Source organism: Nocardia sp. NPDC005978 (genome assembly GCF_040614455.1).
In the GTDB taxonomy this organism is placed as follows: domain Bacteria; phylum Actinomycetota; class Actinomycetes; order Mycobacteriales; family Mycobacteriaceae; genus Nocardia.
On sequence record NZ_JBEXUS010000023.1, the window covers coordinates 1 to 57671 of the forward strand.

The following is a 57671-nucleotide window of genomic DNA, read 5'->3' on the forward strand; positions in this document are numbered from 1 at the left end:
GTGGACCGATAGGGCGCGGCGGCTCGGACGGCATCGGCGGGGCCACCGGACGCGGCGGCTCTGACGGGCGCGGCGGGTGCGCGGGCCTCGGAGGCTCCACCGGCATCGGCGGATGATTCGGCATGGGTGGACCGATAGGGCGCGGCGGCTCGGACGGCATCGGCGGGGCCACCGGACGCGGGGGGTGTGACGGCGGCGGCGGGGTTGCCGGGGGCTCGGCGGCAGGGTGGACAGACGGGTCTGGGGACTGGCCGGAGGTGAGCGGGACCGGGCGGGTTGGGGGTTCAGGTGTGGGCAGGGTCGCGGACGACGCGGGGGTCGTTGGCGGGTGGGCGGGGCCGTCAGGTTTGGCGGGGGTTGGGCCGGAGTCACCGGGGTCCGGGTCATCGCCGGGGTCCGGTAAATGTGGGGAGTCCGGATTTTCCGGCGGAGTAATGCCTCGGGTGGGGTCCTCCGTCGTCGCGGCCTTGACCGGATCTGAAGTCGTCACGGCCGCAGGCTGATCCGGCGTCGTCACGGCCGCAGGCTGATCCGGGATCGTCACGGCCGCAGGCTGATCCGGCGTCGTGGCGGCTTCGGCCGGATCCGGGGTCGTGGCGGCTTCGGCCGGGGGTGGGTTGGAGGCGGGGTCGGGGAGGTTCGATGCCAGCCAGTCGGCGAAGGCGGCGGCTCGGTGGTGAGCTTCGGCGGCATCGCGGAGGGTGGTGAACGCGTCGAAGGAGTGGGGGGTGACGCCGCGGATCGTTTGGGAGGCCAGATCATCGAGGGTGGGGATCAGTCGCGTGGGGGTCAGGTCGGCGGGCGCCACGTTGAGGCCGGTGTGGCGGCGGAAGTCGGAGATCGCCTGGTGCAGATCCGCTTCGGCGGCATCGCGGGCGCGGGCCGCGGCGGTGTGGGGGCCGAGGTCGGCGGCTGCCGCCTGGGAGGCCAGGCGGGACTGTTCGGCTTCCCAGCGGGCTACGCGATCCTCGGCATCGTGGTGGCGGGCTGCGGCTTCGGCCAGATCCAGGCGGGCGCGATCGGCGGGGGGCAGGGTGCGGGGATCGTTGCCGGACAGCGCCTCTCGGGTGTCGGCCACCCAGTCGCGGGTGAGGTCGGCGGCGGACTCGGGGTGGCCGATGAGGGCGGCGTCGCGCTGGGCCTCGGCCGACAGCAGGTCCAGGCGGGCGGTGGTGAGTTCGCGGCGGGCCGTGTCGGCCGGGGACTCGGCCGCGTGCACGGCGTCGAGTTGGTCCGCTTCGGCGCGGGAGAGGAAATCCTGGGCCTGGGTGTAGCGGTCGGCGGCGTCGCGGACCGCGAGCAGTTCGTCGGTCCAGACGTCGGTCTGGTCCAGCGGGATTCGGTTCAGGCGCTCGATCATCTCGGCCGCGCGCTCCGGGTCCACCGGTCTGTTGCCCGGCAGATCGTCCAGGGCCGCCTCGAGTTCGGTCCTGGCGCTGTCCACTTCACGCCGCCAGGCGTCGACCGGCGACTCATCCGGGCCCGACTCGCGCAGCAGGGCGTCGCGCATGGCGTCTTCGAGCCGGGCGACGCCGTCCTCGGCCCGGTGAAACTGCTGCGCGGCATCGTGCAGATCCGCGATCCGCCGGTCGGAGACCGCGGGCGCGCCGATCTCCTGCTCGCTCCGGGTATTCAGGTAGTCGATCGTGCCCGGCAGGCGTTCCGGGGACAGATCGGCGTCGGCGAGCGGGCGGTCCTGCCGCAGCGGCAGGCGATCGCGGGCGTAGTCCAGGTCGGCGCGCGCCTGCTCCAGATCGCGCCGGGCCCGGGCGAGGTCGGCAGCCACGTCACGCGAATCACGCGGTGGTGCTGCCGGTTCCGGAGTTCCCGTCAGCGCTCCGTGTTCGGCCGCGAGCCGCTCCAGCAGGTCGATGTCGGCCTCGCGCTCGCGGATTTCGCGCCGGAGGCTCTCGATCTGCTCGGCGAACTTCGCCGGTTCCAGCCGCTCGTGCTTGTCGATCTTGCCGTCGCGGTACAGGTCGTACACGTCGGAGTAGCGCGCGTCCTGCAGTCGCTGCACCACTTCGGCCAGCTGATCGGGCGTGAGTAGTCGCTGACCTTCGGTCGCGCTGTCGGTGTAGGCGTCGTACGCCGCGTCCATATCCCGTGCGCGAAGGGTATCGAGCACATCGGCGAACTGCCGCGGGGACAGCCGATCGTGCAGATCGACCATGCGCTTCTCGTAGATCTTCGCGATCGCCGCGTTATCGCTCAGATCGACGCCGAGCAGTCGCGACCAGACGCTGGCCGCGCCGGACGGGTTGTCGGAAACCGGTGGCTCACCGATGAGTTCGTTCATCAGCGCCCGGAGCAGCGCGGGCGCCTTCGGATCGTGGATCGGGAGTTCGCCGTCCGCTGCGCGCGGATCGGTGGACGGGTCGTACCGCATGTTCTCGCGGTACGGATCGAGCTTGCCGAGCGTGTCGATGTAATCGGTCAGGGCCGCAAGCAATTCCGGCCGTTCACCGGAGCGGTACAGCAGGTCGTTGATGGCCTCGAGCAGCGAACCCGGCTTGACGCTCTTGGGATCGGGCCGGTACGCGACGACTTCGCCGTTGACCTCGTCCTTGACGTGCTTGGACGCGTACAGATCCTCCGGCTCGACCCCGAGCCTGCGCGCGAGCTCGTCGCGCGCGGCGAGCACGGCGGCCGAATCCGCGCCGTCGCGAAGCACTTTCGCGTAGTTCAGCAGATCCTCGACGGCCTGCAACCGCCGTACGGCGCGCACGCTCGGATCCGCCATGGCCTCGGCCAGACCCTGTGCGGTGAGCTGGGTCGGATCCAGGTTCAACCGGTTGGCCAGATTGGCCAGGTGGCGATCGAGATCGTGGAAGTTGTCGATGGCATCGCTGGTGCGAATGAAATCGACCATGCCCTCGATCTGCGCGGCCCGCAAAGCGTTGTCGTGCCGGAGGTTATCGATGGTGTCCCGCAGGAACTCCGGGCCCAGATCCATCTGATAGACCGACAGGCGGGCGGCCACCTCGTTGCGTTCCTCGCGCACCACGTCCGGGTCGCGCGGGGGCGCGGGAGCGGTATCCGGATCGGAGTGCACGGGGGCGTCCGGCTCCGGGACCGCGCCCTGCACGATCCGCCATGGCTCTGCACCGTCGCGCAGCAGCGTCAGCGGCAGTCTGTCCCCAGCGGACTCGACGTCGTGGAACCGCACCTGCGGCGGGGCCATGTCGATGACTCGGAGCCGGCCGTCCTCGTCGAATCCGACCCTGCGGTAATCGAGTTGCAGCTCAACGCGATTCAGCATGTCGCCCAGGTGCGGATGCACGGCGAGCGCGTCGGCCAGGCGGGCGTCGTGATCGATGTCGCCGCGAATGACGACCAGGCGTTGCGGACCGCCCGGCTCCCCCGGCAGCAACCCGACGCCCCGGTCGATCATCACGCCGCCGTTCGCGTGCACCCAATCGCGAGACGTGCCCTCACCCAGGAGAATCGCCTGGTCGCGGGCGTCCTGGTCGAGGCGCAGGAAATTGTCGACGGCATCGGCGAAATCGGCGAGCCGGTCAGCGCCGTCGCGAACCTCCATCCGCATGTCGCCGATGGTGTGTGCGAGGCGATCTGCGGTCAGCTCGTCTAGCGAAACAGCCAGTAGCTGAGCCCAGTTCGAGCGTTCGTCGCGGATCTGATCGCGCATCAGCGCGGTCTCGAACAGGCCGCCCGAGCGTTCGCTGCTGAGCTCCTCCTCGGCATTGTCGAAATCGCGGGCGGGCTCGCCGCCGTTGTTGACCCCGACCGCGTCCAGGAAGGTCGGGCGCGGGCGGCGGGCCTTGTACTCGAGGTAGTCCGCCTCCAGCGGCGTGCGGGCTCGTGCCCGGGCCGCTTCGGCGCGCTCGTCGGCCAGGATCGCTTCGTTGGCCGCGCGAACCTCGCGCAGGTAGCGGCCGAGCGGGTCGTTGTCGGAGAAGTTGATCTCGCGGGTGTACGGGACCTCGCCGTCCTGGGTGTTGTAGCGCGTCGCGGCGTCGCGCAGGCCCTCGATGGCGCCCGCGCGGCGCATGAGTTCGTAGGTCGCGGCGTCGACCGCGCGGTGCAGGGTCGCCGGATCGATCGCGGACAGATCGATGCCCTGGTCCCGCGCCATGCGGAGCAGGTCTGTGAGGGCGGCGTCGCGCGCGTCCACCGCATCGGTGACCGGCTGCGGCAGCTCCGGGCTCCAGTGATGCGGCGGCGGCTCGGGGATTTCGGGGCGCTCGGCCGGACTTTGCTGGTACGGAACGTTTTCCAGCTGCTCCTCGCCGACGGGCAGGCCCGCCATGCGCAGGCTCTCCTCGACCTCGGCGCGCAGCACCGGGTCGGCTTCGGTGAACCACGGCTCGTAGAGATCGCCCTGGCGCGTGTGCATGGGCAGCGCGTCCGGGGAGATGGCGGCGGTACGGGCGGTGAGTTGGTTCAGCAGTGGGAGGCGCTCGCGGACCTGCCACTGGGTGGCTAGTTCCTTCCACAGGCGGATCGGGTTGAAGCCGCTCTCGATGCCCATCAGCAGCGTGCTGTCCACCAGGTGGCCCAGCTCCACCGCGAGCTGAACCTGCACCTGGCCGTCCTGACCCGAGCCCGACGGGTATTTCGGTGTGAAGACCGGGAATCCGGCTTTGAGACGCTCCCACTGTCTGCGGAAGAAGCCGGGCCGCTGCCGGCGTTCGACCGCGTTCGAGGTCGTGGGTTCGGGCGGGAGGCCTGGGCGCGGGACCTGCTCCACCACACGGCCGTCGGGACCGTCGGTGATGCGCACGTGAATTCGCTCGCCGTCGGCCTCGAGCACGATGCGGGTGCCGTCGGCCGGATCGGGGGTGTGGTGGGTGATCGCTAGCAGGTCGGCGACATCGGCCGCGCGGCGGTAGGTTTCGGCGCGCAGCTCGTCAAGGACGCGGGCGCTGTCCGTGGCGAGCGCATCCGGGTCCACGTTGAGACGCCGCGCCCAGTCGTCTCGGGTGCGGGCGTGATCCGCTCGGTCGGCGGGATCGGTGGCCGCGTCGTGCCGTTGGACGGCGTCGGCGAGCGCTTCGATCGCACCGGCGCGCAACACGTTCTGGAACTGCAGGTCGCCGGCGAGCTCGGACATGCGGGCGGGGGTGAGATCGGCTTCGGAGAGGTTGAGGCGGGCTGCGATCTCGGCGCGCAGTTCGGGGAGGGTGACGACGCGCGGTTCGGACTGGGGCTCGGTGGGGCGATTGGTGGGGGCATCGGGGCGGGTCAGGGCGGATTGGGGGTCGGGATGTGGTGTGGACGAGAGGTTTTCGGGGCGGGTGACGGCGGAGTTGTCCGGGCGGGTCGTCGACGGGTCGTCCGGGCGGGCCGGGGAGAGGGCCGGGCGGGATTCGCCGGTGGCCGGCGGGAGGACGGCGGCGTCTTCCTCGGCGGCGGCACGGGCCAGGCGGTCTTCCAGGCCCGCGGCGCGGATCTCCGCCTCGATGGCGGCCCGCTGCTCGGGGTCGGCTTCGGTGCGCCAGTACTGCTCGCCCGCGTAGCGCTCGTCGGGGGTCAGGGGGCGGAAATCGTCCGGGCCCATGGGAGTGGGCGGGACGCCGTTCTCCGGGTCGCCGAAAAGTCCCCGTGCGCGGGCCATTTCGGCGATGTCGCGGAAGGCCGCGAGGGAGTCGGGGTGGCCGGCCAGGGCCTGGCGCAGGCCGAGGGTGTGCGCGAGGCGGTCGGCGTAGGCCTGCTGCTCGGGGGTGCGGGTCGATGCCGGGCCGCGCACGCCCGGCTGGAGCAGGTGCTCGGCGAGTGCCCTTAGAGCCGGGGAGGCGAGCATGGGGTTCACCGGGGCCGGGGCGGGCGTGTCCCCGGTTGGCTGCTCCCCCACAGGAATCGGCTGCGTTTCGGCCTCGTGGATACCCGGAGGTATCGGGATATCCGGGAGAGTCGGGGTGTAGCCCGAGCCGGGGTCATGGCCGGTCGTGGCGGGATCGCCCGATGTCGGTGCCGCGGGGAGATCGGGCACGGTCGGGGTGTATCCGTCCGGGATCGTGGCCGGACCAGAGGTGGTCGCAGGATCCGGGGTTGTCGCCGGACCGGGGCTCGGTGCCAGGTCCGGACTCGTTGCCGCAGGGGCACTCTCGGGAGGTGGGATCGCGCCGGGCGCCGGGAGATCGGGGCGGCCGCCCGCCATGTCCCAGAGCCAGTCGGCACGGTCGGCGGAGATCTGGGCGTCCCAGGTCGCGGCGTCGGCGCGGAAGCGGGCGGCCCATTCCTCGGGGCTGCCGGGGGTGTATTCGTCCGCTATGCGGTGCAGCCATTCCGCGCGCTGGGCGTCCATGCGGGCGAGCCAGTCGGCCTGGTCCGCGCGCATGCGGTCGAACCAGGCGTCCGGATCGTTGGGATCGGACGCCGGGCGCAGGGGCGGGCCCGCGTCCGGGGGTTCTCCGGGACCCGCCGGAGCGGTTTCCGGGGTGATGGGCGGCGTATCCGGGGTGGTCGCGGACGACTCCGGGAGATCGAAGCCGGCGAGCCATTCGGCGCGCTCGGCGTCCATGCGCGCCAGCCAGGCATCGTGCTCGCGCTGCATTCGATCGAACCAGGCGTCGGGGTCATCGTCGTCGGCTGCCCGGCGGGTGGGCGGGCCGTCGTTCGGAGGTTGACCGTCACCGGCGGCTGAAGTCTCGGGAGGCGCTGTTTCCGAGTCGGTTTCGGGATGATCGAAGCCGGCCAGCCAGGCTTCGCGCTCGGCCTCCATCCGCGCGAGCCAATCGGCCTGATCCTGCTGCATGCGCTCGAACCAGCCGTCCGAGCCCGGCGCGGCAGCGGCCTCGTCGGCCGATTCGGGCCGCGGGGAGCCGGCTTCGGGTTCGCCACGGCCGGGGTCCGTGCCGTCGGAACGGCCGGGGTCGGTCGGTGCGCCGTCATCGCCGAACGCCCGGCGGGGTGCGGTCGAGTTGCCGTCCGGGTCGTAGCCCGGGCGCACGACGGGGTCCGCCGCATCGGGCGGCCGAAGGGTGCCGTCCGGATTGAAACCGTGGGGGGTAACCGGCTCCGGGGGCAGCAAGGTGCCATCGGCGTTGAAGCCCTGCTTGGGACCGGATTCGCCTTTGTCACCGGGAATTTCGACGGGCTCGGCCGAATCTGCCAGGTCACGCTGTGCGATGTAGTCCGCGGCGGCGTCGACGAGCACCCGGTGCAGGACGTGGGCGGCAGGGCCGGCCGCCGGACCGTTCAATACGACGTCGGTGAGGGCCTCGGCCATGGCCTCCGCGCGATCGAAGGTGCCGTCCTCGGCGAAGCTGTAGCCACTGAGCTGGGCTTTGAGCCAGTCGACGAAGCCGTCCAGATCGCCCCGGGTCTCTAAATAGTGCTCCATCAGCGCGTTGAACGCCTCTGTGCGGCCGTGCATTTGACCGGAGAAGTCGATGGCGTGGGCGAACTCGTGGACCACCGTGGAGTAGATAGGACGATCTGCCGAGCCCGCGACCAGGTGGCCGGCTTCTTCGCTCTCCCGCACGCGGCGGGCGAAATCCTGAGGGTTGCCGGCGTATTGCTCGTTCAGCACCAGCCGATCCGTGTAGTGCTCGCCGTCCTCGATCTTCGGCCATGCCTCGCCCAACGTCCCTTCCTCGAGCGGCATGATGGCAATGGCGTTCAGATCTGTGTCCGGGTAGCGGGTGAACATTTCGTCCACGGCCCGCGCGAACTCGCGCAGCACTTCCGGGTCGATATTCGGATTGTCGAAACCGAATACGTCGACGTCCCAGCGCTCGGCCAACTCGTCCGCGATCTGATCGCGATCCAGGGGGGACCACTCGTCGTCGGGGCGCGGTGACCAATCCGGGGCCTCGCGCGCGGGGACGCTGCTATCCGGATCCGCCCGGGTTGTTTCGCCGTCGTCGCCGGTATCGCGCTGTGCGGGCGCGGATTCCACGCGAGGCTCCCGATTCTCCGAAGCAGGAGCGGACGACCGGTGCTGCCCAGGTTCGTCGGGCAGGGGGCTCCTGCTCGGAGAATCCGGGGTTTGCGGCGGCTGATCGTCCGGTCGGCGCGCGGACTCGGGACGGACGTCCGCGCTGCGCTCGGGACGGTTGCTCGGATCGGCATCCGGATCGAGGCGGGTTGCCGACTCCGAACCCGGCGCGGGGCGTACAGCCGCATCGGGGTCCGGGTCGGCCGTGTCATGGCGGGGCGGGGCGTCGGAATCGTCGTCCGCGCGCAGGCGCGGGTTCGGCGCGGACTCGGCGGCGGCGTCCAGCATGGCCTGATAGAGGGCCCTGGCGGGTTCGGATGCTCGGTCTCCGTTGGATTCCACGTCCGTGAAGGCTTCGGCCAGAGCCTCGGTGGGATTGAAGACACCATCGCGGAAGCTGTAGCCGCTGAGCCCTTCCGACAGCCAGGGACCGAAGCCGGTGAGGTCCGACCTGCCGGTGAGGCGGTCGTACGCGTCAGACAGTGCGCCGAAAGCCAATTCGCGGGCGCGCATTTGGCCTTCGAAGTCCAGGGCGTGACCGAACTCGTGCAGGATCGTCGAGTAGACGGGGCGGTCGCCGGAGCCGGGGGCCATGAAACGAGTCGCCTCGTCCGCGGCCAGACTGGTCTGGAACTCCTCCGGGAAGATGGCGTAGCGCAGGCCCAGCGCCAGGCGTTCGGTGTACACACGGCCCGACTCGTCCACCACCGGGAAAGCCTGTGCGTAGGTATCGATGTCGGACAGCGGCTCGATCGAAATACCGCGCAGATCCACCGACGGATGGCGCGCGAGCATGTCGGCGATCGCGCGCGCGTACTCGCGCAGCACCTCGGTGGGGACGTGCTCGTTGTCGAAGCCGAGCACCTGGATCGGGACGCCGTCGGTGCGGCGGTCGGAGAGAATCTCGGTCAGGCGGTCGGCGATTTCCCAGCGGTCGCGGGTGGACCAGTCGTCGTCCGGACGGGGCGACCAATCGGGCTCGGGCGTCGCGGAACCCGGTGAGTTCGCCGCGTCGTCCGCGTCCGAGGTGTGTGTGGTCGCGTCGGTGTGGACCGGGCCTGCTTCGGGTTGAGCGTGCTGGGGGGCGGGTGAATCGCCGCCGGGTCCGGGGTCCGAACCCCAGTCGCTGCCGTCGAAGAACTCCGGGCCGTCGGGATCGTCATCGGGCGACTGGCGTCGGGCGGGGGGTTCGAGGCCGTCGGGGCGGGTCGTATTGGGGTCGAGGCCGTCCGGACGGGTTGCGGTGGGATCGAGACCGTCGGGGCGGGTCGCGTTCGGATCCAAGCCATCCGGACGAGTCACGTTCGGATCCAAACCATCCGGACGAGTCGCGTTCGGATCCAGACCATCCGGACGAGTCGCGTTCAGGTCCAAGCCATCCGGACGAGTCGCGTTCGGATCCAAGCCATCCGGACGAGTCGCGTTCGGATCCAAGCCATCCGGACGAGTCGCGTTCGGATCCAAGCCGTCAGGGCGCGTCAGGTCGGCATCGACGGCGTCGGGGCGAGTCGGGGCCGGATCGAAGCCGTCCGGGCGCGTTGTGTCGGTGCGGGTTTCGGGAGACGACGGCGGCGGGCCGGGGGGTGGGAGAGGCGTGCCGAAGGGCGGGGTCGCATCGGGGAGGGTGGGTTGGGGGGCGAAGAGGCGTTCCGCGCGGAGTTGTTCCAGGAGGGCTTCGGCTCGGAGGCGGGTGATCGTGCCCTCGAGGTCGTTGGTCAGGTCGGCGAAGGTCAGGTCGAAATAGTCGGCGAGGATGCCGAGGTCCTCGACCAATTCGGCGCGGCGGCGGCCTGCTTCGCGGAACTGGTCGCCGAGGGGGCCGTCGAGGGGCGCGCCTTCCATGCCGTTGTTGACGCCGGGGTGGTCGAGGATGTTGGCGGCGTCGCCGCGGAGCTCGCGCAGGTAGCGCTGGCCCGGATCCTCGGTGACTCGGCCCTTGCCGTCCAGGGGCAGCTGGTCGCTGAAGGGGACGCGCTCGTTCTCCTCGACGTAGCGGCGGGCGAGATCTTCCAGCTCGTCGACCATGTCCACGCGGCGCTGGGCGCGTTCGCGGGGATCGAGGAGATCCTGCGTGGCATCGGGTGAACTCGGTTCGGGCAGGCGGGAATCCAGGTCGGCCCAGTGCCGGCGCAGGTGTTCGGGAATATCGACCTGATCGGCCAGGCTCGGATCGACCTCGTTCTCCCAGTAGCGATTCGGGGTGCCGTCCTCGTTCACCGGGACGGTGAAATCATCCGCGCGATTCGCCTTGAAGCCCTTGAAGAACTCGGCGATGCGGCCGCGCTTCTTGTAGAGCTCGATGACCTCCTTCAGCACGCGGATGATGCCGTCCGAACCGTCGAGGTTCGGTTTGCCGCCGAAGATCGTGGTCAGGCCCTCCCAGAGGAACGACGCGCCGAAACTGTCGTTTTGGGAGCCGGAGGGGTGGCGCAGGATCTCCGCGTGCTGACGCAGGAGTTCGCGGATCTCGTCGCGGATTTGGCGCAGGCGCTCGATCAGGCGCGGGGCCTCCGGGCGCACCGGCAGCGGGGCGGTCGGGAGGTCGGGGCGCACGTCCAACGGGAGGGTGTTCTGGCGGGTGATGTCGGTGCGCGTCGCGTCGGCGGCCGGGAGGTCGGGGCGCGTGGCATCCGCGCGGGTCGACTGCGTGGGCAGATCCTGGCGGGTCGGGGGCGCGTCCGGGCGGGTGGCGTCGAGCGGGATGTCGGGACGGGTGGCCGGTGCGACCGGGATGTCCGGACGGGTCGTATCCGTGCGGGTCGCCTCGGAGACGGGAATGTCGGGGCGGGTGGCGTCCGAACCCGGTGATTGCCACGAGCCGTCGGGATTGCGGGCATCCGGCCGCCATTTGCCGTCGGTGTCGCGCAACATGCCGGGCGGGTCACCCGGGCGCTGCCAGGAGCCGTCCTGATTGCGTTCTGCCACCGGGGTTTCGGTGTCAGGTCGTTGCCAGGAGCCGTCGGCGTTGCGGCGGTCGCCGGGCGCATCCGCATCCGGACGCTGCCAAGAGCCGTCCTCGGCGCGGCGGTCGCCGGGCGCATCCGGACGCTGCCAGGAACCGTCCTCGGCGCGGCGGTCGGCGGGATGAGCCGATTCATCGTGCCGATCGGGCGCGGTGTCGGCGTCCGGGCGTTGGAAGCTGCCATTCGGATTGCGTTGGTCGCCGGTGGATTCGGGTGTGCGGGCGAAACCCTCGTTGATCGTCCGCTCAAGCTCGGCCAGACCGTCGTCGATGCGGCGTTGCATCTCCGCCAGGCGATTGGCGGACTCGTCCAGGACGTCGCCGGCGCGATCCAGGGCATCGGCGACGTTGGGTTCCTCGCCTCGGGTGGCCGCGTCCATGCCGCGTTCGACGAGGCGGTCCAGGCCGGCGAACCCTTCGTCGATGCGGCGCTGCATCTCCGCAAGGCGCGCTTCGGATTCGGAGATGACGGCGTTCGCGCGTTCGAGGGCTTCGGCCGTGGTCGGGAGCGGGATTTCCTGGGTATCAGCGGAATCCGGTCGGGAGTTCGGATCGTCCGCGGTGGGCTTGTCGGCCGGGGTTTCGGCGTCCGGCTTGTCGGCGGGAGCGTCGGGCTTGTCGGCGGGAGCGTCGGGCTTGTCGGCGGGAGCGTCGGCGTCCGGCTTCGCCGCAGAATCGTCTCCCCCGGGCTTCCCGGGTGAATCGTCGCCGGGTTTCCCCGACTCGTCACCGGAGTCCGGGGTGCGGCCGCGCGGGGGCGACTCGTCGCCGGGTGAAATCACCTCGGGGCGTGCGGCATCGGGATCGCGGCCGCTCGTCGCATCGGCGGCGATGTCGGTGAGCAGGTTGTAGAGAACGCGGGCGGGTTCGCTGGCGTCGTCGCCGTTCAGCTCGACGTCGGTGAACGCCTCGGCCAGGGCCTCGGTGGCGTCGAAGTTGTCGCTGTAGTCGAAGCCGTAGTCGCTGAGCTGGTGCAGCCACTCCTGGAAGCGGGCGTTCTCGGCGTCGGTCCAGTTCTGGACGTTGTAGGTGTCCTCGTAGTGATCGACCAGCGCGTCCAGGGCGCGATCGCGAGCGTCCAGGTTGCCGGCGAAATCGAGGGCGTGGCCGAGTTCGTGCACGACCGTCGAGAACACCGGCCGGGCAGCGGAATTGGGGACGAGATCGCCCGCCGCCTCATCCTCCGACACGGCGTTCGCGAAGCGTTCGGGCGTGGTCATCCAGGTGTCGTTCAGCACCAGCCGCTGGGTGACTATGCTGCCGTCCGACCCCCACGCCGACCACGCCTCGGCGTAGTTGTCCGGGTCGTCCATCGACTGGACGGATACCTCGCGCAGGTCGATCTCGCCGTAGCGGCTGACGACGTCGTCGACCGCACGGGCGAACTCGCACAACACTTCCGGATGCACGTTCGGGTTGTCGAAGCCGAAGGTCTCGATGCCGTGCAAGGTGCGCAGCCGCTCGGAGATCTCGTCCGGGGTCAGGTTCGACCAGTCGTCGACCGGGGGTTCGTCACCGCCGTACAAGGCGGAGGCCACTTCCTCGTCTGTTGGCGGGCGGGCGTCCGCGTCACGCGGCGCTCCCCCGTCGCCCGCGCGGTCCGGTCCGCCGTCGCCGATGGGCTCGCCGCCCGAACGGCGGGCCGCTGCGGGGGCGGGGCGCGAACGCGGCTCGTGCGCGGCGGGAGCCGGGGCGTCCACGGGAAAGGGGATGACGTTGTCGACACGCGGGACCGAGCCGGGGTCATCGCCCAGCGGGGAACCGGCACGATCATCACCGACGGTGCGGGACGCGACGGAATCGGTTGCACCAACAGCATTCTCGACGGCTCGGATCGTCCCAGCCGGGTCCGCATCACGAATCGGAGCCCCATCGCCGGTGGTGCGCGGGGCGTCCGGACGCGCCGCCGAGCTTTCCTCGGCAGATGAACGAGACTCCGGTTCGGAGGTTCGATCCGCGCCCGGGTCGTCCGGCTGCACCGTGTCGTCGGCACGCGGGGGCGACTCCGTGCGCGAGGCGGAGTCGGAATCGGCGCTGGGGTTCGCGTCGGTTCCGGGCGCGGGGTCGGCGCGCAGGCTCGGGTCCGGCCGTGCGGCCGGTTCGGCATCATGGCGACCGACCGCGGCGGGGTCCGCGACCGGGTCGACGGCGGGACGGGACTCCGGACCGTCTACGGGATTCAGGTCCGCGCGCGAAGCGAGGTCGGAGTCGACTCGGGGGGCAGTGCCGGGCTCGGGGGCGAGGTCCGCGCGGGGCGGTGTCGTGTCGGCGGCGGCCCGCGGAGCTTCGCCGGGGCCGGGGGCGGCATGGGCGCGCGGGGCCGTGTCGGCGAGTGGCGTGGTGACGTCGGGGCGAGTGGCGGCGTTCAGATCCGGGCGGGGTGCGACGTCCGGCCGGGCGGGCGGGGCTGGGGCACGGTGATCGCCGGGGGTATTGGGGGACGTAGGCGCGGTCGAGGGGGGAGCGGTGGTGGGCGGGGCGGTCGCCGTCGCGGGGGACGTGGTCGGGACGGGGGACGTTGCGGGGACCTGGTCGCCGGCCGGAGAAACCGGTGCGTCGAGGTGGGAAGTGGGGGCGTCGGGGGTCTCGAAGGGGGTCGAAGTGGGGAAATCGGCCCACTCGGGAGTGCGGGCGCTGTGGTCTGCCGTGTCGGCGGGGTGGGTGGGGGGTGCGTCCGAGGGGGCGGCGGAGACTTCGGCCGTGGGGGACGTGGGGGCGTCGGAGACACTGGCGCGTGGGGTCTCGGCGGACGGGTCCGCGGCGGCCGCGTGTGCATCGGCGGCGTCGGGAGCGCTTGCGCGGGAGGCATCTTGGGTCTCCGGCGGGGAATCTGGGTGGGCGGACGAGCCGTCTATGTCCGCGCGGGAATCGGTGGCGGCACCGGGGTTCGAGGGTGCGTCCGCGCGGGGGGCGCTGGATTGGGGTGCGCTCGAAGGCTGCGAACTCGAACCGGGTGCGCTAGAGCCCGGGGCGCTGGAGCCCGGCGCGGACGTGGTGGGCGCGGCGTGGGGTGCGGAGGTGACGGGGGCGGTGCTGGGGGCCGGGGCTGCCGTGGGGCCCGCGGCCGTGTTGACCGTGGGGGTTGTCGCCGGTGAGTCGGGGGTCGAGGCGCGGGGGGCGTTCGACTCGGAAGTGGCTGGGGCGCCGCGGAGGTCGTCGGTGTTGTGGCCGCCGGGGCGGGTTCGATCCTCGCCCCGGGTGGGCTCGTTGACATCCGGGTTGGCGCGGTTGTCCTGACCGTCTGTCGTGGGACGGGTGCTCGGGTCTTGGCCGTCGGTGGTCGGACGGGTGCTCGGATCCTGACCGGGAGCGGCGGGATCCACACCGGGAGCGGCGGGGTCGACGCCGGGAGCGGCGGGATCCACACCGGGTGCGGGCGGATCGACGTTGGGGGCGGGCGGGGCCGGGGGCGGATCGCTGCTGCCGTCGCCGCCGCGAGAGTTCCAGAAATTGTGTGCGGCATGGTGATTCATGCCCGACATCGCGCCGTTCGTGGCGCCGGCGCTGAGCATGCGCCAGTCGAACTGGGTGTTGGAGAGGTTCTCGACCGCCTGGTCCCAGCCATGCTGTGCCACGTCGAAGCCGAACTGGGCACCGGTCGCGGCCACGAAACCCGCTCCGGCACCGGCTAATCCGGCGCCGATGCTGGCCAGGCCCGCGCCGCCGATGCCGTCCAGGCCGCGCCGGGCCAGGTTGTCGCCGAGCCAGCCGCCGAACGGGCCGGCCGCCGCGCCGCCCGCCGCCGAGCTGATGGCGGTGACGCCGACCTGGGTCCAGTTGATCTCTTTGCGGGAGCCCTTGGACACCTGGTACTGCTGGATGCCGATTTCCTGGACCGTGCCGAGGGTGAAATCGATGGCCACGTGGCGCAGCAGGAATTTCGCGAGCGCGGAGCCCGCCATCTTCGCGGCGAAGCGAGCGATCGCCGCCACCGCGCGGGCGCCGATGATGCGGACCGCGACCCGGGTGAAGGCGATCGCCGCGGCCTCCACCGCCGGTGCGGTGGGCGGAAACACCCATGCGGCAATGAGTTCCGCCGCCAGCAGCCCCAGCGACGAATAGAACATCAGCTTCGTGTACTCGATCTCGGTGCCGGTGTCGTGCGCCGAATCACCGATCGAGTCGAAGTATTTCGCCAGATCCGGGATGGAGGTGCTGTCGTCCGCGTCGGTCTTGCCGCTGAGCAGGTCGAAGACCTTGGCCATCTCCTCCGAACCCTTGCCGTCCGGGTAGGAGGCCAGGGTGGCGTAACGCGCGTCGCTGACCTCGTCGAGCAGGCCGCGCAGACCGTCGGCGGCGGTGTGCCAGTCCTGGGCCAGATTCCACATCTGGTCTTCGTTGCCGTCGGGCCATTCCATGCCCACGATCCAGCCCAGCCATTCGAGTTCCGAGGGCAGGTAGATCATGGCGTGCCGACTGCCCCGGGGCGCGCGCTCACCATCCCGAGTCGGTGGCCCCGCCGGTTCGGCGCGGAGCGTCCGCGTCCAGTTCCGCCTGTGCGGCAAGGCGTTCCGGCGCCTTCGGCGGCGCGGTCGAGACCACCGGCGGTTCCGGGATCGCCAGCTCGCGGCTCAGATCCGGCATGCCGGGCACCAGATCGCTGAACTTGGGCAGGCGGTTGCGGTTCTGCGAGACCGGGGCCATGAGTTCCCGGCCCTTGCGGGCCACCTCGGCGGCGGCCTGCTGCGCGGCCTCGGCGACCGCGGCGGCGATCTCCGGGTAGTCGAGATCGGCTATGTCCGAAGAGAATTTGACCTCGATCACGGTGCCGTCGGCGTTCACGGTCACCGTGACGCGCTTGCGCACGGTCGCGGAGGCGGTGAGCACCGCCCGCTGTCGCTGCAGTCCGGTGATGGTCCGCATCTGGCCCGCGAAATCCTCGAGGATGTCGGACAGATTGGCTTTGGCGAACTCGTTGGCCATCGTCAGTCCCCTACTTGAACTGACTGCCGTTGGTTTCGTCCATTCCGGCCAGCTTCTCCGCGGCCTTGATCTGGCCCGCGGAGAAGTTGCCGAAGGTGCCGGCCATGTTGCCCGCGCCCTTGATGATGTTCTGGCTCGACTTGTCGTAGCCGTTGTCGCCGCCGGAGAAGTTCCTACCCAGGGTGTCGTTGCCCCAGGGCTGACCACGGCCGTTCGAGGTGGAAACCAGTGTGTCGACGACCTTCTCGATGCCGTCGCGCACCTTGCCGGTCTTGCCGGCGGCGGTGTTCAGCAGGTCCGTGTACGTCTTGAGCCGGTCGTTCACACCGGGAACCCTGTCAGGTCAGAGCAACCGAGCAGTGGCTGGAAAATGAACGGAGAGTGCCGATTCGTGCGGAGCGGTGCCCCGTGCTGCGCACGAACTCGAGCTACCGGTGCGCCAATTCCTCGTGCTCGCCGCGAGATTCCATGATCTTCAGGATCCGATCCACGTGATGCTGCAGGCGGGACTCGAAACGCTTGGCGTCGGTGCCCACGGCGGCCATTTCGGGCGTCTCCAGCTCGATCATGTACCGGCCGTCGTCCGGCAGGTCCCGCCACAGCAACAGCTGACCCTCGACACCGCGCGGCCCGTATTTGGAGCGCCCCTGCACGATCCGCATGAAGCCCATGCGATCCGCCTGGGTGTTCCAGAATCGCAGCGCGCGAGCGTCATTCGACTCCTCGAAACTGTCGAAGGCCGAGGGCGGCGGTGCGTCGTAGGGATCGGGCTCGGGAATCGCCGGGCCTTCGGAGATCGCGATGGGCGACTGCCGGCCCGGCTCCACCTCCGGCAGGTGCCGGACCAGGAGTGCGGGCAACTCGTGCGGATCGCACTCGATCACGGTGATATCGCCGCTGTGCGAGGTGGTTTCACCCGGAGCCTGCGAAATCACACACGCGTGATGCCCGCGGCGTGCCCCGTGTACCCGCAATCGCGGCGCACTCGGATCGTTGTCCTGGAATCCATGTACGCCGATGAACACTTCCGGGTCCGCCACGGCCTTGAACAGGCTGACGAAGCCCTGGTCCAGTTCCTGATCGAGACGGGCTCGAATCTCGGAGAGTTCACGCGCGTAGTCGTCGGCCAGCACGGTGCGGCTGAGATAGACCAGGGGCGAGGGCATTCGGCCCTGATACCGATAGCGGTGGCACAGCGATTTGAACTCGACGTCGGTGAACTGCCACCTCATGCCTCGACCACCGGCTTCGCCTCGGTGTTCGGCTGACCGACCGGCGACGCACCGAAATCACCGAGCGCCTGCATGAAATCGACCGACTCGGGCTCATGGTCGGCTCCTGCCCCGGCGGATTCGACCATGACGCCTTCCGCGAAGCCGGCGACCCCGCCACCCTGCGGACCAGCGGCGATCGCTCCTTCCACGCCCCCGGGAATGCCGCCCTGAATACCTGCGGTGAGCCCTTCATGAAGTCCTGCCGCAGCACCGAAGATCGGCGCCATGCCCGTCGTATCGAGGCCCGCGCGCTGGAACAGGTTGGTCAGGCCGGCCGCCGGATCGGCGACCGCGGCACCGACGGCCGGGGTCACCAAGGCCGCACCGGCGGGTGTGGTTTCACACGGCAAGCCCGCGGCGGGCACCGGAACCTCCGCGCCCGTGGTCAAACCCAGCAGCTGGGAGAGTTCCGCCAGCTTGTCCGGCGACTGCTCGATCTGCGCCATAGCCTCGGTGACCTTGGCCTCGGGAACACCGAGGAGTTTGGCGAGCGCGGCGTTGTCACCGGTCTTCAGTGCGGAGTCGAGTTGGGTGAGCAGCGTCGGCAACTGCTGCAGCGCAGTCGATCCGGTGCTCAGCAGACTGCTGAACATGCTCGCCAGCTGGGACAGGTCCTGACCACCGCTCGTGGAGCTGGAACCGGGATTTTGACTGCCGCCCGGGTTCTGGCTGCCCCCGGGGCTCTGACCGCCCGGGTTTTGGCCACCGGGATTCTGACCACCCGGATTCTGACCACCGGGATTCTGGCCACCGGGATTCTGGCCATTCGGGTTTTGACCGCCCGGCTTGTTCTTGTCCTGATCCTTGTTCTTGTCCTGATCTTTGTCTTTGTCTTTGTCCTGATCCTTGTTCCCCGGCGGCTGCTGCTGCCCACCGGGTTTCTGCTGGCCCCCCGGAGTGGTCTGCCCGCCCGGGGTGGTCTGCCCGCCCGGCGTCGTCTGGCCCCCGGGCTTGGCGTTGGGGTCCGTAGTGTCCTTCTTGTCGCCCTTATCGTCTTTATCGTCGGTCGGCGCCGGCTTCGGCTTGTCCTTCGGTACCACCGTCGGCTCCGCGATGAACGGCATGACCGAGGCCGTTTCGACCAGCGGCCCCTTGTAGAACTCCTCCCAGACGTCCTGGTACATCTCGAGGATGCCCTGCTCGTCACTACCCCACGAGTCGCCCTGGTTCTTCTTCTCGATCGGCATGCGCGCCGCGGTCAGGGCCATCCAGTCCGAGGTGAAGTTGAGGCTGTCGCCGATCAGCTTCATGGTCGTGGTGAAAGGCTTGCTGTCGGAGACGATCTGAGTGACGGCCCGCTGGGCGCCGGCGCCGCCCTCGCCCTCCCAGGAATGCTTGAGCTGGGAAATGTTCTGCTTGTACATATTGAACTGGCGGTCCACCTGCGAGGAGATCCACCACCAGCGTTCCGCCGCGGTGGCATACGAATCCGCGTTCATCTGCTGGCCGAGCGTATAGAGCTGGTCGTACTCCATCCACTCCTTGTTCTCCGGGTAGACAGCCACCGCCTCTCTCGGACCTGCGTATTTCGCGAGTTCCTCGGGACGGTCTTCCATATCGGAAAGGTCATCCGGATTCCAGGAGATGTCCTTCTTCATGAGCGCGACTTCGTGCTGCTCGCCCGGCTTCCACGCCTCTTTGGTGGGTGCCTTGAGCCCCAGATCCGCAGCGCTCGACGGCAGCTTGCCCTGCCCCATATCCGCCAGGATGCCACCGAACTTGGCGGCGTTTCCGTCGTCCGTGTCGGCATAGGCCTTGGCGGCCTCGAAAATCGCATCCGCCATGTCCTGCAGGATCTTCAGGTGGATGTCGAACACATCCCGGAGCCGGACCGCCCGCTTGTTGTAGTGGTCCGTGAGCAGCTTGCCGGACTGCAGGTCATCCCCGATCGGCTGTTTTGCGATCGCGGGCAGAGTATCGAGTCCGCAGGAACCGACCTGGCCTTGGAAGTAGCGCAGCGCACCGGCCAATGACGCGGTGGCCTGCAGCGCCGCCTTCGCGGACTCCGGGTGGTACTTGAGGTGTTTACCGCCGGATGTAGCCATGTCCTTCAGCCCCGGCCAGGCAGTACGAGTCTCGTCCTCTGTTGGTGCCATCGGTCCCTCAGTCACTTCCGCCCGTGATCGAAATTCACTCCACAGCACAGCCTACTTTCATGAACTCTCGATGGCGCAGAAGGAAATTCGATCCCGAGGCCCTAGAAATAGGGGCATCACCGAACAGCCCCAACGCCCCTGATCAGCGGCGGTGCACGGGCTGATGCCATGATCTGGACGTGCGAGTACTGGTGCAGCGGGTGAGTTCGGCGCAGGTCAGCGTCGACGGCGAGGTTGTCGGCAGGATCGAGCCGAAGCCGCAGGGGCTGGTGGCGTTGGTCGGCGTTACGCACAGCGACACCGAGGCAACCGCGAAGGCTCTAGCGGACAAGCTCTTCCGGTTGCGGATCCTCGACGGGGAGCGGTCGGCGGCCGACCTGAACGCGCCGATCCTGGTGATCAGCCAGTTCACGCTGTACGCCGACACCGCGAAAGGGCGGCGGCCGTCGTGGAACGCTGCCGCGCCGGGGGCCGTCGCCGAACCGCTGGTCGATTTGTTCGCGGAGACGCTGCGGGCGTTCGGGGCGAGCGTCGCCACGGGGCAGTTCGGGGCGCACATGCAGGTGGAGCTGATCAACGACGGACCGGTCACGCTGATGCTGGAGGGCTGAGCGCGCGAAACCTGTACCTAGAGTGCATTGTTCGCGAATGACGCTTACCGATCGGTATCTCATCGCGCGTCGGCGGATGGCTATACCCTTCTGCCGGGAGGGTAAACCTACGTTTCCGAGTAGGTGACCCGTGATGAATCCGGGGGCACGATGACCGAACCACTCAGCATGGACAAGGCCAGGGAAAGTCTGGGTAAGTCCCTGGACGGGCTCGGGCGGTTCGCGCGAAACAGCTCGACGCATCTGGCAGTGCAGGCCGGTGACTTCAAGGACTCCGCGGTCGGCACCGTGGAGAAGCTGACCGCGAAGAAGCCCGACCCCTATGAAGAGGCCATTGTCGAATACAACGGCGCTTTCACTCTGATGAACGACGCCGGACTATCGCTGCTGCGGCAGCGGGAGCGCGCGGCGGACCTGATCGAACTGGTCGAGTCGCTCGTCAACAGCATCGCGTGTACGCCGAAGTCGTTCGAGCGCGACTTCATCGAAATCAATGCAGATAAAACATCTTTCGTCGATGCCACAGAGTTCGCCCAGCGCGACTTGGCAGCCGCACGTCAGTCCGCGGCGGGTGCGGGCGCTGGGTTCACCGCCGGCGCCGCGGTGGCGAGCATGGCCCCGTCGGCCGCGATATGGGTCGCCACCACGTTCGGCACTGCCTCGACGGGCTCCGCGATCTCGACACTTTCGGGAGCGGCCGCGACCAAGGCGGCTCTGGCCTGGCTCGGCGGTGGTGCACTCGCTGCCGGAGGTAACGGAATCGCAGGGGGCGGCGCACTACTCGCGCTCGCGGGTCCGGTCGGCTGGGGGATCGCGGGCGCGACCCTACTCGCATCGATCGCGCTTCTGGCCCGGAAGAAGTTCGAGAACCGCGAGGCGAAGCAGGAGGCGCTGACCGCGCTCACGCGCAACACCGCCCTGGTGCGGGGTATGGATGCGGAGATCAGCGATCTGCTGGAGCGCACCGCAGCCCTGCGCGGCCTGCTCGTCACGAGCTACGGCGGAGCACTGGGACTGTTCGGCGCCGACTTCCGGACGCTGGAGCCGGCCCGACAGTCACAGCTGGCCGCTCTGGTCAACAACACGAAAGCATGTGCGGCGCTGCTGAGCCGCCGCGTCGAGCAGGACGCGCCCGGTGAGTGAGATCGTCGACGACAGCGCGAGACTCGCGAAGAGCAACCAGGAGCAGGCTGTCGCGGCGTGGGTGGGCTACCTGAACCAGCTCCGGCTCGAGGAGCTGGTGCGTAACTACCGGCAGCGGGACCTGAATCTCGCAGCGGCCCTGGGAAGCATCGAGCGGACGATCCAGGACATCGGCTCCAAAGTAGTCGACACCAATCGCGGTGGCGTGAAAGGCATGCACGGATTCATCGCCGAGATCGCCGAAGTCGGTGTCGGCAACGCGCGGAGCCGGATCCTCGGCGGGGAGGCGGTCTACCGGTGGGTCAATGACAACGGGCCCGTCGACCTGATGCGCGGCGAGGTCGAAATCCAGCAGAAGTTCGTCGCCGCCGGTGGCCGCTTCGGGCTCGGCGCCATCGCGGAGCACCTCGGCAGGTATCCCGACTTCGTGCGGGACGGCGGGAAGTACCAGATCCCCGGCGACCACTTCAGGGTGGTGCGCGAACTACACGCCATGTCGCCCGAGGACGCGGGCAGATTCTTGACGCGCGGCGGCGACGGCCCCTCGTTCGGCGACTGGCAGCGCGTTCGAGCGTTCTTCGCGGAAGGGCAGATCGGCGTCGAATCGATCGAGCCCTCGGCGCTGGACTATCACGACGTGCAGCGGGACAGCTATGAAGCCGCGCTGGGGGCCGAGCAGGACTCCCTGCGCGCCACCGACAAATCGCTGCGGGCCAGCGACTATCAGGCGAGCCGGCCCTCCACGCGAGAAGGCGTGAAAGCCACGCTCGCATCGGCAGCCATCGAAGGCGGAACCGCCATCGTGCTGGCCATCGTCCAGAAGCGCAGGGAGGGCAGGAAGTTCGAGGACTTCACCCGAGAAGACTGGACCGGCATCGGGCTGGGCTTCGTGCAGGGCGGCGTGCGCGGTATGAGCACCTACACGCTGACGAACTTCACCGCGACACCGGCGGCCGTGGCCAGTTCGATCGTCACCGCGTCGTTCGGAATCGCCGCGCAGGCCAACAAGTTCCGCCGCGGCGAGATCGACGAACTGGAGTTCATCGAGAACGCCGAGTTGGTCTCACTGGAGGCGGCGGTGAGCGCGCTGTCGTCCTTCCTGGGACAGGCGGCGATTCCGGTGCCGATCCTCGGCGCCGTCATCGGCAACACCGTCGGCACCGTGATGTACCGGGCTGTCTCGTCCGCCCTTTCGCAGCGGGAGGCGGAGGCGATCGCACGGTATCTCGACCAGCAACGCCTGCTCACTGAACAACTCGCGGCCGAGCATCGGGAGCTCATCGACCGGCTCGAGGCGAGCATGGTCGACTACCTCGGGCTGCTGGACCGGGCCTTCACCCCCGACGTGGAGGCGGCCCTCACCGGTTCGGCCGAGCTCGCGCGACAACTCGGCGTGGCGGCGGACGAGATCCTGGATTCCGACGAGAAGACCCTGGCCTTCTTCCTCGACTAGCTCCCCGTACGGATCGAGATCGCAGTACTCCCCACGATCGAAGAAGGCCTGTCCGGCCCGCACGAGCACGAGATCCGCGCGGATCGACGCTCGACGCCCTGCCATCCGGGGACGGATCCGACACCGCTACCGGCGACCGTGACCGGCGGATTCGGCGGCGCGGGCGGGAGCGCGCCTAGGGTGGCGGGATGCTGATCTGGATCAACGGGCCGTTCGGCGGGGGCAAGACGCAGACCGCGTTCGAGCTGCATCGGCGACTGGCCGGAAGCGTCGTGTGCGACCCCGAGATGGTGGGGTTCGGCTTGCATCGGGCCATGCCCCGGGAGTTGCGGGAGGACTTTCAGCACCTGACCGCCTGGCGGCAGGGGGTGGTGGAGGTGCTCGATCTGGTGTTGCGCAAGCACGACGGGGTGGTGATCGCGCCCATGACCGTGGTCGAGCCCGCGTACTTCGCGGAAACCGTGGGGCGACTGCGGGAAATCGGCCACGACGTACGGCATTTCGCGCTGCTCGCCGAGCGGGAGACGGTATTGCGCCGGCTACGGGAGCGCTCGCTGTGGGGGTTGCGGCACGAGAGTTTCGCGGTCGACCGGGTCGATGATTGCCTGAAAAGTCTGCGCGGCAGCGAGTTCGGGGAACACATCCGGACCGATCACATCGGGATTCCCGAGGTCGCCGAGCGGATCGCCAACTCCGCGGGAGTAAGGCTCACCGCCGATGTCGACGGTCCGCTACGAGGTCGGCTGCGGCGAGCACTGGTGGGCGTCAAACACATTCGCATCGCCTGACAGCAAGCACGACCGTGGCCGAACGGCCGTGCATCCCATGGCGGTTACCGCGGTCGGCACGACATTCCCGGTGCCCGAGCAGGCATGAAAACACCGAACGCCGCGACCCCCGAAGGGATCGCGGCGTTCGGTGAAAGCGTGTACTACTCCGGGCGGAGGGTCAGGATCCGCGGGCCGTCTTCGGTGACCGCGACCGTGTGCTCCCAGTGGGCGGCACGGGTGCCGTCGCTGGTGACCACGGTCCAATCATCCTCGAGGGTCACGGTTTCCGTGGTGCCCAGGGTGAGCATCGGCTCGATCGCCAGCACCGAGCCGACCACGAGTTGCGGGCCCTTGCCGGGCGCGCCCTCGTTGGGCAGGAACGGATCCATGTGCATCTTGCGGCCGATGGCGTGACCGCCGTAGCCGTCGACGATGCCGTAGGACCGGCCGTGCTCCACCTCGGCCGCGCGGGTGCCCAGCTCGATGGCGTGCGAGACGTCGGTCAGGCGGTTACCGGCGATCATCGCAGCGATGCCGGCTTCCATCGACATCCGGGTCGCCTCGCTCAGCAGGCGGTCGGCCTCGATGATGTTGCCGACGCCGAACGTCCACGCCGAATCACCGTGCCAGCCATCGAGAATCGCGCCGCAGTCGATGGACACGAGATCACCCTCGGCCAGGACGTCGTCCTTGGTCGGGATGCCGTGCACGACGCGGTCGTTCACCGACGAGCAGATCGAACCCGGAAAGCCGTTGTAGCCCTTGAAGGACGGGATCGCTCCGGCTTCGCGGATGAGCTGCTCGGCGACCTCGTCCAGCTCCAGGGTCGAGACCCCGGGCTTGGCGGCATTGCGCACCGCCACCAGCGCGCGGCCGACGATTTCGCCGGCCGCCGCCATCGCGTCCAACTCACCGGCGGTGCGGAACGGCACCACCTTCTTGTTCTTGCGGCCGAAGACCATTCAGCGACCCAGCGCCGACAGCGCCCGCGCGTTCACGTCCGCGATCTCGCCGATGCCCTCGACCGACACGACGAGACCGTCGTAGTGGTCGAGCAGCGGCTCGGTCTCCTCGCGGTAGACGCGCATGCGGTTGCGGATGGTCTCCTCGGTGTCGTCACCGCGGCCGCGCGCCAGCATGCGCTCGACCACGATGTCCTCGGCCACCACGAAGCAGAGCACGGCGTCGAGCGCATGGCCCGACTCCTTGAGCATCTTCTCCAGGGCGTCGGCCTGATCCACCGTGCGCGGGTAGCCGTCCAGCACGAAGCCATTGGTGGCGTCCGGCTCGGCGATACGAGCCTCGACCATGCGGTTGGTCACATCGCTGGGAACCAGGTCCCCGGCGTCCATGTACTTCTGCGCCTCGCGGCCCAGCGCGGTCTGCTGGCCGATGTTCGCACGGAACAGATCCCCGGTGGAGATGTGCGGTACACCAAGCTTTTCCGACAGCAGGACGGCCTGCGTGCCTTTGCCGGCACCGGGCGGTCCGAGCAGAACAACTCTCACTTGAGGAACCCTTCGTAATTTCGATTCATCAATTGGCTCTCGATCTGTTTCACGGTATCGAGGCCCACGCTCACAATGATCAGCACAGCGGTACCGCCGAAGGGCAGGTTCTGTACGCCGCTGTCGGCGCCGATGCCGAGCAGCAGGTTCGGGAGCACGGCAACCGCACCGAGGTAGATCGATCCGGGCAGGGTGATCCGGCTCAGCACATAGTTCAGGTAGTCCGCGGTCGGCTTGCCGGGACGGTAGCCCGGAATGAAGCCGCCGAACTTCTTCATCTCGTCCGCGCGCTCCTCCGGGTTGAAGGTGATCGCGACGTAGAAGTAGGTGAAGAACACGATCAACGCGAAGTAGATTCCGACGTAGACCGGGTTGCTCGGGTTGACCAGGTACTTCTGAATCAGTTCCTGCCACTTGGACATATCTCCGCCGGAGGTGTCCTGCGTGAGCTGGGCGAGCAGGTTGGGCAGATACAACAGCGACGAGGCGAAGATGACGGGGATGACGCCCGCCTGATTCACCTTCAGCGGCAGATAGGTCGACGAGCCGCCGTACATCTTGCGACCGACCACGCGCTTGGCGTACTGCACCGGAATTCGGCGCTGACCCTGCTCGACGAAGATGACACCCACGATCACGACCAGTGCGGCGGCGGCGACCATGCCGACCACGCCCCAGCCACGGCTGTCGAGGATCATCTTGCCCTCGGCCGGAATTCGCGCCGCGATACCGGCGAAGATCAACAGCGACATGCCGTTACCGACACCGCGCTCGGTGATCTGCTCGCCGAACCACATGACGAGGGCGGCGCCCGCGGTCATGACCAGCACGATGATGATCATGCCGAAGATAGAGGTGTCGGCCAGGATGTCCTTGGGGCACCCGCGCAGCAGCTGACCGCGCGCAGCGAGCGCCACCAGACCCGTTGCCTGCAGCACCGCCAGGGCGATCGACAGGTATCGGGTGTACTGGGTCATTTTGTTCTGACCCGATTGGCCTTCTTTACGCAGTTCCTCGAACCGCGGAATAACCACCGTCAACAGCTGGATAATGATGCTCGCGGTGATGTACGGCATGATGCCGATCGCGAACACCGACAGCTGCAACAGGGCACCACCGGAGAAGAGATTGATCAGCTGGTAGATGCCGGCGGAATCGCCGCCGTTCACCAGCTCGACGCACTCTTGGATGTTCTTGTAGCTGACGCCCGGGGAGGGCAGCGCGGCGCCGATCCGGTAGAGCGCGATCAGCCCCAGCGTGAAGAGAATCTTCCGCCGTAAGTCCGGGGTCCTGAAAGCCGACACGAAGGCGGAAAGCACAGATCCTCCTGGCGAACGACATGGGTCAGGCCATGGCTACAACGACGGAACGCCGAATCCCCATGACAGTGTTGGCAGACAACACTTGAACTCTAACAGTGACACCGGGTGAGCTCTGCGCTCACCCGGTGTCGCTGAAACTAGATTACCGATCCGTAGCGACTGCTTGCAGGTCGCTCGGCAAGATCAGCCGAGGACGGTGGCGGAGCCACCGGCAGCGGTGATCTTCTCGGTGGCCGAGCCGGAGAACTTGTCGGCGGAGACCTGAACGGCCACACCGATTTCGCCCTCGCCGAGCACCTTCACGAGCTCGTTCTTGCGAACGAGGCCGGAGGCGACCAGCTCTGCCTTGCCGATGGTGCCGCCCTCGGGGAACAGACGGGCGATATCGGACACGTTCACGACCTGGTACTCGGTGCGGAACGGGTTCTTGAAGCCCTTCAGCTTGGGCAGACGCATGTGGATCGGCATCTGCCCGCCCTCGAAGCGGACCGGAACGTTCTTGCGAGCCTTCGTACCCTTGGTACCACGGCCCGCGGTCTTACCCTTGGAACCTTCACCGCGACCCACACGGGTCTTCTCGGTCTTGGAACCGGGGGCAGGACGCAGGTGGTGCAACTTGATGGTCATGCTTAAACCTCCTCAACCTGAACGAGGTGGCGCACGACGTTGATCAGACCGCGGTTCTGCGCGTTGTCCTCGCGGACGACAGTCTGGCGAATGCCACGCAGGCCGAGGGTCCGCAGCGACTCGCGCTGGTTACGCAGGGCGCCAATGGAGCTCTTGGTCTGGGTCACTTTGAGATCTGCCATGTCAGACTCCCTGTCCCGCACGCGCACGCAGCATGCCCGCAGGTGCAACATCCTCGATCGGCAGACCGCGGCGGGCGGCAACCTCTTCGGGGCGCTGCAGCATCTTGAGGGCAGCAACGGTGGCGTGCACGACGTTGATGGCGTTGTCGCTACCGAGCGACTTGGCCAGAATGTCGTGGATACCAGCGCACTCCAGCACGGCGCGAGCCGCGCCACCGGCGATCACACCGGTACCGGGCGAAGCCGGACGCAGCATGACGACACCGGCCGCCGCCTCACCCTGAACCGGGTGAGTGATGGTGGAGCCGATCATCGGGACGCGGAAGAAGCTCTTGCGAGCCTCCTCGACACCCTTCTGGATGGCCGCGGGAACTTCCTTGGCCTTGCCGTAGCCGACGCCGACCAGACCGTTGCCGTCACCGACGATCACGAGGGCGGTGAAGCTGAAGCGACGACCACCCTTCACGACCTTGGAGACGCGGTTGATCGCGACTACGCGCTCGAGCTGGTTGCTCTTCTCGGCCTGCTGCTGATCGCGACGGTCGCCGCGGCCACGGCCACGGTTGTCGCGGTCGTTGCCGCCAGGTCCGTTGTTCTGTCCGGCGGGACCGTTGTTTCCGCCGTCACGCCGCTGACGTCCCGGCATCAGACGTTCCTTCCGTTTGCAGTGTTGATCATCAGAACTTCAGCCCACCTTCACGGGCGGCATCCGCGAGCGCCGCGATACGGCCGTGGTAGTCGTGACCACCACGGTCGAACACGACCGCCTCGATGCCGGCAGCCTTGGCGCGGGCGGCGATGAGCTCGCCGACCTTGGCGCCCTTGGCGGACTTGTCACCCTCGACGGCGCGCACATCGGCCTCGATGGTCGACGCGTACGCGATGGTCTTGCCCACCGAGTCGTCGATCAGCTGAGCGTGGATGTGGCGAGCCGAGCGGTTGACCACCAGGCGCGGGCGCACGGTGGTGCCTTCGATCTTCTTGCGCAGACGGAAGTGCCGGCGCGTCTTGGACAAACGACGACGAGTCGAAGCGTCGGTGCCCTTCGGCTTACGCTTCAGCTTCTGGTTTTCGGTTTGTGCCATGGCTTACTTACCCGTCTTTCCGACCTTGCGGCGAACGACCTCGCCGGCGTAGCGGATGCCCTTGCCCTTGTACGGGTCGGGCTTGCGCAGGCCGTGGATCACCGCGGCAATCTGGCCGACCTTCTGCTTGTCGATACCCGACACCGAGAACTTGGTGGGAGCCTCGACCGCGAAGGTGATGCCCTCGGGAGCCTCGATCGGGACCGGGTGGCTGTAGCCCAGGGCGAACTCGAGGTTCGAGCCCTTGGCCTGCACGCGGTAACCGACGCCGAAGATCTCCATCTTCTTCTCGTAGCCCTTGGTGACGCCCTCGATCATGTTGGAGACCAAGGTGCGGGTCAGGCCGTGAAGGGCGCGATTCTGACGCTCGTCGTTCGGACGAACGACCTCGAGCTCGCCGGACTCTGCGCGGGCGACGGTGATCGGCTCGGCGATAACATGCGACAGGGTGCCCTTGGGACCCTTGACCGCGATGTTCTGGCCGTCGATGGACACCTCGACGCCGGCGGGAACCGGGATCGGCTTCTTACCGATACGCGACATTGTTCCTACCTCCCTTACCAGACGTAGGCGAGGACTTCCCCGCCTACACTCTGCTGCTTGGCCTGACGGTCCGTGAGCAGACCAGCGGACGTGGAGATGATCGCCACGCCGAGGCCGCCGAGCACCTTGGGCAGGTTGGTGGACTTCGCGTACACACGCAGACCGGGCTTGGAGACGCGACGCACGCCCTGCAGGCTGCGCTCACGGCTCGGGCCGTACTTGAGGTCGACGACGATGGCCTTGCCGACCTGAGCGTCTTCGATGCGGTAATCAGAGATGTAGCCCTCACGCTTGAGGATCTCGGCGATGTTCACCTTGATCTTCGAGTGGGGAGCCTTCACCTGATCGTGGTACGCCGAGTTGGCGTTGCGCAGACGGGTCAAGAAGTCTGCGATTGGATCAGTCATGGTCATGGGTTGACCGTTACCTTTCTCGCCGCGGTTCCCATCCAGCACCGTCTGAGATCGGCGGTCGTGGGCCTACGACAATTCGGGGCGGTCCAGCCGGGATTGCCCGACCGGATCAATTCGCTTGTGGCCTGGAGCAACGCCGCGACGACGACGCGTGCGGACATAGATGTGCCCAGGCAACCGGTTCAGTGTAGACAAGCGCTCTGAGCACGCAAAATCGGGGTGGGTGTGAGCTCGCGATCGCGATCGGGCGCCGAGATCGCTAACCCAGTGAGCCGGTCCCGAGTCTGCCGAGCCAGTCGGCGGAGCCCGTTGCCACGTCCTGCTCCACCCGGCCCGGGATGTTCAGGGTCACCGATTCGGTGCGCGTGCCCCGGGTCGCGGAGATGACGTACGTTCCGTTCGCCGCCGGTGACCAGCTCAGCTCGCATTTCAGATAGTCCTTGCCCGCATGCTTGATCGGGCATTCCCCCAGCGCGACGTCGTCGACCTTGACGGTTATCGGGTCGTGTACGTCGTCTCCTTTGACGGTGACGTAGATGCGGCAGTCCCCCACCGCCACCGTGCAGTCGGTGTTGTCCCGCGCGGCGACCTTGATCGAGGAGACGTACGCGGAGGCCGCCGGGGCCAGCACCCCAGGCAGTACGAATGCCGCAAAGCACACCGCGCCAACGGTTTTCACTGCCAGCTTGAACATCACTTCCTCCCTGGGCCGATCACCGCGACCAGCCCCGGGAAACAGTAGTGAAAATCACATGCTCCACATAGCCTCAATTGGTGGGGCTGGCACGGGCGGAAAGAGTGCGCTGAGGCCGGGCGTGTCGTTGGTGGTTCAGGGGAACAGGGTCAGCGTGCGGCGTAGGACTTCGGTGAGGACCTCGTCGTTCTTGCCGGTCACGCTGACCGTCGGCACGCGGGGACCGAAGGTCGGATCCGCGGTCGCCGGGTTGATCTCGGGGCCGATGACGGCCGTATAGAAGTGGAAGTCATCGGGGTCGTCGCCGGAGACATCCCGGTACACGGGGTAGCTGCCGCCCAAATCGAGCGGTGGTCCGTCGTGGCCGGGGATGGTGTCGCGCTCGTCGTATTCGTAGCGCAGGGAGATCTCGTCACCCTTGTAGGTGAAGTCGCAGGTTCGCATGCGACGGTCGGCGGCGTTCACGGTGACGCCCAGCTGCGGCAGCACGTCGCACGGGTCGGCGGTCGCGTCGAGCACCGTGGCGGCGGTGTCGGGTGAGGTGCCGCGGGCCGGTTCCTTCAGAAATTCCGCGATCGCGGTGCCCAGTACTTTCTCGCCCAGGTCACAGGGTTCGGTGCCGAGCGGGGTGGTGACGAAGAGCATCAGCGCGGCGCCGGCCGGGAATTGGGCTGTGGCGGTGCAGTTTCGCTGGACGAGCTTGGCGAACTGGTCCTCGGGGATGTTGTCCTTGTCGCCCGCGAGCAGGACATCCGTACCCGCGATGGTGGTCTTCGCGCTCTTCGCGCCCTCCTGCACGGTTGCGAAGACGACCGCCCAGTCGAGCTCGATTCCCTTGTTCGCCTCCGCCGAACCCAGTTCGGCTTCACAGGAATCCCGATCGTCGTTCTCCACCGAGCGGATCGGGGCGATCTTCTCCAACTCTGCGCGCGGAACCAGCGCGCAGGGGTCGACGGCTCGGGCGCGGTCGAGGGCCTCGAGGCGGATCTCGTCGTTCCGCGGAGCTGTAAACCAGAATCCGGCCGGGCGTGTCGGGGATTGGTCGTCGGCGCAGGCCGCCAGCAGGAATAGCGGCAGGGCGGCTGCGGCCAGGCGTCGGATCATCGGGTCCCCCTCGGACGTCATGGGGCCCATCGATCACCCCCGGCGCGCAACTTACCGGGTGGGTGCGGGGATTCGGGTCTTGGCTCGGGGAGTCGTGTTCGCTCGATCGGTACTTCGGGGTGCGCGAACTCAGGACTCGGCGACGGGTGCGCGGCGGCTCTGGATGATTCGGCGGGCGCCGGCCAAGGTCGCCGCGCCCAGGACGTCTTCGAGTTGCTCCCAGCGGGTGACGAAGTCGGTGAGCATCATCATCATGACGTCGGGGAAGGCGTAGAGGAACGTTTTGTAGCGGTAGTGGTCCAGGTAGTAGAGGCGGACCGGGGTGTGTGCGGTGACGGTGGCCGTTCTGGCGTCGAAGAACAGGTCGTGGCTGCCCAGGACCGCGCCGCGGGACATGATCGCGCGTTCGTAGACGCCGCCGAAATCGATCTCCACCTCACCCTCGGCGATGACGTAGACGCCGTGTGCGGGGTCGTCCTCCTTGCAGATGGAATCGCCCGGTTCGTAGGTGATTTCGTCGAACATCGAGGCGAGGGTTTCCAGATCGGTGTCGACCAGGGGCGCGAAGAGGCGGACGCCGAAGGGGTCGATGCCGTCGGCGAGGCAGGACATGCGCTCGCGGATCTGCGCGTGGCTCAGGTGGCTGATGCGCATGCGGGCGAAGCGTTTCATGCGGTCGATGTCGCGGCGCTGGCGGCGGGCGGTCTCGGTGGCGGGCGGGCTGTAGAGCGAGGAGTCGTTCGCCATGCGAGCGGCCTCGCGCAGGCCGGATTCGTAGGCGCTGTGCACGCAGCCCCAGTGGTAGCTGTTGGTGGCCTCGCCGGCGAAGTAGAGGCGGTCGGCGATGGGCTCGGCGAGGATGTCCAGATCGCGCGGGGAAGCGTCCACGCCGATGCAGGCGTACGCGCCGCGGGCGTAGGGGTCCGAGTTCCAGGCGGTGCGTGAAATGTGTTTCGGTGCTGGGGTATTCGCGCCGAAGATGTCGTTCACAACCGTGGTCGCGTAGTCGTGTACCTGTGCGTCGGGCCAGGATTCCATGTCCCTGCCCAGGGACGCGCCCAGCAGCAGGACCAGGATCGGCCTGCCGTGCGATTTCCACATGCTGATCACGACGGTGGGATAGCTCGCGGTCTCGCGGCAGAGGTAGCCGAAGACGTATTGCTCTGCGGGCCAGAACCTTTCGTCGTAGTGCAGGGCGATTTTGTTCAGGGTGCCGAAGCCGAGGCGGGTCAGGGCCTGTTGTTTGCGGTCGGGCAGGGGCGGGTCGAACAGGACGTCGCCGGATTTCAGGACGCCGAGCGGGACGGTGATCAGGACCTTGTCCGCCTCGTGCACCTTGTCGTCCGTGATCACACGGACGTGGCTGTCGCTCAGCGCTATTCGACGGACCGGGGTGCCGAGTTCCACCGTCGCGCCCTCGGCGAGGGAGGCGATGACCGCGTGGTACCCGCCGTGCAGGATGCTGTCGCCGTAGCCGTAGACGCGGTAGCCGTCCTCCCAGTACTTGAAGGACAGGCGGGCGGGGTCCTCGGCGACGTCCTCGCGCAGGATCACGTTCAGGTGGTATCTGATGGCCTGCTCGTCCTGCGCGGAATGCTCGCCCGCGGCGAGGATCTCGTCCAGGACGCTCGCCAGCGACATGTCCGGATGCCCGCGCCGGCGGGCGATCTCGGCCCGCTGTTCGAGTTCGTGCAACACCTGGTCGGCCAGGGCCAGGGTGCGGGACTTCGCCGTCGGGGTGGTGACGATGCCGTCCGGCCCGAACAGGGTCAGGCTGTCGAATCCGCCGGTGTACGAACTGTCCCCGCCGACGTAGCTGAACGGTATCTCGAGCCGCTCCACCAGCTCGGTGAGCGGGTTGCCCTCGGTGCCGTGGATCCAATGCGCGCCCAGATCCACGCCGTCGGCGTCGGTCCAGATCCGCCCCCCGATCCGGTCCCGCGCTTCGACGATCGTCACCGTGTGGCCGAGTTTCCGAAGCGCCTGCGCCGCAGCGAGTCCCGCGATACCGGCTCCCACCACGACGATTCCCAGCGCCTTCGCTCCCCCACCCGCCCGCTGCCCCGCGCTCGTGGGCTCCGAGTTCCCGTTGAACCGACCATCACCCGGCTGTGCCATCACCCCAGTATCAGGGAGATCCCCTGAGCGAGTGCCCGATTCCGACTGATGGTCAACTGAATAGTTGCTGCACCCGGCGAGTCGTCACGCGCGGCGGTTCATCGGTCGTGTCGCGGCGCACCGCGCCCTTCGCGGAGGGCTCGGGGATCGAGCCGCCGATTGCCGGTGCTCGCACCACGCCGACGGGCTCCGCGAGCACACGAACCAACACCGGGGCCGAGAATGGGCGCGGGCGTTCCCGGAGGCCGGGATTGCGGGTATTCGCGGCCGCGGAACGAGGTGGAATCGCCCGTGCTGCTCGAAGAGTAAGCAGCAGGGGCGAATTTTGGTTGTTCGACTACGACTTTGTGCCGGAGGCGTAGTCGGAGAGAAACTTTCGGGTTCGGGTGTCGTCGCGGGTGTAGACGCTGGCGACGAAATCCGTTGCGCCGGAAGCGGCGATGGTGGCCAGCTGGGCCGCTACCTGATCCTCGGTGCCGATCACGGCGAGGTCTGCGGGGCCGGAGGCGCCTTCTCGGTCCATCATGGCGCGGTAGGAGGGGAGGGTGTTGTAGACCGCGAAGGCCTTGCCTGCCGCTTCGCGGGCGGGGACCGGGTCGTCGGTTACGCAGATGGGGAGGTTGCAGACGATTCGGGGGGCGGGGCGGTTCGCGGTGGCGGCCGCTTCGCTGATCAGGGGGGCGATGTGGTCGGCGATGGTGGTGGGGCCGGTCATCCAGAGGATGGTGCCCGCGGTGGCGCGGCCCGCGAGTTTGAGCATGTGGGGGCCGAGAGCCGCCAGCAGGACCGGGATCTCGCCTTCGGCGGGGGTGGACAGGGCCACGTTCGCGCGGAGGGTCTCGCCTTCGAAGGAGACGGGTTGGCCGGCCAGCAGCGGGGTCAGGACCTCGAGGTACTCGCGCATGTGGCGGGCGGGGCGGTCGTAGTCGAGGCCGAACATGTTCTCGATGACGATCTTGTGGGACAGGCCGATGCCGAGGGTCAGGCGGTTCGGGCCCAGCGCGAGGGCGGTGGTGCGGGCCTGCTGGGCCAGGGCGGCCGGGTGGCGCGGGTAGGTGGGGACGACCGCGGGGCCCAGCTCGATACCGGGGACCCGGCTGCCCGCGACCGCGAGGGCGGTGAGCGCGTCCAGACCGAAGATATGCGGCAACCAGGCCGAGGCGAAGCCGTCCGCGGCGGCTGCAGCGACCTCGTCGGTGAGGCGCGTCAGAGCGTCGGGGCCACGGCCCTCGTTGAGCAGAATGCCGATACGCATATGTGTCTCCTCTCGTCGGAGGAGAGCATAGGCCGCGTACCGAATCGTCCGGTTCCAGGACATGGTCGGACCATCGGGTCGGCGCTGTCGTTAAAAGTTCATCACGGGCCGGGCGCCAGTGACGAGATCGACCCAGCGCTGCGGGACCGGGCCATCATCGTCGGGGTCGAACGGCTAGTGGCCGGTGCCGCACTTGGTCTGGTTGGTCGAGACGTTCTTGACGCAGACGCGGGACAGGACGCTGTCGCTCGGGGACCCGTTCCAGTGCCAGCCGGTGCGCTTCACATCGAGGCCGGAGGGAGAGGTGTAGACGTCGCTGACGCGTTTGTAGGCGTAGTCGGGGGTTTTGCGCTCGAGCCAGAAGCGGCAGATGCCGCTCTGTTCGAACCAGTCCTGGCGGCCTACGGCCCGGGCTTCGTCGGCGTTGCCGGTGATCTTGGTGTCGAGGTACCCGTAGCAGCTGCCCAGTTCGACGTCGTAGGGGTAGTAGGCGTTCGCCGTTCCCGTGCCGGCGAGAACCGCGGCGCCCGCAACGGCGGCGGCACCCAAGAACGTCATTATCTTCTGCATTTTCCAACCTCCCAGCCCCCGGATATCGGAGTCAGCGCACCATAGCGTTCCAGGAAAATGCATCGCCGATATTTGAAATATGTTGTGCCCCGGCAATTTTGGGGGCAGAACTTTGTATGTCAACGAAAGTTGGGGTGCCATACACCCACCGAAAAAAGGCGAAACTTACGGCCTCGCCATCCAATGTCGCGCCGAGCCGGTCTCACGGTCTCGGCACAGATTTCGGACCGCCCGTCAACCAGTTGCGGAACCCGCCAAACCATATAGCAAGAGATAGCACCCGAAGCTATCCTGGGGGGATGACCCGTACTATCACCCAAGCCGAGCTGCGCAACGGCAGCGCCGGTGTGATGGACGCCCTGGAAGCCGGTGAGGACTTTGTCATCACCCGAAACGGACGGCCCGTCGGCGAGCTGCGGCCGATCGCCCCGACCCGCGATCTGACGGTCACCGAACTCAAGGCCGTGCTGGCGCGTATCGGACGCAGCGGCAGCGGAGCGGAGGAGCGGGCGGAGATCGACGCAGTCTTCGGCGAGGATCGACTCGATGACTGAGCCGACACCAACCGGCCGATTTCCGGAGGGGCTGCTCGACACCTGCGTTCTCATCGACCTCGAAACCATCGACGATGCCGAACTGCCGGTGCGCGCGAAGATCTGCACGGTCACCCTCGCGGAATTGGGTCTCGGAATCGCACTCGCGTCGACACCCACGGCACTGGCGTTGCGGACCGAGCGGCTACTGGCGATCGAGCACGGTTTCGACGCGCTCCCGTTCTGCACGGCGTCGGCGCGACGATTCACCTCGATGTCGAAACTTGTTGTCGCGTCCGGCCGTAGCCCCAAGCCACGCCGAATGGACCTGATGATCGCCGCCATCGCGTCGGCGAACGACCTTCCACTGTTCACTCGCAACGCCGACGATTTCAAAGACCTGGAGCCATTGCTCACGCTGATCGCGGTGTGACTCCACCAGCACGGCGAAAGCCCTCCCGAGCGGACTCGGGAGGGCTTTCACTGATTCAGATGTGCTGTCCCCGAAGGGACTACGTCACCAGGACGACTTGTGCACGCCCGGGAGTTCGCCGCGGTGGGCCATCTCGCGCAGGCAGATGCGGCACAGGCCGAACTTGCGGTAGACAGCGTGCGGGCGACCGCAGCGCTGGCAACGGGTGTAGGCGCGCACCGCGAACTTCGGCTTGGCGTTGGCCTTGTTGACGAGGGCTTTCTTGGCCATTCTCAGTTCTCCTTGAACGGGAAGCCGAGGTGCTTGAGCAGGGCGCGACCTTCTTCGTTGTTGGTCGCGGTCGTCACCACGGTGATGTCCATACCACGCGGACGGTCGATCTTGTCCACGTCGATCTCGTGGAACATCGACTGCTCCGAGAGGCCGAAGGTGTAGTTGCCGTTGCCGTCGAACTGCTTCGGCGACAGGCCGCGGAAGTCGCGGATACGGGGCAGCGCGATGGAGATCAGGCGATCCAGGAACTCCCACATGCGGTCGCCACGAAGGGTGACCTTCGCGCCGATCGGCATGCCCTCACGCAGCTTGAACTGCGCGATCGACTTGGTCGCCTTGCGGATCTCGGGCTTCTGGCCGGTGATCAGGGTGAGGTCGGCGACCGCACCGTTGATCAGCTTCGCGTCACGGGCGGCGTCGCCGACACCCATGTTCACGACGACCTTCACGACGCCCGGGATCTGCATCACGTTGTCGTAGTTGAACTCGCTCTGCAGCGCGTCCTTGATCTCGGCGCGGTAGCGCGCCTTCAGGCGCGGCTGCACCTTGTTCTCAGTAGAAGTCATCTCAGATGTCCTTCCCGTTGCGACGGGAGATGCGAACGCGCTTGCCGTTCTCATCCGTGCGGTAGCCGACGCGGGTCGGGTTGCCATCGGAGTCGACGACCATCACGTTGGAGGCCTGGATCGGCGCTTCCTGGGTGACGATGCCGCCCGAGCTGGCGCCACGCTGGTTCGCGGAGTTCGCGACGTGCTTCTTGATCCGGTTGACGCCCTCGACCAGGACCTTGCCGGTCGCCGGGTAGGCCGTGATGACCTTGCCCTTGGCGCCCTTGTCCTTGCCCGAAACGACGATCACGGTATCGCCCTTGTGCACCTTCATGGTCAGAGCACCTCCGGAGCGAGCGAAACGATCTTCATGAACTTCTTCTCACGCAGCTCACGGCCGACCGGGCCGAAGATGCGGGTGCCGCGCGGATCGTTGTCCGGCTTGATCAGCACCGCGGCGTTCTCGTCGAACTTGATGTACGAGCCGTCCGGGCGACGACGCTCCTTGACGGTGCGCACGACGACGGCCTTGACGACCTCGCCCTTCTTGACGTTGCCACCGGGGATGGCGTCCTTCACGGTGGCGACGATGATGTCACCGATACCGGCATAGCGACGCGCCGAACCACCGAGAACGCGGATGCAGAGAATCTCCTTGGCACCCGTGTTGTCGGCGACGCGCAGTCGCGACTCCTGCTGAATCACTTCAGCTCCTCCTAGACCTGGACGAAATGCGCGCCGGATTGCCGACCCGACGAGCATGGTCAGTTACCCACCGGAACGCGCGCCTACCTGCGGTTATCACGATCGGAAACCGATCGACCACCGGGGGTTCGCGGCCGGATTGCGGGTACAGGTCCCGCAGGCAACCGGTCAAGTGTAGCCAAGCCGCAGGTAGGAGTGAAATCGGGGTGCGGGACCGGGACAAGCCGGGGAACGCGGTGATTCAGCTCTCGCTCAGGGTCAGCCACTAGCGTCGATTCGGCAACGTCCCAGCAATGGCCGTTTTCCCCGGTAGAGGAGATTCGCGTTGAGTGATGAGCGCCCCTTCGCTCTCGATCGCCGTAGGTTCCTGATCGCGCTGGGGGTGCTGCCGGCCACGGCGCTGCTGCCCGCGTGTTCTCCCGATGATCAGCAGAAGGCGCTGGTCGGGCCCGATATGTCGGGGTCGAACGCGGCGATCCGGCCGCAGGACGATCTGTACCGGTTCGTCAACGGCAAGTGGCTCGACGAGTACAAGCTGCCGCCGGACAAGGTGTCGTTCGGGACCTTCGACGAGGTCAACGACCGGGTCGAGGGACAGCTGCGGGAGATCGTGGAGGGCATCCACAACCCGGGCAAGAACACCGACGAGCAGCGGATCCGCGATCTGTACGACGGGCGGATGGATCTGACCGAGATCGAGCAGCTCGGTATGACACCGCTGCGCGGGCTGTTCGAACGGATCGAGTTGGCCGCGGGCAAGCCGGAGCTGGCCCAGGTGATGGGAGCGCTGCCGGGGGTGGGGTTGATCGGGCTGGGTGTGGGCGCGAACCCATCCGATTCCAATGCCTATCAGCCGTTCGTCATGCAGGCGGGGCTCGGACTGGGTGAGCAGTACTACCGCAAACCCGAGAACGCCGAACAGCTCGCCGGATACCGCGCGTGCATGCGCAAGATGGCCGCCGGCGCGGGGTTCGCGGATCCGGACGCGCTGGCCGATCGCGTCGTGGATCTGGAATCGCGGATCGCCGGATTCCACTGGGACAACGTCCGCACCCGCGACACCGACGCCACCAACAATCCGATGAGCTGGGCGGACATGGTCGCGCTCGGACCGCAATTCGATTGGGACCCCTGGCTCACCGGCAGCACCGAGCGGCCGAAGGACCTGTTCGCCACCGTGAACGTGGGGGAGCCCTCGTTCGTCACCGGCGCGGCGGGGCTGTGGGCCGAGACCGATCTCGCGCTCTGGAAGGACTATCTGAAGCTGGGACTGGTGCGCGAATTCGCGAACAACCTGCCCAAGAGCATCTCCGATCCGTACTTCGACTTCTTCGGTAGGCAGATGGCGGGTTTGCAGCAGCGGCCCGAACTGTGGAAGTCCGGCATCGCGACGGTCAACGGCACCGTGGGCGAGGCGCTCGGAAAAATGTACGTGGACAAGCACTTTCCGCCGTCGGCCAAGAAGCAGGCGCTGGCTATGGTGGACGATCTCAAGTCCGCCTACCGGGAGAACTTCCGCACGTCGAACTGGATGTCGCCGCCGACCCGCGACGCCGCGATCGTGAAGCTGGACAAGATCGACGCCAAGATCGGGTACCCGGACAAGTGGGAGGACTACTCGAAGCTGACCGTCACGCGCGGCAGGCTCGTCGAATCCCTCATCGCGGCAAACGAATTCGATGCGCGCCGCATGTTCGACCGGCTCGGCACCAAGGTCGACAAGACCGAATGGGGCATGCCGCCGCAGACGGTGAACGCCTATTACAACCCGGCCGCCAACGAGATCGTGTTCCCCGCGGCGTTCCTGCAACCGCCGTTCTTCGATCCGGACGCGCAGGCCGCGGTCAACTACGGCGCGGGCGGTGCGGTCATCGGGCACGAGATCGGGCACGGCTTCGACGATCAGGGCTCCAAGTACGACGGCGACGGCAATCTGAAGGATTGGTGGACACCGGCGGACAAGGCGGCCTTCGAGGCCAAGACCAAACAGCTCATCGCGCAGTACAACGCGCTGGTGCCGCAGGGGTTGCCCGCCGATCAGCACGTGAACGGCGAACTCACCGTCGGGGAGAATCTGGCCGATCTGCGCGGACTCGAGATCTCGCTGGCGGCCTACCGGCTGGTTCAGCAGCGAGATGGCAAAGACAAGCCGGACTTCCGGCCCATGTTCGAGTCGTGGGGCCGGACCTGGCGCACCGAGATGACGACCGAGGCGCTCGAGAATCAGATCGCGAACGATCCGCACTCCCCCGCCGAGTTCCGATGCAACCAGGTGGTGCGCAATCTCGCCGAGTTCTACGACACCTACGGCGTGCACGAGGGCGACAAGCTGTACCTGGCGCCCGACCAGCGCGTGACTCTCTGACGCGGTTCCCGTATCCCCGGTAGCCTCGAGCCAGCAATTCGGCTACCGGGAGGGTTCCACACGTGAGTTCGTCGAGTCCGGCGCGGATCGACCGCCGTGCTTTTCTCATCGCCCTGGGGCTGGTTCCGGCCGCGGCCGCGCTCGCTTCCTGCTCGAAGGACGAGGCGCCGCGCGCGCTGACCGGACCGGACGTGTCCGGGGCCGATGCGGTGGTGCGGCCGCAGGACGACCTGTACCGCCACGTCAACGGGAAGTGGCTGCGCGAGTACAAGCTGCCGCCGGACAAGGTGGCCTACGGAACCACCGGGGAGATCGCCGAGCGCACCCAGGATCAGTTGCGGGCCATCATTGACGGCATCCCGGCCGATGCGGCGCCGGGCTCCGAGGCGCAGCAGATTCGCGATCTGTACGACGCGCGCGTGGACTGGGACACCATCGAGAAGCTCGGCATCACGCCGTTGCAGGGGTTGTTCGACAAGATCGACAAGACGGCCGGCAAGCCGGAGTTGGCGCGGGTCATGGGGGAACTGCCGCTGGGCGGGCTGGTTTCGCTGAGCATCGGCATCGACCGCAAGGATTCCGACAGCTACGTCCCCTCGGTGTGGCAGTCGGGCATCGGGCTGGAGCAGGACTACTACAGCAAGCCCGAGCACGCGGAGAAGCGGGCCGCCTACCGGGTGTATCTCGAAAAGATCGCCGCCGGAGCGGGTTTCGCGGACGCGGCCGGCATCGCACAGCGGGTGTTCGACCTGGAGACCAGGATCGCGGCCGAGCACTGGGATCGCGTACGCCTGCGCGACGCCAACGCCACCTACAACCGCATGACCTGGACCCAATTGACCGAGCTCGGTAAGGGTTTCGACTGGGAGCCGTGGCTGCTGGGCAATTCCGACCGGCCCAAGGAGCTGTTCGCGGACATCGTGGTCGGGCAGCCGTCGTACATTCCGGCGGCGGCGCGGCTGTGGAGCGAGGTCGACATCGCGATCTGGCGTGAGTATTTGAAGATCTCGCTGGTGCGCGGGTTCGCGAAGTACCTGCCGCAGAAGATCAACGACGCCAACTTCGACTTCTTCGGCACCGTCATGGCCGGGCAGCAGGAGCGGCCCGACCGCTGGAAGTACGGGGTGTCCACGGTCAACGACATGCTCGGCGAGCAGCTCGGAAAGCTGTACGTGGACAAGCATTTCCCGCCCGAGGCCAAGGACGAGATCAAGCGCATGGTGGACGATCTGTTCGCCGCCTACCGCGAGGACTTCCGGAATTCGACGTGGATGACCCAGGCCACCAAGGACGCCGCACTGGCCAAGCTGGACAAGATGCGGGTCAAGATCGGGTACCCGGATAAGTGGGAGGACTACTCCAAGCTCACCATCACCCGGGGCAAGCTGGTCGAATCGATGCTCGCCATGTCGGCGTTCGAATCCCGGCGCGCCAATGATCGGCTGGGCAAGCCGGTGGACAAGGGCGAATGGGGAATGAGCCCGCAGACGGTGAATGCCTACTATTCGCCGCCGAACAATGAAATCGTTTTCCCCGCAGCGTATTTGCAGTCGCCCAATTTCGATGTGAATGCCACGCGCGCGGTGAATTACGGCGGGATCGGCACGACCATCGGGCACGAGATCGGGCACGGTTTCGACGATCAGGGTTCCAAGTACGACGGGGACGGCAATCTGCGGGACTGGTGGACCGCGGCCGATCGGGCGGCGTTCGACGCGACCGCGCAGAAGCTGGTGGATCAGTACAACGTGCTCGTGCCCGAGGGGCTGGAGCCCAACGAGCACGTCGACGGCAAGCTGACGCTCGGTGAGAACCTGGCGGACCTGCGCGGATTGCAGATCGCGCTGGCCGCCTACCGGGTGGCCGAGCAGCGGGAGGGCAACGCGAATCCCGACTTCCGGGATCTGTTCCTGTCCTACGCGCGCGGGTGGCGGCAGGTCCAGACCCCCGAGATCACCGCCGAACTGCTCACCGACACCCACTCCCCCAACGAGTTCCGCTGCAACCAGATCGTGCGGAACCTGCCGGAGTTCTACACCACCTTCGGGGTGGTCGAGAGCGACAAGCTGTTCCTGGCCCCGGACAAGCGGGCCTCGCTCTAGCGCGTCCCGGTGAGGCGCGGCAGCGTCCGCGCCTCACCGATCGGCGAACTCCTCCAGCAGTTTCGGCGACGCGGCCTGCCGCCACGAATCCAGCACGATGGCCGCCAGCTCGTCGAGATCGTCGAGCGCTTCGAGCCGCACCCGGACCCACGCCCCGCCCGCCTCGTGCGCGGCGACCCAGAACTTCTTCGGCTCGGCCAGCACCAGCTCGTTCCGCTCCGCGATCGGGCACTTGACCGCCATCGAGGTCTCCCCGTCCGGCAGCGTCAGAAACAGCTTCTTCGCGACCCGGAACGTGGGCATCTCCCACTCGAACAGCTCTCGAACCTGCGGCAGCGCAAGCGCCGCCGCCCGAACATCATCCCCGACTACTTTCATGCCCCGATGCTCCCAGCCCCGTCCGACAGATGCCGTCGCACCCGGGCGGTCATCGGCCGATGCTGCCGATGACCATGCTGCCCACCGGGCATTCCTCCAGCTCGTCGACGCCGGTGGCGGTGGCGAAGGCGGCGGTGTCGGTGAACGCCTGGGCCACGGCGCCGAGGTTCATGGCGGTGGCGGCCAGGTAGAGGGTTTGGGTCAGGACGCCTGCGTGTTTCAGGGTGTTGGCGTAGGCGACCTGTTCGTAGGTCCACATCGCGCGGCCCGCGCGGGCGGCCAGGACCAGCAGGAGTTGGGGCATGGCAGCGGCGGTCAAGGTCGCCGTGGCCGTGGTCAGGAGGCGGCGGACCGCGGGGGAATCGGCGGGGGCCACCTCGTGGAGAGCGTGGGTGTGGGAGTCGTAGTGGTACATCGCGGGGGGTAGGCCGGTGACGTGGCGGACCACGGGGTAGAGCTCTAGTTCGTGGACGCTGCCGCCCGAGGGGTAGGGGCGGGACGGGAGTTCGTCACCGGCGGGGGTGGTTTCGACCGAGCGGGTCCGGGATGTGCGGTACAGGAGCTCGGCCAGTTGGGGCAGGGTGAGGGGGGCGGCATCGTCGAAGGCGCGGTGGGAACGGCGGTCCTCCAGGACGGCGGCCAGGGGCGGGTCGGTGGCGCGCAGGGCGGCCAGGTCGGGGACCGGGAGGGCCATCGGGGGCGCGGGGTAGGGCGGTCTGCGGGCCGGAAGGGGCGGGAATTCCGTTGCGGCCCAGCGGGTGGGGCCGAAATCGTCCCAGGTCAGGGTGCGCGGGCCGAGGGTGCTGCGGCGGTGGAACCACAGGTCGGGGGCGCTCCAGGAACGGGTGGTGAAGGTCGACTCCTCGGCGGCGGGATCGGCGAGGGTGAAGCCCGCGTGGCGGAGGTCGGCGGCGAACCGGGCCGAAATCGTCGCGGGGAGGCCGAGTTCGGCGGGGTTCGCACCGGCGATCACCGCGGCCAGGCGCGGATCGTGCAGCCGGATATCGCACCACGAGGTGGGGTGCTCGAGCACGAGCCCATCCGAATCACGGTGCATGAGGGCGAATTTCGACAGCACCGCCGGGGCAGCGGCGGGAGCTGCGGCCGAGGCGCGCACACCCGGACCGGACGGAGCCGCCTCGGGACCGGATGTCCGGCCGATATCGCCCGCGGTCTGCGGTGAGGATGCCGCCGCGCCGCCGGAGCGCTCAACCCCGAGCCCGGTCCCGGCCGTCGGCGGGACGCCGAAGGGGCGCAGGGTGTAGTAGTCGCGCTCGATGTCGCTGACCGTGATGGTGAGCCAGCCGTCCGCGGCGAGGCGGTCGAGCAGGGCGGTGACCTCGGAAGAGGGTGTGCCGCCGGAAAGTTCGCGTGCCGTCGAGGGACCGGGGCCGAGGGACTCGACAACCCCGCGCTGCGCCGGGGCCAGGCCGGTGAGTCTGTCCTGGCGCGGTGGATTCAGCAGCAGGGCGCCACCCGGGATCAGGAGTCGGGTGGCACCTGCACGCAGCGCGTAGCGGGTGTGTTCGAGCGGAATCGACACGACCGCGGTCCTTCGAAAAGCGATGGAGCGTCGGATCTTACGCGAAAAACGCTACTTGGCGGCGTTCGCGAAGGCCGGCTCCAGCTTGTCCAGGACGTAGGGCAGCGACAGCGGCGTCGGCTGGTTCACCGCGGTGATCTCCTGCACGGTCAGGAAGACGAGGGAGTTCTTCTTGACCGCGGGCAGCTCGTTGTAGCCCGGGAGCTGCTTCCACTTCTCGTCCATGCCGGGCGAGTAGCCGGCCAGCACGAGATCGGCGTTCAGCTCGTCGAGGCGCTCGGGCGAGAGCGACAGGCGACCACCGGTGCCGCCCTTGGCGGCGAGCCCGGCCGGAACGGTCATGCCCTGCTGGGTGAACAGCGTGGCGGAGGGATCCTTGGCGTCGGTGAGCACCATGAGCTGCGCGGGGCTCGCGAGCCAGCTGCTGACGAAGGTCTTGCCGGCCAGGGTCGGGTTCTTCTTGCCGATGGCCTCGATCCGCGTGTTCAGGTCGGTGACGACCTTCTCCGCGGCCTCGTCCTTGTGCAGGACCTTGCCGAGGGCCTTCACCTGATCCTGCCAGGCCGCGACAGCGTCCTTGGACAGCGCCGGGATGGTCGGGGCGACCTTGGACAGATCGCCGTACATCTTGGCGTCGGCGAGGAAGGCGTCGACCAGGATGAGGTCCGGGGCCAGCGCCGCGACCTGCTCGACCACGCTGCCGGTGGTGTCCAGGGCCTTGGACTGCTTCAGCGACTCCGGCTCCCAGGGTGTGACGCCCTTGCCGACGACGGCCACGTTGTCGATGTACCCGACCGGCTGCACGCCCAGCACCTGGGCGGTGTCGAGCCACTGGTTGCCGAGCGTGACGACGCGCTCGGGCACGCCGGTGATGGTGGTTTCGCCCTGGGCGTGGGTGATGGTGACGGGTTCGCCCCCGCCCCCGGCCTCGTCCGACCCGCTACCGCAGGCGGCCAATCCGAGGGTGAGTGCGCCGGCGAGGGCGGCGACGGCCGCCCGCGTCCAACCGCGTGAACTGCGGACCGACTTCATCGATGGACCTCTCCTAGTAGAAAAGCTCAATCCCGCACGGAAGAGCCAGAGGTGAGCCTAGCCTAATTATCAATCCGATCACGGCAGCATGTTGCCGCTTCGATTCCGGTTAGGTCTGCCTATCGTGTTCCACAACCGTTAGGTTAGGGTTGCATAAGTAGTTGCGCAGTCGTTGTGCAGTTGTTGATCAAGTATTCGTTCCGAGGATGATTGCGATGGAGCAAGTGGTGCCGGCCATGTCCGCTGTCGAGCGGCATCGGCTCGTGGACGAATGGGCCAATGGCGTCGAGCTCTACGACGTGCCCCCGGTCACCAAGTTGATCGAATCCGGCCGGCGAGTGCCCATGGTGCGCACCGCGGTCCGCTACGGCGGGCACATCCTGACCTACGCCGAACTGTTCGGCAGCCTCGACGGCGGTGCGATCGGCACCGCGGGCCCCTCGCTCGACGGACTGGCCCGGCTGTTCTGCGACATCGCGGCAGCCGCCGCGGCCGATTCGGTGCTGATCCTGGGCTCCTCCGACATCGCACTCACCCCGGACGCCCTGGCCGCCGCCGCCGACGACCGGCGGGCCGTGGTCGCGGACTGCCGCTCGGGACGGGTGGATCCCGCCTACGGCTCGGCCGACGTGCGCCTGTTCGCCACGGCCTGGGACTGCGCGGATGCCGCGGTGGAACTGCTGGCCGCGCTGGCCGACGGCGCCACGCTGGTGCTGGCCACCACCGCCCAGCGCAACGATCCCATCGCCCTGGCCGAACTCATCTCCACCTGCGCGGCGACGCACGTGGTGGCCGAGGCCCGGACCCTGGCCGCGCTGGCGGACCGGCCCGCCCCGGCGCTGCCGACCGTGCGGCGCTGGGACATCACCGGAACCGGCTGCCCGGCAATTCTTTCCAGCCTGCTCGGCGCCGTCGCGCCGGGATCGGTGGCCGGATTCGCGTACACCGCACCGGAATACGCGGGCATCGCCGCGCGCGGCCCGCTGGACGGCACCGGGCGGCTGCGTCCCATCCCCGGCGCGCGGGTGCTGGTGCTCGACGACGCCCTGGGCCTGTGCGCGCCCGGCGTGAGCGGGGACGTATATCTCGGCGGCGCGGCACTGGCGGCCGAGTCCGGCATCGCCGCGCTCGCGGATCCCTTTGCCCCCGATGGCCGAATCTATCCGACCGGTACGCGCGGCCGCTGGAACGCCGACGGCTGGCTGGTGTTCGATGTGGCCGAATCTACCAATGCCGCACATGTTTCCGATGTCGACCTGGACGACCCGAGCGACCCCGTCGACTACGCCGCCTGAAACTTTCTCCGAATAAACACCGGAACATTACGATCTGCCCGAAATGTGTGATCTCCAGCGATATCGTGGAAATCATTCACTGGCCGCCCGTCGCGACGACGCGACCCGGCGGACCTTCGATCCTGGTCTCACCGTGAACGACCGACGGTGACGACCCCACCAATGGTGCTGTAGTCGCGCCGTCTTCCCGGACCACGATCACCTGTCTCGATGCCCCGCGCACATCGGGTGTCGACGCTCGCGTTCTGGAAGGAGGGGCTATGCGCACGGATTACGTGACGCCCGGCCCGGCAACTGCCGCATTCGAATTTCCGTTCCTCGATCGGGAACAGCTCCGCATCGCCATGGTGGTGCCCCCGTATTTCGACATACCGCCCAAGGCGTACGGCGGCGTGGAAGCGGTGGTGGCCGACCTGGTCGACGCGCTCACCGATCGCGGGCACCGGGTGACGCTGTTCGGCGCGGGCGAGAACGGGACGCGGGGCAGGCTGGTCTCGCTGTGGGATCGCATCCAATCGGACGGACTCGGCAATCCCTTCCCGGAGGTGCTGCACGCGTTGAAGGTTCGGCGCGCCATCGAGGAACTGGCCGTACTGGACGGCTTGGATCTGGTGCACGACCACACCTTCGCCGGACCGCTCAACATGCCCGCGTACGGCGCGCTCGGCCTGCCGACCGTGGTCACCGTGCACGGTCCGGTCACCGGCGATCCGTATCCGTACTACCGCGCGCTCGGCTCGGACGCGCACCTGGTGGCGATCAGCGACCGGCAGCGCGAGCTGGCACCGGACCTGAATTGGGTTGGACGCGTGCACAATGCGCTCCGTGTCCCGGATTGGCCCTTCCAGCCCGAGAAACAGGACTACGCTCTGTTCCTGGGCCGGTTCACCGAGGAGAAGGCGCCCCACCTGGCGCTGGAGGCCGCGCACGCCGCCGATATTCCGCTGATCCTCGCCGGAAAGTGCGCCGAACCACCCGAGTTGAGATATTTCGACAGTGCGGTACGGCCGTTGCTCACCGAGCGCGATCACATGTTCGGAATGGCCGACGCCGCCGCCAAACGCACACTGCTGACCGGGGCGCGCTGCCTGCTGTTCCCGGTCCGCTGGGAGGAACCGTTCGGCATGGTCATGATCGAGGCGATGGTCTGCGGCACGCCCGTGGTCGCCCTGCGCGGAGGCGCGGTCGCCGAGGTCATCGTGGACGGCGTCACCGGGCGCGTCTGCGACGACCCGAGCGAACTCCCCACCGCCATCAAGGAAGTGCAGACCTACGATCCGCAGGCCATGCGCGATCACGTGCTGGCGCACTTCGGGGCGGACACCCTGGGCCGGGGCTACGAGGAGATCTATCACCGCGTGCTGCGCGCCCGTGCACCCCACCGCGGCAACCGGGTCACCGCGATTCACGCCCGATCCGCCAACGCCGCGCACCAATCCATGCCGCCGGCCCGGTGACGACACCCGCGGGCGTGGAGACGACACAGGAAGGCTCATATGAACGGAGAGGCCCCGGCCGCTCTGAACGCCGGTGAACCGTCGGCGCTGGGCGGCCTCAGCGGTGCGGTAACCCTGGTGGAGGGCAGCACCTTCTGTCTATCGGACCGGCTCGGCGACGTGGAGCCGGGCACCCCGTACGGACTGTTCTATCGCGACGCCCGGGTGCTGTCCCGCTGGGAGTTACGCCTGGACGGGCAACGGCCCGAACCGCTCTCGGTATTGAACCCGGAGGCCTTCACCGCCCGGTTCATACTGCGCCGGCCGCCCCGGGCCGGCGCAGCGGACAGTACGGTGCTCATCGTCCGGGAACGGCTGGTCGCCGACGGGCTGCGGGAGACGATCACGGTGGAGAACCTGGGGCGCGAAACCACCGCCATGGACCTGCAATTGCTCGTCGACGCCGATTTCGTGGACCTGTTCGCGGTCAAGGAGGGCCGCACCGCCAGCGCACGGGCCGAGATCATGGTGGCCGACGTGGAGTTGCTGCTGAACGATCGCTCGGACCGCACCCGCGGGCTGGCGGTCTCGTCCTCGGAAACGCCCGTGGTGCTGCCGGGTTCGCTGTCGTGGCGGGTGGTGGTCCCCGCCGGGGGGAGCTGGCAGACCGAGATCGTGGCCCAGCCAACCCACGGCGGGCAGTCGGTGCACTCACCGCCGCGCGCGGGCGAGCAGTACGAATTCAGCGAGCCGAGTCGCAAGATCGCGGCCTGGCGCGACAGCGCCACCAATGTCACCGCCTCGGATCCGCACCTGGCCTGGGTCCTGCAGCGCACCGAAAGTGATTTGGGCGCACTGCAGATTCACGACGAAACGCGGGGCGGGCGGCCCTTCGTGGCGGCGGGCGCGCCGTGGTTCATGACGCTGTTCGGGCGGGATTCCCTGCTGACCGCGTGGATGGCGCTGCCGCTGGACGTGGGCCTGGCGGTCGGCACCATGCAGCAGCTCGCGGAGATGCAGGGGACCAAGCACGATCCGCTCACCGAGGAGCAGCCCGGGCGCATCATGCACGAGATGCGCCGCGGTCCGGCCAGCGGTCAGGTTCTGGGCGGCGAGACGTACTACGGAACCATCGACGCCACACCGCTTTTCGTCATGTTGCTGGCGCAGGCCCGGCGCTGGGGCGCGGACGTGGAGGCGGTGCGGGCCCTGCTGCCCGCCGCCGACGCGGCCCTGGCGTGGATCACCGACCACGGCGATCGGGACGGCGACGGGTTCGTGGAGTACCGGCGCGCCACCGACCGGGGCCTGATCAACCAGGGCTGGAAGGACAGCTTCGACGGCATCAACGACGTGCTCGGGCACCTGCCGGAGCCACCCATCGCACTGTGTGAAGTGCAGGGGTACGTGTACGCCGCGCTGCTGGCGCGCGCCGACCTGGCGGAGGAGTTCGGCGACGGCATCACCGCCGGACATCTGCGGGATAGGGCCGCGGATCTGCGCACCAAGTTCGCCGAAGCGTTCTGGCTGCCCGAAAAGGGCTGGTTCGCGGTGGGTTTGGACGGCAGCAAGCGCCGGCTGGACGCGCTCACCAGCAATATCGGACACTGCCTGTGGTCGGGCATCGTCTCGGACGAGCACGCGGCGATCGTGATCGAACGGCTCTCGGCCGCGGACATGGACAGCGGATTCGGTTTGCGCACACTGTCTTCGGACATGGGCGCCTACAACCCGATGAGCTACCACAACGGCTCGGTGTGGCCGCACGACACCGCGATCGGGGTCGCGGGGCTGCTGAAGTACCGGCACATTCCGGGGGCCATCACCCTGGCGACCCGGCTGGCCGACGGGCTGTGGGACGCCGCGGCCGCGTTCGGGGGGCGACTGCCCGAGTTGTACTGCGGTTTCCCGCGTTCCAAGTTCCCCGCGCCGGTGCCCTACCCGACCTCCTGCTCCCCGCAGGCGTGGGCGAGCGCCGCACCGTTGCTGCTGGTGCGCTCGTTCCTGGGGCTGGATCCGGATGTGCCGCGCCGATCGCTGACGGTGCTGCCGCATCTGCCCGCGCGCTGGGGACGGGTGGAGCTCACCGATCTGCGGCTCGGCGGTGCGCTGATCGATCTCGCGGTGGAGGGCGATCGGGTGACGGCGTCGCATCTGCCCGACGATTGGCAGCTCATCACCCACTGAGCCGGTCGGGCCCGGATCGCCGCCGCCCCAGCCGGTGGCGGCGACCCGGGGCTCGTCACAGCGCCGCGCTCAGGGCGCGGACGCTGAGGTTCCAGAGTTCGGTCAGCCGGACGGCCTCGGACTCGGTGAACAGGGCGGTGCTCCAGCGCCACGTGGTGGTCAGGCGCGGGCCTTCGGGGGTCGCGCCGATGCCCGCGATCACGTCGAGGGCGTAGCGCAGCGGTAGATCCGGTTCCGGGTCCAGGGGCAGCGCCTCGGCGTGTTCACCCGTGTACAGGGACCAGGCCGTCGCGTCCCCGGCCGTGAGGTCGACGCGGCCCAGGTAGTTGAACTCGAGCTGCGGGTGCGGGGCCGTCGCCAATTCCGGGTCGCGGGTGAGGTAGCGCAGGACGCCGTAGTCCGAACCCTGATTCGGCAGGGCGGTCAGGTGCTCGGCCACGGAGTCGAGCAGGGCGCGCGCGGCACTCGGATCCCGGTGCGCCCGGGCATGATCGACTTGCGCGCCGCGCCCGAGCCGGACCGGGTAGACCGTGGTGAACCAGCCGACCGTGTTGCTCGTGTCGGTGCCGAGCAGTTCGTCCGCGCGGCCGTGCCCTTCGAGGGCGATGAGCGCTCCCCCGGTCGAATCCTGCCCGCGTTCCGCGCGCCAGCTCGCCAGGGTGATGGTGAGGGCGGTGAGCAGGAATTCGCGCACGCCCTCGGCGCGGGTGAGGCGGGACAGCAGTCGTTCGGTGACGGCGACCGGGGTGTGCGCGGTGGCGACGCGCAGGGTCGACCAGGTGTCGGTGCGCGGGTCCGGAATCCGGGCTCCGAGGGCGGGATCCGGGCCGCGCAGTTGGCTCGCCCAGTAGTCGCGTTGCGCCGACACGGCGGGATCGTGGGCCCGCTCCCCCATCAACCGGGCGAACTCGCGGTAGGCCGTGACTTCCGGCAGTGGGCGGGGTGCGTCGCCCATGCCGGCTCGCGCCCGCGCGTCGTTCAGGGTCGCGAGGAGCAGGTGCCAGGACACCACGTCGACGGCCAAGTGGTGGATGGCCAGCAGCAGAACCGCGCCCCCGGGTGCGTGTGGAAACCATGCCGCGCGGACCATATCGCCGGTGCGGGGGTCGATGCCGTCGTCGGCGCGGCGAGCGGCCGCGCGTAGTGCCGCGGCGAAGGCGCCGGGGGACGGCGGATCGCAGGCCGGCGTGGAGTGCGCCGATGCGGGCGGACCACCGGCGGTCGAGTGCTCGGGGCCGGACTCCACGGGACCGGAAGGTGACAGGCCGGCAGTTGGCGGACCAGCGGTTGGCGGACCGTCCCGCCCCGAGTCGAGCCGGTCCACAAAGATATTCCCAACCGGCACGCTCCCGCGCTCCCGTGTGCGCAGGCGTGGCCCGGCCGGGGTATCGGTGAGGATCGCGCGCAGGGTGTCGTGGTTGTCCAGCAGAATCCGCAGTGCGACTTCGAGCTGCGGGCGGGTCATCCCCGGCGGGGTGCGCAGCAGGGCGGTCTGGGTGAAGCGGCGGTAGTTGCCGTACTCGTGCAGCCAGGCGACCACCGGGAGCGGCGGCACCTCGCCGTAGTCGGGGGTTCGGTCCGGAACACCCGGGGCGGCAGCGGCATCCACGGCGGCGGCGAGGTCGCGAATGGTGGGCGTGGCCAGCACCATGCGCGGGGTGAGGGTCAGGCCGCGGCGGCGAGCTCTGTTGACCAGGTCGATGGCGACGATGCTGTCCACGCCCAGGGCGAAGAAGTCGTCGTCGGCGGCGGGGGTGCGGCCTTCGAAGAGCTCGGTCAGGATTTCGCCGAGTTCCTTCTCCGTGGGGGTGGCCGCGGTGTCGCGGACGCCGGTCGCCGACAGAGCCTGTTCGGCCATGCTCGTGAGTTCGCGGGCGTCGAGTTTGCCGTTCACGGTGGTGGGCAGATTCGGCAGGACGAGCAGGCGGGCGGGAATCATGTACGCGGGCAAGCTTTCCGCGAGAACCGCGCGGAGCCGCGCGGGGTCGATCACATCTCCGCGAGCACGGGGATCCCCCACCAGGAAACCCACGAGACTCGCGCCGCCCGCCCGGCGGACCACGGTGACCGCGGCCGTGCTCACGCCGGGCAATCGTCGTAGCGCCGTCTCGATTTCGCCCATCTCGATGCGGTAGCCGCGCACTTTGACCTGGTCGTCGGCGCGGCCCAGATAGCCGAGACCGCCGTGGGCGAGGCGGCGCACCAGATCGCCCGTGCGGTACATGCGGTGGCCGGGCCGGAAGGTGTCCGCGACGAAGCGATCGGCGGTGGCGGCGGCCCGCTCGACATAGCCGCGCGCGAGTTGCGGGCCGGACAGGTACAGCTCGCCGACGACGCCGTGCGGCACCGGGCGCAGCCTGGAATCCAATACGTAGCAGGCCATTCCGGTGTTCGGCGTCCCTATGGTGGGGGTCTCGTGGTCCGCGACCGGCGCGACGACCGCTTCGACGGTGGTCTCGGTCGGCCCATAGCAGTTGTAGACGGCGGTGCCCGGTGCACCACCTGCCGGAGCCAGGGCTCGCATGCGGGTCCACAGCGCGCCGTCGATCGCTTCACCGCCGAGGGCCAGCACCGGGAGCGGGCGGTCCGCGAGCCCGGCGGCCAGGAGCTGGGCGAACATCGACGGTGTCGTATCGATCATGTCCAGGGCGAATTCGGCTATGCCCTCGACCAATCGGCCCGCGTCGCGCAGCTCCTCGGCGTCGAACAGGTGCACGGTGTGGCCGTCGAGCAGCCCGGCCATGGGCTGCCAGGAGGCGTCGAAGCTCAGCGACCAGGCGTGCGCTATGCGCAGCGGGCGGCCGAGACGGGCACGGGCGGAGCGGTAGACGCGTTCGCGATGGTCGGCGCAGTAGGCCAGAAGGGCGGCATGGGTGCCCGTGACACCCTTGGGTGCACCGGTCGAGCCGGAGGTGAAGATCAGATACGCGGCGTGCAGCGGGTGGCGGAACACCTCGGGTGTCGTGACGGGATGACGGGACAGCCGCTCGGCGACCGAAGGGTCGTCCAGCAGCACGGATTTCCGGCCGCCCACCGATTCGCGACAGGCGGCCACGGTGACCAGCAGGGCGGGCGCCGATTGCTCGAGGATGGATTCGATTCGCGCGGGCGGAAGCGAGATGTCCACCGGCACATAGGCCGCGCCGGCTGCCAGGGTGGCGAGCAGTGCGACTATGGCCTCCGGTCCGCGCGGCAGCAGCAGGGCGACAACGGATTCCGGTCCCACACCCCACCCGGCCAGCTCGTTGGCCAGCCGAGCGGCGGCGGCGCGTAGCTCGCGATAGGTCAGACACACTCCCCCGCTCGTCTGCAGAGCCACCGCGCCGGGAGTCCGCGCGGCCTGTTCTTCGAACCCGGTCCAAACGGACCCGGCGAACGCCGAGGCGGCCGGTGCGGGCGACACCGCACCGACAGGGCCGTTCGGACCTGCAGACGTGCCATTCGGAGCTGAGAGAAGTCCGTTCAGACCTTCGGCAGCGGTCAGCACCTCCAGGGCGTCGGGGGTCGCGTCGGCGATGCCGGGGAGTTGGCGGAGCAGGCCGAGGAGGCGGGCGCCCAGGTCGGGGGCGGACAGGTGGGGCAGGGCGGCTGGGACGGCCTCGATCAGGACCACCAGGTCGTCGGCGGCGAGGTGGGCGACGACGGTGAGGGGGTAGTGGGCCAGGCTTTCCATCTCGCGGGGGCGGAAGTGGGCCCCATCGGGGGTGCGGACCGCGTGGACGGCGGCGCCGATGGGAGCGTTCTCGAAGACGAAGAGGGTGTCGAAGAGGGAACCGTGGCCGCCGGCGCGCTGAATGTCGGAGAGGGCCAGGTACCCGTGATCGCGCATGGCGGCGCAGTCGCGTTGCAGGCGTTGACATTGCGTGACGACACTCAGGGTGTAATCGAGGCGGTGTGCGACCGGGACCGTGTTGATGAACAGGCCGACCATGGTCTCCACGCCCGGAAGATGTTCGGGGCGGCCGGAGATCGTGGCGCCGTAGACGATGTCGCGGCGGTCCGTGAGGCGGCCGAGCAGGACCGACCAGGCGAATTGCACGGCGGTATTGAGCGTCAGCCCGTGCTCTCGCGACCAGTCGCGGAGTCGGCGGGTGTCGGCGGCGGAGAGCAGCAGCCTGGTCGTCTCGGGGATCGAGTTCGGCTGTGGGACAGCCTCGGCCAGCATGAGCGGGGCGGACAGCAGGCTCAGGTAGTCGGCCCACGCGGCCGTGGCCACGGCGCGATCCCGCCCGGCGAGCCAGGCGATGTAGTCCCGGTAGGGGTGCGGTGCGGGCAGTGCGCCGGTGCGGCCGCCCGCCGCGTGCACGGCCAGGAGTTCGGTGACGAATACCGCGACCGACCAGCCGTCCATGAGGATGTGGTGCGCGGTCAGAATCAGGCGGCGCGCGCCCGAACGCGGGTCGTGCACGATGCGGAAGCGCAGGGCCGGACCCCGGGACAGGTCGAACGGCGTGCGGCGATCGGCGGCGGCCATATCATCGAATTGCTCAGCAGTGCAGTCGTCTTCGTACCACGGCAGCTCTACCTCGGCCGGAATGATCTGCACCGGGTGCGGCACGTTCTCGTCCCAGAACGCCGCCTCGAGATTCGGGTGGCGTTCCAGCATCGCGGCGGCGCTGCGGCGCAGCAGCGGCAGGTCGAGCGGGCCGTCGACATCCGCGACGAACTGCATGGTGTACAGGTCCAGGTCGGGTCCACCGACACGGGCCAGCGCGAACAAGCCCTGCTGTAAAGGGCTCAGGGCCAGGACATCCCGGATGCGCGACGGCTGGTTCACGGCCGCTCCTGCCACGCGGTCGTCAGCGCTGCCAGCGCCTCGGCGTCGAGGCCGGAGGCGCTCATGGGCGCGGAGCGCGGTCCGGCGGCCGAATCCGGCTGCGGATCAGCGCTTTCCGTGGCGGACACCGCGGCGGCCAGCTCGGCGATCGTCAGGTGCTCGAACACCAGCTGCGGCGTCAGCGCGAGGCCCGCCTCCGCCGCACGCGCGGACCATTGGATCGAGATCACGCTGTCGCCGCCGAGGGCGAAGAAGTTGTCCTCGGGATCGACCCCGGTGATCTCCAGCAGTTCTTCCAGCAGGGCGATGAGGGTGATCTCGGTGGGGGTCGCGGGGCGGTCCGGATCCGTTTCCGGGGTGCGGTCGCGCACCACGGGCCGGGGCGCGGTCCGCAGCCGTTCGAGTTCGGCGGCGGGCAGGACCGTCAGTTCCGCGACCGGGAGGCCGGGCTCGGTGGCGTAGGCGTGCAGGGCGGCGTCCAGTGCCGCGGCGATGGAACGGACCGTATCCGGCTCGTACAGATCGGCATTCGCGACCACCCGCACCGCCAGACCGCCGTCCGCGGTCACGGTCAGGCTCAGATTCAGGTCCAGGAACGAGACGTCGAAATCGACGGGCAGGACCGTCACGGTGGTGTCCCCGGACAGCGCCAGGGCCGCCGGCGCCCACTCCGCGCCGCGGAAGTGCAGCATGGACTGGAACAGCGGATTGCGGGAGCGCGACCGCGGCGGATTGAGCGCTTCCACCACCCGCTCGATCGGCAATTCCTGGTGCGCGTACGCGTCGAGCACGACATCGCGGCCGCGCAGCACGGTGTCGCGCAGCGTGGGCGCGCCGGACAGGTCGTTGCGCAGCACGACCATATTGGCGAACAGACCCACCAGGTGCTGCACGGCCGTGTCCACGCGTGCGGCGACGGGCGTGCCGAGGGTGATGTCCGGTCCCCCGCCGAGTGTGTGCAGCAGGGTCGCCACGATCGACTGGTAGAGCATGAATTCGGTGGCGCCACAGTGCTCGGCGAGCGCGGTGAGTTCCGCGCGCCGGGCCGGGGCGAGGGTGAAGGTGACGACCTCGCCGCGCCTACCCGGGATCGGCGGGCGCGGGCGATCGTGCGCGACATCGATTTCGACGGGCGCGCCGGCCAGAGTCGCACGCCAGTAATCGATCCGAGCCCGGGCGAACGCGCTCGGCGCACCACCCGCGCCGGTGTCGAAGACCTCGTGCTGCCACAGCGCGTGGTCCGCGTACTGCACCGGGAGTGCGGGCCACCGCGGCGGCGCGGCGGTGGCCACCCGCGCCCGGTACGCGGTCACCAGGTCGGCCAGCAGCAGGCCGAGGGAGGCGTGATCGGCGACGATGTGATGCACGAGCAGGGACAGCACCCGGGTCTCGGGGCCGAGCACCAGCAGCCGGGCCCGCAGCAGCGGGGCGGATTCCACGGCGAAGTGCAGGCCGGCGATCGCCGCGAGTTCGGAATCCAGTGCGGCGGCGTCGATATCGGTGACGGGCAGCGGGATCTCGAGGTGATCGTGCACGAGTTGGCAGGGCACACCGCCCTGTTCGGGGAACGAGGTGCGCAGCGCCTCGTGCCGGGTGACCACATCGTTCAGCGCGGCGGTGAGGGCCGCGGTGTCCAGTGCGCCGTCCACGCGCATCGCGAAGGGCAGATTGCCGACCGCGCTCGGACCCTCCATGCGGTACTGGAACCACATGGCCAGCTGTGAGTACGACAGCGGAAGACGCTGCGGCCGTTGACGTTCGACGAGCGCGGGCCGGTCGGTGGGCTCGGGAGCCGATTCGAAGCCCACCGCGCCGGATGTCGCCGCGTCGAGGTCGATGTCGAACTCCGCGCGGAAGTGCGCCACCAGCAGCGCGGCCAGTCCCGCCGCCGTCGGCGCGTCGAAGACGACCCGGACCTCGAGTTCCACCCCGAATTCGGCGCGCATCCGGGCGATCAGGCGAGCCGCCAGCAGGGAATGGCCGCCCAGTTCGAAGAACGAGTCGTCCGCACCCACGGACTCGCGATCGAAGAGCTGACCGTAGATCTCGCAGAGGCGGCGCTCGGTCGCGGTGGCGGGGGCGCGGTGGACCCGGCGGGTCGCGGGGACCGCCGCGGGCAGGGCTCGCCGGTCCAGCTTGCCGTTGACCGTCAGCGGAATCTCGTCGATGACGGCGAAAGCGCCGGGCACCATGAACTCCGGGAGCACGGTCGCGGCGTGCGCGCGCACACCCTCGATCTCCACCCGCTGCCCGGCCGCGGGCACCACGTAGGCGGCCAGCAGCGGACCGGCCGCCTGATCCCGGGCCACCACGACCACGCAGTGCCCGACCGCGGGGTGCGCGGTCAGCGCGGCTTCGACCTCGCCGAGTTCGATGCGGTAGCCGCGGACCTTGACCTGTTCGTCGGCCCGGCCCACGAAGTCGATCTCGCCGAACTCGTTGCGGCGGGCCAGATCTCCGGACCGATACAGGCGCGCGCCCGGGGAGAAGGGGTCGGCGACGAAACGCTCGGCGGTCAGCCCCGGCCTGCCCAGGTACCCGCGCGCCAATTGCGCACCGCCCAGGTAGATTTCGCCGACCACGCCGGCGGGCACCAGGCCCAGCGCGTCGTCCAGGATGTAGGCCGCGACGTTCCGGTTCGGCACCCCGATGGGCACGATGCCCGTGCCCTGCGGGCCTTCCACCGGCATGTGGGTGGCGCAGACCACGGCCTCGGTGGGGCCGTAGTGATTTCGCAGTTCGGCGTCGAAGACGGTGGCGAAACGGTCGGCCACTTCCCCGGTGAGCGCCTCGCCGCCGACCGGAACATGGCGCAGCGCACGCCATTCGCTGACCTCGGGCAGCAGCAGGAAGGTGCTCAGCATCGACGGCACCATGTGCAGCACCGTCACGCCCTGGCGGGTGATGAGATCGGCGACGTACCGGATGTCCCGGAAGGCATCGGGTTTCGGCACGACGAGCCGCGCGCCCAGGGCCAGGGTGACGAAGATGTCCAGCAGGGAGGCGTCGAAGCTGACCGAGGACGATTGCAGCAGGCGATCCTGGGCGGTCATGCCCCATTCGGCCGCGAAGCCGGTGACGTGCTCGGCGATGGCCGCGTGCTCGACCGGGACGCCCTTGGGACGGCCGGTGGAACCGGAGGTGTAGATGATGTACGCCAGGTTGGACGGGTGCAGCGGGCGGATGCGATCGGCATCGGCGGGTGCGGCGCCGGAAAGTTCGGCGGCGGCGGTTTCGGCCGCGGCGAAGGACTCGTGATCCAGGACCAGCCGGGGGCGGGCATCGGCGACCAGGTAGGCGATGCGGTCGGGCGGGTAGGCCGGGTCGATGGGCAGGTAGGCCGCGCCCGCTTCCAGCACCGCGAACAGGGCCACGATGAAGTCGACCGAGGTGCTCATCCGCAGGCCGACGATGTCCTCGGGGCCGATGCCGTCGCGGATCAGCTTGTGCGCCAGCCGGTGCACGCGGGCGGCGAGGTCCGCGTAGGTGAGGTGCTCGGTGTCCGAGA

At 68.6% G+C, this 57671-nt stretch carries 38 protein-coding genes and 1 pseudogene (1 of these 39 running past the window's edge); 11 read left to right on the forward strand and 28 right to left on the reverse strand.

Going from position 1 to position 57671, the window contains the following annotated elements:
* The 5 genes and pseudogenes from ABZ319_RS13145 to ABZ319_RS13165 form a co-directional block, all read right to left on the reverse strand.
* Positions 1-15271 (reverse strand): annotated as a pseudogene (locus ABZ319_RS13145) (hypothetical protein); the annotation flags it as partial.
* Positions 15272-15299: 28 nt separating this feature from the next.
* On the reverse strand, positions 15300-15788 hold the full coding sequence (locus tag ABZ319_RS13150; RefSeq protein ID WP_354986602.1) for a YbaB/EbfC family nucleoid-associated protein: 489 nt from the start codon (positions 15786-15788) through the stop codon (positions 15300-15302).
* Positions 15789-15798: 10 nt separating this feature from the next.
* Positions 15799-16113 carry a hypothetical protein gene (locus tag ABZ319_RS13155; protein ID WP_354986603.1) on the reverse strand — a complete coding sequence of 105 codons (315 nt, stop codon included), beginning with the start codon at positions 16111-16113 and terminating at the stop codon, positions 15799-15801.
* A 103-nt stretch (positions 16114-16216) separates the two neighbouring features.
* Positions 16217-17020 carry an ESX secretion-associated protein EspG gene (locus ABZ319_RS13160; protein ID WP_354986604.1) on the reverse strand — a complete coding sequence of 268 codons (804 nt, stop codon included), beginning with the start codon at positions 17018-17020 and terminating at the stop codon, positions 16217-16219.
* Entirely contained in the window at positions 17017-19158 is a 2142-nt protein-coding gene (locus ABZ319_RS13165) for a hypothetical protein (RefSeq protein WP_354986605.1), read from the reverse strand. Before ABZ319_RS13165 ends, ABZ319_RS13160 begins: the two co-directional genes overlap by 4 nt.
* Before the next feature lie 179 nt (positions 19159-19337).
* Here ABZ319_RS13165 and dtd point away from each other — a divergent pair, with 179 nt between their 5' ends.
* The 4 genes from dtd (at position 19338) to ABZ319_RS13185 (ending at position 23153) form a co-directional block, all read left to right on the forward strand.
* Entirely contained in the window at positions 19338-19769 is a 432-nt protein-coding gene (gene dtd / locus ABZ319_RS13170; RefSeq protein ID WP_354986606.1) for a D-aminoacyl-tRNA deacylase, read from the forward strand.
* 150 nt (positions 19770-19919) lie between these two features.
* Positions 19920-20912: a hypothetical protein gene (locus ABZ319_RS13175; RefSeq protein ID WP_354986607.1), complete on the forward strand. Its 993-nt coding sequence runs from the start codon at positions 19920-19922 to the stop codon at positions 20910-20912.
* Positions 20905-22365: a hypothetical protein gene (locus tag ABZ319_RS13180; protein WP_354986608.1), complete on the forward strand. Its 1461-nt coding sequence runs from the start codon at positions 20905-20907 to the stop codon at positions 22363-22365. Before ABZ319_RS13175 ends, ABZ319_RS13180 begins: the two co-directional genes overlap by 8 nt.
* Before the next feature lie 188 nt (positions 22366-22553).
* Positions 22554-23153, forward strand: coding sequence for an AAA family ATPase (locus ABZ319_RS13185; protein ID WP_354986609.1), 600 nt, complete (start codon positions 22554-22556; stop codon positions 23151-23153).
* Positions 23154-23296: 143 nt separating this feature from the next.
* Here the strand turns inward: ABZ319_RS13185 and map are convergent, their stop codons facing one another.
* The 14 genes from map to ABZ319_RS13255 all read right to left on the reverse strand — a co-directional run bounded on the left by map (position 23297) and on the right by ABZ319_RS13255 (position 34544).
* Complete coding sequence (gene map, locus ABZ319_RS13190; RefSeq protein WP_354986610.1) at positions 23297-24097, reverse strand: type I methionyl aminopeptidase; 801 nt, start codon at positions 24095-24097, stop codon at positions 23297-23299.
* Complete coding sequence (locus ABZ319_RS13195) at positions 24098-24643, reverse strand: adenylate kinase (RefSeq protein ID WP_354986611.1); 546 nt, start codon at positions 24641-24643, stop codon at positions 24098-24100.
* Positions 24640-25962 carry a preprotein translocase subunit SecY gene (secY, locus tag ABZ319_RS13200; protein WP_354986612.1) on the reverse strand — a complete coding sequence of 441 codons (1323 nt, stop codon included), beginning with the start codon at positions 25960-25962 and terminating at the stop codon, positions 24640-24642. Before secY ends, ABZ319_RS13195 begins: the two co-directional genes overlap by 4 nt.
* A gap of 186 nt (positions 25963-26148) precedes the next feature.
* On the reverse strand, positions 26149-26592 hold the full coding sequence (rplO, locus tag ABZ319_RS13205; RefSeq protein ID WP_354986613.1) for a 50S ribosomal protein L15: 444 nt from the start codon (positions 26590-26592) through the stop codon (positions 26149-26151).
* Between the two features lie 2 nt (positions 26593-26594).
* Entirely contained in the window at positions 26595-26774 is a 180-nt protein-coding gene (gene rpmD, locus ABZ319_RS13210) for a 50S ribosomal protein L30 (protein ID WP_153809684.1), read from the reverse strand.
* 1 nt (position 26775) lies between these two features.
* The gene (gene rpsE, locus ABZ319_RS13215) at positions 26776-27420 is read right to left on the reverse strand and encodes a 30S ribosomal protein S5 (protein WP_354986614.1); all 645 of its coding nucleotides are present in this window, start codon (positions 27418-27420) and stop codon (positions 26776-26778) included.
* A 31-nt stretch (positions 27421-27451) separates the two neighbouring features.
* Positions 27452-27859, reverse strand: a complete 408-nt coding sequence (gene rplR / locus ABZ319_RS13220) for a 50S ribosomal protein L18 (RefSeq protein ID WP_354986615.1) — start codon at positions 27857-27859, stop codon at positions 27452-27454.
* 3 nt (positions 27860-27862) lie between these two features.
* A complete protein-coding gene (rplF, locus tag ABZ319_RS13225; RefSeq protein ID WP_354986616.1) occupies positions 27863-28402 on the reverse strand; it encodes a 50S ribosomal protein L6 in 540 nt (179 codons plus the stop codon).
* A 14-nt stretch (positions 28403-28416) separates the two neighbouring features.
* Complete coding sequence (gene rpsH / locus ABZ319_RS13230; RefSeq protein ID WP_354986617.1) at positions 28417-28815, reverse strand: 30S ribosomal protein S8; 399 nt, start codon at positions 28813-28815, stop codon at positions 28417-28419.
* A gap of 259 nt (positions 28816-29074) precedes the next feature.
* Positions 29075-29509 carry a hypothetical protein gene (locus tag ABZ319_RS13235; RefSeq protein WP_354986618.1) on the reverse strand — a complete coding sequence of 145 codons (435 nt, stop codon included), beginning with the start codon at positions 29507-29509 and terminating at the stop codon, positions 29075-29077.
* 135 nt (positions 29510-29644) lie between these two features.
* Entirely contained in the window at positions 29645-30613 is a 969-nt protein-coding gene (locus ABZ319_RS13240) for a hypothetical protein (RefSeq protein ID WP_354986619.1), read from the reverse strand.
* Positions 30614-30742: 129 nt separating this feature from the next.
* Positions 30743-32731 (reverse strand): FAD-dependent oxidoreductase, encoded by a 1989-nt coding sequence (locus ABZ319_RS13245; protein ID WP_354986620.1) that lies wholly within the window; start codon positions 32729-32731, stop codon positions 30743-30745.
* Between the two features lie 337 nt (positions 32732-33068).
* Positions 33069-33986, reverse strand: a complete 918-nt coding sequence (locus tag ABZ319_RS13250; protein ID WP_354986621.1) for an LLM class F420-dependent oxidoreductase — start codon at positions 33984-33986, stop codon at positions 33069-33071.
* Between the two features lie 174 nt (positions 33987-34160).
* Positions 34161-34544 carry a hypothetical protein gene (locus ABZ319_RS13255; protein WP_354986622.1) on the reverse strand — a complete coding sequence of 128 codons (384 nt, stop codon included), beginning with the start codon at positions 34542-34544 and terminating at the stop codon, positions 34161-34163.
* Between the two features lie 311 nt (positions 34545-34855).
* Here ABZ319_RS13255 and ABZ319_RS13260 point away from each other — a divergent pair, with 311 nt between their 5' ends.
* Positions 34856-35110, forward strand: coding sequence for a type II toxin-antitoxin system prevent-host-death family antitoxin (locus ABZ319_RS13260; RefSeq protein ID WP_354986623.1), 255 nt, complete (start codon positions 34856-34858; stop codon positions 35108-35110).
* A complete protein-coding gene (locus ABZ319_RS13265) occupies positions 35103-35522 on the forward strand; it encodes a type II toxin-antitoxin system VapC family toxin (protein WP_354986624.1) in 420 nt (139 codons plus the stop codon). Before ABZ319_RS13260 ends, ABZ319_RS13265 begins: the two co-directional genes overlap by 8 nt.
* Before the next feature lie 84 nt (positions 35523-35606).
* Here ABZ319_RS13265 and ABZ319_RS13270 read toward each other — a convergent pair whose 3' ends face one another.
* From ABZ319_RS13270 to rplN, 4 genes are read right to left on the reverse strand one after another with little or no spacing between them, the layout of a single operon-like run.
* A complete protein-coding gene (locus tag ABZ319_RS13270) occupies positions 35607-35792 on the reverse strand; it encodes a type Z 30S ribosomal protein S14 (protein WP_067695781.1) in 186 nt (61 codons plus the stop codon).
* A 2-nt stretch (positions 35793-35794) separates the two neighbouring features.
* Positions 35795-36361, reverse strand: a complete 567-nt coding sequence (rplE, locus tag ABZ319_RS13275) for a 50S ribosomal protein L5 (protein WP_354986625.1) — start codon at positions 36359-36361, stop codon at positions 35795-35797.
* 1 nt (position 36362) lies between these two features.
* Entirely contained in the window at positions 36363-36677 is a 315-nt protein-coding gene (rplX, locus tag ABZ319_RS13280; protein ID WP_354986626.1) for a 50S ribosomal protein L24, read from the reverse strand.
* Positions 36678-36679: 2 nt separating this feature from the next.
* Complete coding sequence (gene rplN / locus ABZ319_RS13285; RefSeq protein WP_354986627.1) at positions 36680-37048, reverse strand: 50S ribosomal protein L14; 369 nt, start codon at positions 37046-37048, stop codon at positions 36680-36682.
* Positions 37049-37373: 325 nt separating this feature from the next.
* Here rplN and ABZ319_RS13290 point away from each other — a divergent pair, with 325 nt between their 5' ends.
* Both ABZ319_RS13290 and ABZ319_RS13295 read left to right on the forward strand, forming a co-directional pair.
* On the forward strand, positions 37374-39413 hold the full coding sequence (locus ABZ319_RS13290) for a M13 family metallopeptidase (RefSeq protein WP_354986628.1): 2040 nt from the start codon (positions 37374-37376) through the stop codon (positions 39411-39413).
* A gap of 62 nt (positions 39414-39475) precedes the next feature.
* Positions 39476-41515 (forward strand): M13 family metallopeptidase, encoded by a 2040-nt coding sequence (locus ABZ319_RS13295; protein ID WP_354986629.1) that lies wholly within the window; start codon positions 39476-39478, stop codon positions 41513-41515.
* A 33-nt stretch (positions 41516-41548) separates the two neighbouring features.
* On the opposite strand, the gene ABZ319_RS13300 is transcribed toward ABZ319_RS13295, so the two are convergent.
* Genes ABZ319_RS13300 through ABZ319_RS13310 form a run of 3 tightly spaced genes read right to left on the reverse strand, consistent with a single transcriptional unit; the run spans position 41549 to position 44468 of the window.
* Positions 41549-41893, reverse strand: coding sequence for an MmcQ/YjbR family DNA-binding protein (locus ABZ319_RS13300; protein WP_354986630.1), 345 nt, complete (start codon positions 41891-41893; stop codon positions 41549-41551).
* Between the two features lie 49 nt (positions 41894-41942).
* Positions 41943-43436: a SagB family peptide dehydrogenase gene (locus ABZ319_RS13305; protein ID WP_354986631.1), complete on the reverse strand. Its 1494-nt coding sequence runs from the start codon at positions 43434-43436 to the stop codon at positions 41943-41945.
* 51 nt (positions 43437-43487) lie between these two features.
* The gene (locus ABZ319_RS13310; protein ID WP_354986632.1) at positions 43488-44468 is read right to left on the reverse strand and encodes an ABC transporter substrate-binding protein; all 981 of its coding nucleotides are present in this window, start codon (positions 44466-44468) and stop codon (positions 43488-43490) included.
* Between the two features lie 215 nt (positions 44469-44683).
* Here ABZ319_RS13310 and ABZ319_RS13315 point away from each other — a divergent pair, with 215 nt between their 5' ends.
* From ABZ319_RS13315 to ABZ319_RS13325, 3 genes are all read left to right on the forward strand, one after another.
* Positions 44684-45763, forward strand: a complete 1080-nt coding sequence (locus ABZ319_RS13315; RefSeq protein WP_354986633.1) for an AMP-binding protein — start codon at positions 44684-44686, stop codon at positions 45761-45763.
* A 344-nt stretch (positions 45764-46107) separates the two neighbouring features.
* The gene (locus tag ABZ319_RS13320) at positions 46108-47220 is read left to right on the forward strand and encodes a glycosyltransferase family 4 protein (RefSeq protein WP_354986672.1); all 1113 of its coding nucleotides are present in this window, start codon (positions 46108-46110) and stop codon (positions 47218-47220) included.
* A gap of 39 nt (positions 47221-47259) precedes the next feature.
* Positions 47260-49386: a glycogen debranching N-terminal domain-containing protein gene (locus ABZ319_RS13325; protein ID WP_354986634.1), complete on the forward strand. Its 2127-nt coding sequence runs from the start codon at positions 47260-47262 to the stop codon at positions 49384-49386.
* Positions 49387-49441: 55 nt separating this feature from the next.
* On the opposite strand, the gene ABZ319_RS13330 is transcribed toward ABZ319_RS13325, so the two are convergent.
* Together ABZ319_RS13330 and ABZ319_RS13335 are read right to left on the reverse strand one after the other, a co-directional pair.
* Positions 49442-54163: an amino acid adenylation domain-containing protein gene (locus ABZ319_RS13330; RefSeq protein ID WP_354986635.1), complete on the reverse strand. Its 4722-nt coding sequence runs from the start codon at positions 54161-54163 to the stop codon at positions 49442-49444.
* A protein-coding gene (locus ABZ319_RS13335; protein ID WP_354986636.1) for an amino acid adenylation domain-containing protein crosses the window boundary here: on the reverse strand, positions 54160-57671 show its 3' portion. The gene runs 1600 nt beyond the window's last position; only the last 3512 of its 5112 coding nucleotides appear in the window; its start codon lies beyond the right edge, outside the window — the gene reads right to left on this strand; it ends in the stop codon at positions 54160-54162. Before ABZ319_RS13335 ends, ABZ319_RS13330 begins: the two co-directional genes overlap by 4 nt.

Bases quoted from the DNA above. Each gene is read 5' to 3' on its own strand.
- ABZ319_RS13150 (WP_354986602.1), bottom strand. From the start codon at position 15,788: ATGGCCAACGAGTTCGCCAAAGCCAATCTGTCCGACATCCTCGAGGAT.
- ABZ319_RS13160 (WP_354986604.1), bottom strand. From the start codon at position 17,020: ATGAGGTGGCAGTTCACCGACGTCGAGTTCAAATCGCTGTGCCACCGC.
- ABZ319_RS13165 (WP_354986605.1), bottom strand. From the start codon at position 19,158: ATGGCACCAACAGAGGACGAGACTCGTACTGCCTGGCCGGGGCTGAAG.
- ABZ319_RS13175 (WP_354986607.1), top strand. From the start codon at position 19,920: ATGACCGAACCACTCAGCATGGACAAGGCCAGGGAAAGTCTGGGTAAG.
- ABZ319_RS13185 (WP_354986609.1), top strand. From the start codon at position 22,554: ATGCTGATCTGGATCAACGGGCCGTTCGGCGGGGGCAAGACGCAGACC.
- map (WP_354986610.1), bottom strand. From the start codon at position 24,097: ATGGTCTTCGGCCGCAAGAACAAGAAGGTGGTGCCGTTCCGCACCGCC.
- rplO (WP_354986613.1), bottom strand. From the start codon at position 26,592: ATGACCATCAAGTTGCACCACCTGCGTCCTGCCCCCGGTTCCAAGACC.
- rpmD (WP_153809684.1), bottom strand. From the start codon at position 26,774: ATGGCAGATCTCAAAGTGACCCAGACCAAGAGCTCCATTGGCGCCCTG.
- rpsE (WP_354986614.1), bottom strand. From the start codon at position 27,420: ATGCCGGGACGTCAGCGGCGTGACGGCGGAAACAACGGTCCCGCCGGA.
- rplR (WP_354986615.1), bottom strand. From the start codon at position 27,859: ATGGCACAAACCGAAAACCAGAAGCTGAAGCGTAAGCCGAAGGGCACC.
- rplF (WP_354986616.1), bottom strand. From the start codon at position 28,402: ATGTCGCGTATCGGTAAGAAGCCGATCCCGGTTCCCGCCGGCGTCGAG.
- rpsH (WP_354986617.1), bottom strand. From the start codon at position 28,815: ATGACCATGACTGATCCAATCGCAGACTTCTTGACCCGTCTGCGCAAC.
- ABZ319_RS13235 (WP_354986618.1), bottom strand. From the start codon at position 29,509: ATGTTCAAGCTGGCAGTGAAAACCGTTGGCGCGGTGTGCTTTGCGGCA.
- ABZ319_RS13240 (WP_354986619.1), bottom strand. From the start codon at position 30,613: ATGATCCGACGCCTGGCCGCAGCCGCCCTGCCGCTATTCCTGCTGGCG.
- ABZ319_RS13245 (WP_354986620.1), bottom strand. From the start codon at position 32,731: ATGGCACAGCCGGGTGATGGTCGGTTCAACGGGAACTCGGAGCCCACG.
- ABZ319_RS13250 (WP_354986621.1), bottom strand. From the start codon at position 33,986: ATGCGTATCGGCATTCTGCTCAACGAGGGCCGTGGCCCCGACGCTCTG.
- ABZ319_RS13255 (WP_354986622.1), bottom strand. From the start codon at position 34,544: ATGACGTTCTTGGGTGCCGCCGCCGTTGCGGGCGCCGCGGTTCTCGCC.
- ABZ319_RS13260 (WP_354986623.1), top strand. From the start codon at position 34,856: ATGACCCGTACTATCACCCAAGCCGAGCTGCGCAACGGCAGCGCCGGT.
- ABZ319_RS13265 (WP_354986624.1), top strand. From the start codon at position 35,103: ATGACTGAGCCGACACCAACCGGCCGATTTCCGGAGGGGCTGCTCGAC.
- ABZ319_RS13270 (WP_067695781.1), bottom strand. From the start codon at position 35,792: ATGGCCAAGAAAGCCCTCGTCAACAAGGCCAACGCCAAGCCGAAGTTC.
- rplE (WP_354986625.1), bottom strand. From the start codon at position 36,361: ATGACTTCTACTGAGAACAAGGTGCAGCCGCGCCTGAAGGCGCGCTAC.
- rplX (WP_354986626.1), bottom strand. From the start codon at position 36,677: ATGAAGGTGCACAAGGGCGATACCGTGATCGTCGTTTCGGGCAAGGAC.
- ABZ319_RS13300 (WP_354986630.1), bottom strand. From the start codon at position 41,893: ATGAAAGTAGTCGGGGATGATGTTCGGGCGGCGGCGCTTGCGCTGCCG.
- ABZ319_RS13310 (WP_354986632.1), bottom strand. From the start codon at position 44,468: ATGAAGTCGGTCCGCAGTTCACGCGGTTGGACGCGGGCGGCCGTCGCC.
- ABZ319_RS13315 (WP_354986633.1), top strand. From the start codon at position 44,684: ATGGAGCAAGTGGTGCCGGCCATGTCCGCTGTCGAGCGGCATCGGCTC.
- ABZ319_RS13320 (WP_354986672.1), top strand. From the start codon at position 46,108: ATGGTGGTGCCCCCGTATTTCGACATACCGCCCAAGGCGTACGGCGGC.
- ABZ319_RS13325 (WP_354986634.1), top strand. From the start codon at position 47,260: ATGAACGGAGAGGCCCCGGCCGCTCTGAACGCCGGTGAACCGTCGGCG.